Annotated in this window: 59 protein-coding genes, 4 tRNA genes and 1 rRNA gene (1 of these 64 only partly in view); 58 read left to right on the top strand and 6 right to left on the bottom strand. The window is 61.2% G+C overall.

Features of this window, described 5'->3' with window-relative positions; genetic code table 11:
• Window positions 1-6 precede the first annotated feature (6 nt).
• The 16 genes from rrf (at window position 7) to F3J17_RS25580 (ending at window position 17,417) form a co-directional block, all read left to right on the top strand.
• Window positions 7-120: ribosomal RNA gene (gene rrf, locus F3J17_RS25505) — 5S ribosomal RNA — on the top strand.
• 140 nt (window positions 121-260) lie between these two features.
• Window positions 261-346: transfer RNA gene (locus F3J17_RS25510), tRNA-Tyr, on the top strand.
• A gap of 52 nt (window positions 347-398) precedes the next feature.
• A tRNA-Gly gene (locus F3J17_RS25515) sits at window positions 399-472 on the top strand.
• 45 nt (window positions 473-517) lie between these two features.
• A tRNA-Thr gene (locus F3J17_RS25520) sits at window positions 518-592 on the top strand.
• A 107-nt stretch (window positions 593-699) separates the two neighbouring features.
• Window positions 700-1,890 (top strand): elongation factor Tu, encoded by a 1,191-nt coding sequence (gene tuf / locus F3J17_RS25525; RefSeq protein WP_167065656.1) that lies wholly within the window; start codon window positions 700-702, stop codon window positions 1,888-1,890.
• Window positions 1,891-1,959: 69 nt separating this feature from the next.
• Window positions 1,960-2,035, top strand: a tRNA-Trp gene (locus F3J17_RS25530).
• Window positions 2,036-2,073: 38 nt separating this feature from the next.
• Window positions 2,074-2,454, top strand: a complete 381-nt coding sequence (gene secE, locus F3J17_RS25535; protein WP_103706972.1) for a preprotein translocase subunit SecE — start codon at window positions 2,074-2,076, stop codon at window positions 2,452-2,454.
• 1 nt (window position 2,455) lies between these two features.
• Window positions 2,456-3,013, top strand: a complete 558-nt coding sequence (gene nusG, locus F3J17_RS25540; protein WP_027821101.1) for a transcription termination/antitermination protein NusG — start codon at window positions 2,456-2,458, stop codon at window positions 3,011-3,013.
• A gap of 181 nt (window positions 3,014-3,194) precedes the next feature.
• Complete coding sequence (gene rplK / locus F3J17_RS25545; protein WP_074987833.1) at window positions 3,195-3,626, top strand: 50S ribosomal protein L11; 432 nt, start codon at window positions 3,195-3,197, stop codon at window positions 3,624-3,626.
• Entirely contained in the window at window positions 3,627-4,322 is a 696-nt protein-coding gene (rplA, locus tag F3J17_RS25550) for a 50S ribosomal protein L1 (RefSeq protein WP_167065659.1), read from the top strand.
• A 317-nt stretch (window positions 4,323-4,639) separates the two neighbouring features.
• Entirely contained in the window at window positions 4,640-5,143 is a 504-nt protein-coding gene (gene rplJ, locus F3J17_RS25555) for a 50S ribosomal protein L10 (RefSeq protein ID WP_167065662.1), read from the top strand.
• Between the two features lie 78 nt (window positions 5,144-5,221).
• Window positions 5,222-5,596 (top strand): 50S ribosomal protein L7/L12, encoded by a 375-nt coding sequence (gene rplL / locus F3J17_RS25560; protein ID WP_027821097.1) that lies wholly within the window; start codon window positions 5,222-5,224, stop codon window positions 5,594-5,596.
• A 387-nt stretch (window positions 5,597-5,983) separates the two neighbouring features.
• Window positions 5,984-10,090: a DNA-directed RNA polymerase subunit beta gene (gene rpoB, locus F3J17_RS25565; RefSeq protein ID WP_167065664.1), complete on the top strand. Its 4,107-nt coding sequence runs from the start codon at window positions 5,984-5,986 to the stop codon at window positions 10,088-10,090.
• 21 nt (window positions 10,091-10,111) lie between these two features.
• Window positions 10,112-14,374, top strand: coding sequence for a DNA-directed RNA polymerase subunit beta' (gene rpoC, locus F3J17_RS25570; protein ID WP_167065667.1), 4,263 nt, complete (start codon window positions 10,112-10,114; stop codon window positions 14,372-14,374).
• Window positions 14,375-14,667: 293 nt separating this feature from the next.
• A complete protein-coding gene (locus F3J17_RS25575; RefSeq protein WP_167065670.1) occupies window positions 14,668-16,935 on the top strand; it encodes a patatin-like phospholipase family protein in 2,268 nt (755 codons plus the stop codon).
• Window positions 16,936-17,090: 155 nt separating this feature from the next.
• Window positions 17,091-17,417, top strand: a complete 327-nt coding sequence (locus F3J17_RS25580; RefSeq protein ID WP_167065672.1) for a hypothetical protein — start codon at window positions 17,091-17,093, stop codon at window positions 17,415-17,417.
• Here the strand turns inward: F3J17_RS25580 and F3J17_RS25585 are convergent.
• Window positions 17,395-17,568 (bottom strand): hypothetical protein, encoded by a 174-nt coding sequence (locus F3J17_RS25585; RefSeq protein WP_167065675.1) that lies wholly within the window; start codon window positions 17,566-17,568, stop codon window positions 17,395-17,397. The genes F3J17_RS25580 and F3J17_RS25585 overlap by 23 nt on opposite strands.
• Between F3J17_RS25585 and recQ the strand changes: the two genes are divergently transcribed.
• From recQ to dsbD, 36 genes are all read left to right on the top strand, one after another.
• Window positions 17,567-19,414, top strand: coding sequence for a DNA helicase RecQ (recQ, locus tag F3J17_RS25590; RefSeq protein ID WP_167065678.1), 1,848 nt, complete (start codon window positions 17,567-17,569; stop codon window positions 19,412-19,414). The genes F3J17_RS25585 and recQ overlap by 2 nt on opposite strands.
• 302 nt (window positions 19,415-19,716) lie before the next feature.
• Window positions 19,717-20,097, top strand: a complete 381-nt coding sequence (rpsL, locus tag F3J17_RS25595) for a 30S ribosomal protein S12 (protein WP_027821136.1) — start codon at window positions 19,717-19,719, stop codon at window positions 20,095-20,097.
• A gap of 184 nt (window positions 20,098-20,281) precedes the next feature.
• Window positions 20,282-20,752 (top strand): 30S ribosomal protein S7, encoded by a 471-nt coding sequence (rpsG, locus tag F3J17_RS25600; RefSeq protein WP_006053291.1) that lies wholly within the window; start codon window positions 20,282-20,284, stop codon window positions 20,750-20,752.
• Between the two features lie 148 nt (window positions 20,753-20,900).
• A complete protein-coding gene (fusA, locus tag F3J17_RS25605) occupies window positions 20,901-23,003 on the top strand; it encodes an elongation factor G (RefSeq protein ID WP_167065681.1) in 2,103 nt (700 codons plus the stop codon).
• Between the two features lie 95 nt (window positions 23,004-23,098).
• Window positions 23,099-24,289, top strand: a complete 1,191-nt coding sequence (gene tuf / locus F3J17_RS25610) for an elongation factor Tu (protein ID WP_167065656.1) — start codon at window positions 23,099-23,101, stop codon at window positions 24,287-24,289.
• Between the two features lie 137 nt (window positions 24,290-24,426).
• The gene (rpsJ, locus tag F3J17_RS25615; RefSeq protein ID WP_027819357.1) at window positions 24,427-24,738 is read left to right on the top strand and encodes a 30S ribosomal protein S10; all 312 of its coding nucleotides are present in this window, start codon (window positions 24,427-24,429) and stop codon (window positions 24,736-24,738) included.
• Between the two features lie 199 nt (window positions 24,739-24,937).
• Window positions 24,938-25,597, top strand: coding sequence for a 50S ribosomal protein L3 (rplC, locus tag F3J17_RS25620; protein WP_167065684.1), 660 nt, complete (start codon window positions 24,938-24,940; stop codon window positions 25,595-25,597).
• A complete protein-coding gene (rplD, locus tag F3J17_RS25625) occupies window positions 25,597-26,217 on the top strand; it encodes a 50S ribosomal protein L4 (RefSeq protein WP_027819355.1) in 621 nt (206 codons plus the stop codon). Before rplC ends, rplD begins: the two co-directional genes overlap by 1 nt.
• Window positions 26,214-26,528: a 50S ribosomal protein L23 gene (gene rplW / locus F3J17_RS25630; RefSeq protein ID WP_167065687.1), complete on the top strand. Its 315-nt coding sequence runs from the start codon at window positions 26,214-26,216 to the stop codon at window positions 26,526-26,528. The genes rplD and rplW overlap by 4 nt, the downstream gene beginning before the upstream one ends.
• A gap of 2 nt (window positions 26,529-26,530) precedes the next feature.
• Window positions 26,531-27,358: a 50S ribosomal protein L2 gene (rplB, locus tag F3J17_RS25635; protein WP_027819353.1), complete on the top strand. Its 828-nt coding sequence runs from the start codon at window positions 26,531-26,533 to the stop codon at window positions 27,356-27,358.
• Window positions 27,359-27,368: 10 nt separating this feature from the next.
• Window positions 27,369-27,644 (top strand): 30S ribosomal protein S19, encoded by a 276-nt coding sequence (gene rpsS, locus F3J17_RS25640; RefSeq protein WP_027797286.1) that lies wholly within the window; start codon window positions 27,369-27,371, stop codon window positions 27,642-27,644.
• Window positions 27,645-27,656: 12 nt separating this feature from the next.
• On the top strand, window positions 27,657-27,986 hold the full coding sequence (rplV, locus tag F3J17_RS25645) for a 50S ribosomal protein L22 (protein WP_004199272.1): 330 nt from the start codon (window positions 27,657-27,659) through the stop codon (window positions 27,984-27,986).
• A gap of 11 nt (window positions 27,987-27,997) precedes the next feature.
• Window positions 27,998-28,777 (top strand): 30S ribosomal protein S3, encoded by a 780-nt coding sequence (gene rpsC / locus F3J17_RS25650; RefSeq protein WP_167065690.1) that lies wholly within the window; start codon window positions 27,998-28,000, stop codon window positions 28,775-28,777.
• Between the two features lie 2 nt (window positions 28,778-28,779).
• Window positions 28,780-29,196 (top strand): 50S ribosomal protein L16, encoded by a 417-nt coding sequence (gene rplP, locus F3J17_RS25655; RefSeq protein ID WP_027819351.1) that lies wholly within the window; start codon window positions 28,780-28,782, stop codon window positions 29,194-29,196.
• Window positions 29,197-29,206: 10 nt separating this feature from the next.
• Entirely contained in the window at window positions 29,207-29,401 is a 195-nt protein-coding gene (gene rpmC / locus F3J17_RS25660) for a 50S ribosomal protein L29 (protein WP_027819350.1), read from the top strand.
• Window positions 29,398-29,670, top strand: a complete 273-nt coding sequence (rpsQ, locus tag F3J17_RS25665; protein ID WP_027819349.1) for a 30S ribosomal protein S17 — start codon at window positions 29,398-29,400, stop codon at window positions 29,668-29,670. Before rpmC ends, rpsQ begins: the two co-directional genes overlap by 4 nt.
• Before the next feature lie 346 nt (window positions 29,671-30,016).
• Complete coding sequence (gene rplN, locus F3J17_RS25670; RefSeq protein ID WP_006998478.1) at window positions 30,017-30,385, top strand: 50S ribosomal protein L14; 369 nt, start codon at window positions 30,017-30,019, stop codon at window positions 30,383-30,385.
• 9 nt (window positions 30,386-30,394) lie between these two features.
• Window positions 30,395-30,703 (top strand): 50S ribosomal protein L24, encoded by a 309-nt coding sequence (gene rplX, locus F3J17_RS25675; RefSeq protein ID WP_167065693.1) that lies wholly within the window; start codon window positions 30,395-30,397, stop codon window positions 30,701-30,703.
• Between the two features lie 16 nt (window positions 30,704-30,719).
• Entirely contained in the window at window positions 30,720-31,259 is a 540-nt protein-coding gene (rplE, locus tag F3J17_RS25680; protein ID WP_069268213.1) for a 50S ribosomal protein L5, read from the top strand.
• Between the two features lie 7 nt (window positions 31,260-31,266).
• Window positions 31,267-31,572: a 30S ribosomal protein S14 gene (rpsN, locus tag F3J17_RS25685; protein ID WP_027819346.1), complete on the top strand. Its 306-nt coding sequence runs from the start codon at window positions 31,267-31,269 to the stop codon at window positions 31,570-31,572.
• Between the two features lie 14 nt (window positions 31,573-31,586).
• On the top strand, window positions 31,587-31,982 hold the full coding sequence (gene rpsH, locus F3J17_RS25690; RefSeq protein ID WP_027819345.1) for a 30S ribosomal protein S8: 396 nt from the start codon (window positions 31,587-31,589) through the stop codon (window positions 31,980-31,982).
• Between the two features lie 18 nt (window positions 31,983-32,000).
• Window positions 32,001-32,531: a 50S ribosomal protein L6 gene (gene rplF / locus F3J17_RS25695; RefSeq protein WP_167065696.1), complete on the top strand. Its 531-nt coding sequence runs from the start codon at window positions 32,001-32,003 to the stop codon at window positions 32,529-32,531.
• 12 nt (window positions 32,532-32,543) lie between these two features.
• A complete protein-coding gene (gene rplR / locus F3J17_RS25700; protein WP_027819343.1) occupies window positions 32,544-32,909 on the top strand; it encodes a 50S ribosomal protein L18 in 366 nt (121 codons plus the stop codon).
• A 14-nt stretch (window positions 32,910-32,923) separates the two neighbouring features.
• On the top strand, window positions 32,924-33,442 hold the full coding sequence (gene rpsE / locus F3J17_RS25705; protein ID WP_028206522.1) for a 30S ribosomal protein S5: 519 nt from the start codon (window positions 32,924-32,926) through the stop codon (window positions 33,440-33,442).
• 11 nt (window positions 33,443-33,453) lie between these two features.
• Entirely contained in the window at window positions 33,454-33,636 is a 183-nt protein-coding gene (rpmD, locus tag F3J17_RS25710; RefSeq protein ID WP_027819341.1) for a 50S ribosomal protein L30, read from the top strand.
• Window positions 33,637-33,663: 27 nt separating this feature from the next.
• Window positions 33,664-34,098 (top strand): 50S ribosomal protein L15, encoded by a 435-nt coding sequence (rplO, locus tag F3J17_RS25715; RefSeq protein ID WP_028222618.1) that lies wholly within the window; start codon window positions 33,664-33,666, stop codon window positions 34,096-34,098.
• A 59-nt stretch (window positions 34,099-34,157) separates the two neighbouring features.
• Entirely contained in the window at window positions 34,158-35,504 is a 1,347-nt protein-coding gene (gene secY, locus F3J17_RS25720; protein WP_167065699.1) for a preprotein translocase subunit SecY, read from the top strand.
• 6 nt (window positions 35,505-35,510) lie between these two features.
• Entirely contained in the window at window positions 35,511-35,729 is a 219-nt protein-coding gene (gene infA, locus F3J17_RS25725; protein ID WP_004521905.1) for a translation initiation factor IF-1, read from the top strand.
• A gap of 20 nt (window positions 35,730-35,749) precedes the next feature.
• Window positions 35,750-35,866 carry a 50S ribosomal protein L36 gene (gene rpmJ / locus F3J17_RS25730; protein WP_027819338.1) on the top strand — a complete coding sequence of 39 codons (117 nt, stop codon included), beginning with the start codon at window positions 35,750-35,752 and terminating at the stop codon, window positions 35,864-35,866.
• Between the two features lie 41 nt (window positions 35,867-35,907).
• The gene (gene rpsM, locus F3J17_RS25735; RefSeq protein WP_103706958.1) at window positions 35,908-36,273 is read left to right on the top strand and encodes a 30S ribosomal protein S13; all 366 of its coding nucleotides are present in this window, start codon (window positions 35,908-35,910) and stop codon (window positions 36,271-36,273) included.
• A gap of 28 nt (window positions 36,274-36,301) precedes the next feature.
• The gene (gene rpsK, locus F3J17_RS25740) at window positions 36,302-36,706 is read left to right on the top strand and encodes a 30S ribosomal protein S11 (RefSeq protein WP_006052224.1); all 405 of its coding nucleotides are present in this window, start codon (window positions 36,302-36,304) and stop codon (window positions 36,704-36,706) included.
• 166 nt (window positions 36,707-36,872) lie between these two features.
• Window positions 36,873-37,496, top strand: a complete 624-nt coding sequence (gene rpsD, locus F3J17_RS25745) for a 30S ribosomal protein S4 (protein WP_167065715.1) — start codon at window positions 36,873-36,875, stop codon at window positions 37,494-37,496.
• Between the two features lie 124 nt (window positions 37,497-37,620).
• Window positions 37,621-38,598 carry a DNA-directed RNA polymerase subunit alpha gene (rpoA, locus tag F3J17_RS25750; RefSeq protein ID WP_027819335.1) on the top strand — a complete coding sequence of 326 codons (978 nt, stop codon included), beginning with the start codon at window positions 37,621-37,623 and terminating at the stop codon, window positions 38,596-38,598.
• Between the two features lie 140 nt (window positions 38,599-38,738).
• Window positions 38,739-39,131: a 50S ribosomal protein L17 gene (gene rplQ, locus F3J17_RS25755; protein ID WP_167065719.1), complete on the top strand. Its 393-nt coding sequence runs from the start codon at window positions 38,739-38,741 to the stop codon at window positions 39,129-39,131.
• A 259-nt stretch (window positions 39,132-39,390) separates the two neighbouring features.
• Entirely contained in the window at window positions 39,391-39,702 is a 312-nt protein-coding gene (gene cutA, locus F3J17_RS25760; protein WP_167066017.1) for a divalent-cation tolerance protein CutA, read from the top strand.
• Window positions 39,695-41,671: a protein-disulfide reductase DsbD gene (dsbD, locus tag F3J17_RS25765; protein ID WP_167065722.1), complete on the top strand. Its 1,977-nt coding sequence runs from the start codon at window positions 39,695-39,697 to the stop codon at window positions 41,669-41,671. Before cutA ends, dsbD begins: the two co-directional genes overlap by 8 nt.
• 87 nt (window positions 41,672-41,758) lie before the next feature.
• On the opposite strand, the gene hemB is transcribed toward dsbD, so the two are convergent.
• Both hemB and yihA read right to left on the bottom strand, forming a co-directional pair.
• Window positions 41,759-42,757, bottom strand: coding sequence for a porphobilinogen synthase (hemB, locus tag F3J17_RS25770; protein ID WP_167066020.1), 999 nt, complete (start codon window positions 42,755-42,757; stop codon window positions 41,759-41,761).
• A gap of 352 nt (window positions 42,758-43,109) precedes the next feature.
• Window positions 43,110-43,769, bottom strand: coding sequence for a ribosome biogenesis GTP-binding protein YihA/YsxC (gene yihA / locus F3J17_RS25775; RefSeq protein WP_167065725.1), 660 nt, complete (start codon window positions 43,767-43,769; stop codon window positions 43,110-43,112).
• 236 nt (window positions 43,770-44,005) lie between these two features.
• Between yihA and F3J17_RS25780 the strand changes: the two genes are divergently transcribed.
• The 5 genes from F3J17_RS25780 to msrQ all read left to right on the top strand — a co-directional run bounded on the left by F3J17_RS25780 (window position 44,006) and on the right by msrQ (window position 50,268).
• Window positions 44,006-44,671, top strand: a complete 666-nt coding sequence (locus F3J17_RS25780; protein ID WP_167065728.1) for a c-type cytochrome — start codon at window positions 44,006-44,008, stop codon at window positions 44,669-44,671.
• A gap of 190 nt (window positions 44,672-44,861) precedes the next feature.
• Window positions 44,862-47,066 carry a cytochrome c biogenesis protein ResB gene (locus tag F3J17_RS25785; RefSeq protein ID WP_167065731.1) on the top strand — a complete coding sequence of 735 codons (2,205 nt, stop codon included), beginning with the start codon at window positions 44,862-44,864 and terminating at the stop codon, window positions 47,064-47,066.
• A 69-nt stretch (window positions 47,067-47,135) separates the two neighbouring features.
• The gene (ccsB, locus tag F3J17_RS25790; RefSeq protein WP_167065734.1) at window positions 47,136-48,368 is read left to right on the top strand and encodes a c-type cytochrome biogenesis protein CcsB; all 1,233 of its coding nucleotides are present in this window, start codon (window positions 47,136-47,138) and stop codon (window positions 48,366-48,368) included.
• Between the two features lie 188 nt (window positions 48,369-48,556).
• Window positions 48,557-49,567, top strand: a complete 1,011-nt coding sequence (gene msrP, locus F3J17_RS25795) for a protein-methionine-sulfoxide reductase catalytic subunit MsrP (RefSeq protein WP_167065737.1) — start codon at window positions 48,557-48,559, stop codon at window positions 49,565-49,567.
• A 26-nt stretch (window positions 49,568-49,593) separates the two neighbouring features.
• On the top strand, window positions 49,594-50,268 hold the full coding sequence (gene msrQ, locus F3J17_RS25800; protein WP_167065739.1) for a protein-methionine-sulfoxide reductase heme-binding subunit MsrQ: 675 nt from the start codon (window positions 49,594-49,596) through the stop codon (window positions 50,266-50,268).
• 77 nt (window positions 50,269-50,345) lie between these two features.
• On the opposite strand, the gene lysA is transcribed toward msrQ, so the two are convergent.
• Window positions 50,346-51,617: a diaminopimelate decarboxylase gene (gene lysA, locus F3J17_RS25805; protein WP_167065742.1), complete on the bottom strand. Its 1,272-nt coding sequence runs from the start codon at window positions 51,615-51,617 to the stop codon at window positions 50,346-50,348.
• A 51-nt stretch (window positions 51,618-51,668) separates the two neighbouring features.
• A complete protein-coding gene (locus F3J17_RS25810; RefSeq protein ID WP_205194964.1) occupies window positions 51,669-52,004 on the bottom strand; it encodes a lipoprotein in 336 nt (111 codons plus the stop codon).
• Window positions 52,005-52,039: 35 nt separating this feature from the next.
• Here F3J17_RS25810 and cyaY point away from each other — a divergent pair, with 35 nt between their 5' ends.
• On the top strand, window positions 52,040-52,357 hold the full coding sequence (gene cyaY / locus F3J17_RS25815) for an iron donor protein CyaY (protein ID WP_167065745.1): 318 nt from the start codon (window positions 52,040-52,042) through the stop codon (window positions 52,355-52,357).
• Window positions 52,358-52,430: 73 nt separating this feature from the next.
• Here the strand turns inward: cyaY and F3J17_RS25820 are convergent, their stop codons facing one another.
• Window positions 52,431-54,837: the 3' portion of a penicillin-binding protein 1A gene (locus tag F3J17_RS25820; protein WP_167065748.1), read on the bottom strand. 56 nt of this gene lie beyond the right edge of the window; the window shows 2,407 of its 2,463 coding nt (coding positions 57-2,463); the start codon falls outside the window, past its right edge — the gene reads right to left on this strand; the stop codon is at window positions 52,431-52,433.

Raw genomic sequence — 54,837 nt, forward strand, 5'->3', positions numbered from 1 at the left:
GTCATGCCTGATGACCATAGCGAGCTGGTCCCACCCCTTCCCATCCCGAACAGGACCGTGAAACAGCTCCACGCCGATGATAGTGCGGATTGCCCGTGTGAAAGTAGGTAATCGTCAGGCTCCTTATTGCGAAACCCCGGCCCTAAAAAGCCGGGGTTTTTGCTTTTTCGCTCTCCCTATAAGTGAGAGCGTTGTGATTCGGCGCCGAACAAAAAGCTTGACACGGTTCGGAACTTGCATCACAATCATCAGTTCTCTACGGAGGGGTGCCCGAGTGGCTAAAGGGGGCAGACTGTAAATCTGTTGGCTTACGCCTACGTTGGTTCGAATCCAACCTCCTCCACCAGAATTCAGCTGTAGCAGTAAGTGTAGGGAATCGGCGGTAGTCGAAAAACTTCGCGGGTGTAGCTCAATGGTAGAGCAGAAGCCTTCCAAGCTTACGACGAGGGTTCGATTCCCTTCACCCGCTCCAGCTACAAGAAAGACGCAGTTGCAGTAAGCAAGTGCAGCAGTAAATGCCCATGTGGCTCAGTGGTAGAGCACTCCCTTGGTAAGGGAGAGGTCGGCAGTTCGATCCTGCCCATGGGCACCAGCCGGTTTAGCAGGCCTCCAGAGGCCTCGCATCAAGCAGGTAGTGCAACATAGTGATTGTTTGCGCGCCCCGCGCAACGTACGGAAAAATCCTCTTAGGAGTCGAAAATGGCCAAGGGTAAGTTTGAGCGGACCAAGCCGCACGTGAACGTGGGCACGATCGGTCACGTTGACCACGGCAAGACCACGCTGACGGCAGCAATCACGACGGTTCTGACGCAGAAGTTCGGCGGCGAAGCTAAGGCATACGACCAGATCGATGCAGCGCCGGAAGAAAAGGCACGTGGTATTACCATCAACACCGCACACGTCGAGTACGAAACGGCTAACCGCCACTACGCACACGTCGACTGCCCGGGCCACGCTGACTATGTGAAGAACATGATCACGGGCGCGGCACAGATGGACGGCGCGATCCTGGTTTGCTCGGCTGCTGACGGCCCGATGCCGCAAACGCGTGAGCACATCCTGCTGGCGCGTCAGGTTGGCGTTCCGTACATCATCGTCTTCCTGAACAAGTGCGACATGGTCGACGACGCTGAGCTGCTCGAGCTCGTCGAAATGGAAGTGCGCGAACTTCTCTCGAAGTACGACTTCCCGGGCGACGACACCCCGATCGTCAAGGGTTCGGCAAAGCTGGCGCTGGAAGGCGACAAGGGCGAACTCGGCGAAGTGGCGATCATGAACCTGGCCGACGCACTCGACACGTACATCCCGACGCCGGAGCGCGCAGTTGACGGCGCCTTCCTGATGCCGGTTGAAGACGTGTTCTCGATCTCGGGTCGCGGCACGGTGGTGACGGGTCGTGTTGAGCGCGGCATCGTCAAGGTCGGCGAAGAAATCGAAATCGTCGGTATCAAGCCGACGGTGAAGACGACCTGCACGGGCGTGGAAATGTTCCGCAAGCTGCTCGACCAGGGTCAGGCAGGCGACAACGTTGGTATCCTGCTGCGCGGCACGAAGCGTGAAGACGTCGAGCGTGGCCAGGTTCTGGCCAAGCCGGGTTCGATCCAGCCGCACACGCACTTCACGGCTGAAGTGTACGTGCTGAGCAAGGACGAAGGCGGCCGTCACACGCCGTTCTTCAACAACTACCGTCCGCAGTTCTACTTCCGTACGACGGACGTGACGGGCTCGATCGAGCTGCCGAAGGACAAGGAAATGGTCATGCCGGGCGACAACGTGTCGATCACGGTGAAGCTGATCGCTCCGATCGCGATGGAAGAAGGTCTGCGCTTCGCAATCCGCGAAGGTGGCCGTACCGTCGGCGCTGGTGTGGTTGCAAAGATCATCGAGTAAGTTTTTTGCCAGTCTCGGTGATCGACTAAGTGGTTTCGGGGTGGTGGTGCCATCACCCCAAAATGGTTTAGGGGTATAGCTCAACTGGCAGAGCGTCGGTCTCCAAAACCGAAGGTTGGGGGTTCGATTCCCTCTGCCCCTGCCAACTTCCCGCGCCTTTGGCGCGTTGTTCTTTAAGGTGTTATGGCGAATCCTTCCGTCGAGACTGTTAATACTTCCAGCGACAAGCTGATGCTTGTGGTGGGGGTGTTGTTGGTTGTGGCCGGGTTCGTAGGGTTCTACTGGCTCGGTAGCCAGGAGTGGTATGTCCGCGGTGCAGCGCTTGTAGTTGGCGTCGTCGCGGGGGTGGTAGTCGGTCTTCTTTCGGCGCCCGGCAAGAGCTTCATCGCGTTTGCCAAAGACTCGTACAAGGAAGTTCGCAAGGTCGTCTGGCCGACTCGCAAAGAGGCTACGCAAACGACGCTGGTGGTCTTCGGTTTTGTGCTGGTAATGGCCATCATTCTCTGGGTTTGCGATAAATCCATCGAATGGGTGATTTTCTCGGCGATTCTGGGTTGGAAATGATATGAGCGATACACCGGCATCCCCGAGCGGAAAACGTTGGTATGTGGTGCACGCCTACTCCGGCATGGAGAAGAGCGTGCAACGTGCGCTTCAAGAGCGCATCGATCGTGCCGGCATGCAAGACAAGTTTGGCCAGATCCTCGTTCCGACTGAAGAAGTCGTTGAGGTGAAGGGCGGTCACAAGTCAGTGACCGAACGTCGTTTCTTCCCGGGCTATGTCCTGGTTGAAATGGAAATGACGGATGAAACGTGGCACCTCGTGAAGAACACGGCCAAGGTGACCGGTTTCGTCGGCGGGGCACGCAATCGCCCGAGCCCGATTTCGCCGCGCGAAGTCGAAAAGATCATGTCGCAGATGCAGGAAGGCGTTGAGAAGCCGCGCCCCAAGACCCTGTTCGAAGTCGGCGAGATGGTTCGTGTGAAGGAAGGTCCGTTCACGGACTTCAACGGCAGCGTCGAAGAAGTCAACTACGAAAAATCGCGTGTCCGGGTCTCAGTCACCATTTTCGGTCGCGCCACACCGGTCGAACTCGAATTCGGCCAGGTCGAAAAGCTGTAAATCGAATACTACGGATCGCACCTTCGGGTGCGGTCCGTTTTTCCGCGCTTACGGTCCGCGTAATGGCCGTAGAGGAGCGTCAGTAGCTCGATCGGCTGTAAAAATGTTGGTACAGCGAAGATTCTGCGAACGCGCGCTACCACTCACCTGAACGCTCACGCGTTCCATTGAGGTTTTCAACATGGCAAAGAAAATCATCGGCTTTATCAAGCTGCAGATTCCTGCAGGTAAAGCCAACCCGTCGCCGCCGGTCGGTCCGGCACTGGGCCAGCGCGGCCTGAACATCATGGAGTTCTGCAAGGCGTTCAACGCGCAGACCCAGGCACTGGAACCGGGTCTGCCGATTCCGGTCGTCATCACCGCGTTCGCTGACAAGAGCTTCACGTTCGTCCTGAAGACGCCGCCGGCTACGGTTCTGATCAAGAAGGCAGCGAAGGTCGACAAGGGCTCGGCAAAGCCGCACACGGACAAGGTCGCTACGATCACCCGCGCGCAAGCTGAAGAAATCGCCAAGACCAAGATGCCGGACCTCACGGCAGCCGATATGGATGCAGCGGTCCGCACGATCGCTGGTAGCGCCCGCTCGATGGGCATCGTCGTGGAGGGCGTGTAAATGGCTAAGGTTTCGAAGCGTCAAAAGGCACTGGCTGCCAAGATTGACCGTCAGAAGCAATACCCGATCGCTGACGCTCTGTCGCTCGTGAAGGAATGCGCTACGGCGAAGTTCAACGAGTCGATCGACGTCGCAGTCCAGCTCGGCATCGACGCGAAGAAGTCGGACCAGGTCGTTCGTGGTTCGGTCGTTCTGCCGGCAGGTACGGGCAAGTCGGTTCGCGTTGCTGTGTTCGCGCAAGGCGAAAAGGCTGAACAAGCTAAGGCAGCTGGCGCAGAAATCGTCGGTATGGAAGACCTGGCTGAACAGATCAAGGCCGGCAACATGGACTTCGACATCGTGATCGCTTCGCCGGACACGATGCGCGTCGTCGGTACGCTCGGTCAGATCCTTGGCCCGCGCGGCCTGATGCCGAACCCGAAGGTCGGTACGGTTACGCCGGACGTCGCCACCGCGGTCAAGAACGCGAAGGCTGGTCAGGTGCAATTCCGTGTCGACAAGGCCGGTATCATCCACGCCACCATCGGCCGTGCATCGTTCGAAGCGACCGCGCTGCGCAGCAACCTGGACGCGCTCCTCGAAGCGCTGACCAAGGCCAAGCCGGCAACGAGCAAGGGTGTGTACCTGCGCAAGATCGCTGTGTCGAGCACGATGGGCGTTGGCGTTCGCGTCGACCAATCTTCGCTGTCGGCTTAAGCGCAAACAGTTTTGCCGCGTTGAAGCCCGAAAGGGCAGCAGCGCGGATTTAAGGGCTTTGGGCGGTTGGGCGGTGGCAAGTACCGCATCGCGCAACCGGTTGTCAAAGACCGTTGGCGGGAGTGCAGAAGTTGGGCGCTTCCTTAATGCAAAGCCAACGCAGATGGCGAACCCGAAAAAGTTTTGAAGTGTTGATGTGAGCAAAGCAGGCGGAAACGTCTGACGATGCAAACTGATTTACTCCGGACTGGTCGGTCGCCGTTGTTGAATGCGGCATCTGGCGCAATCGCGTTAGATGTCGAATCTGGAGGTTAACCGTGCCACTGAACAAAGAAGGTAAGCAGGCCGTCGTCGCTGAAGTCGCCGCGCAAGTCGCGAAGGCTCAGACCGTCGTGTTGGCCGAGTATCGTGGAATCGCGGTTGGCGATCTGACCAAGCTGCGCGCGAAAGCGCGTGAGCAACAGGTGTACCTGCGCGTGTTGAAGAACACGCTGGCGCGTCGCGCTGTTGAAGGTACCCCGTTTGCTCCGCTGGCAGAGCAGATGACTGGCCCCCTGATCTACGGCATCTCGGAAGATGCAATTGCTGCAGCGAAGGTCGTTAACGACTTCGCAAAGAGCAATGACAAGTTGGTCATCAAGGCTGGTTCCTACGAAGGCAAGGTGATGGACGTGGCAGGCGTGCAAGCGCTGGCCAACATCCCGAGCCGCGAAGAACTGCTCTCGAAGCTGCTGTTCGTTATGCAAGCTCCTGTCTCCGGCTTTGCGCGTGCTCTCGCCGCGCTGGCAGAGAAGAAGCAAGCAGAAGAAACCGCTGCCTGATTTCAGGCAGCGAACGAACAAGCAAGAGCGAGCGAAGATCGCTAGCTGTTTCCGAATTCAAATCTGGAGTAATTTCAAATGGCAATCGCAAAAGAAGACATCCTCGAAGCCGTTGGCTCGATGTCGGTTCTCGAACTGAACGAACTGGTCAAGGCATTCGAAGAAAAGTTTGGCGTGTCGGCAGCTGCTGTGGCAGTCGCAGGCCCGGCAGGCGGCGGCGCAGCTGCTGCTGCTGAAGAGCAGACCGAATTCACGGTCAACCTGCTCGAAGCAGGCGCAAACAAGGTTTCGGTCATTAAGGCTGTTCGCGAACTGACGGGTCTCGGCCTGAAGGAAGCGAAGGACCTGGTTGACGGTGCGCCGAAGCCTGTTAAGGAAGCTGTGCCCAAGGCTGCTGCTGAAGAAGCCAAGAAGAAGCTGGAAGAAGCCGGCGCGAAGGCTGAAATCAAGTAAGTTTCAGCGCGCTGTGCGAAGGCTGGCGGTTTTTACACCGCCGGCCTTTTTGTGCTTTGTGGGTTCTGCGTTTTTAGTGTTCGATTTTTCGGTAGTTTTTCGAGATCGGAGGCGGGATGCGGGACCCAGAAGCCAAAGAAAAACGTCTTGTGCAGGGTGGTGGGATTTTGAACGCCGTCTGTGCGCACGACGCTTCTCTTTGTCTTCTGAAGCGACTGCAGAAGGCAAGTTTGGTCGGGCAGCGGGCAAGTTATGACAAGCCGGTATCCGCTGCCGTCAGCCAGCGGTTGGTAGAGGCCAACCACCAAGCTTCCAGGGCTCGCGCAGCCATCGGGTCTCAGTCGGTGAACACTCGGGTCGTCCTACCCGCCGTGATTCGGAGATCGTATGCAATATTCCTTCACCGAGAAGAAGCGTATTCGCAAGAGTTTCGCGAAACGCCCCATCGTTCACCAAGTTCCTTTCCTGCTGGCAACCCAGCTTGAATCATTCAGTACGTTCCTGCAAGCAGAAACGGCGAGCGCCCAGCGCAAGTCGGAAGGTCTGCAAGCAGCGTTCACGTCTGTTTTTCCTATTGTTTCCCATAACGGCTTTGCTCGTCTAGAGTTCGTCAGCTACATGCTGTCGTCGCCGGCATTCAACATCAAGGAATGCCAGCAACGCGGTTTGACGTACTGCTCGGCGCTGCGTGCCAAAGTCCGTCTCGTCCTGCTCGACAAGGAATCGCCGAGCAAGCCGGTCGTGAAGGAAGTGAAGGAGCAGGAAGTGTACATGGGCGAAATTCCGCTCATGACGCCTACTGGCTCGTTCGTCATCAACGGCACGGAACGTGTCATCGTCTCGCAGCTGCACCGCTCGCCTGGCGTGTTCTTCGAACACGACAAGGGCAAGACGCACAGCTCGGGCAAGCTGCTGTTCTCGGCACGTATCATTCCTTACCGCGGTTCGTGGCTCGATTTCGAGTTCGACCCGAAGGACGTGCTGTACTTCCGCGTCGACCGTCGCCGCAAGATGCCGGTCACGATCCTGCTGAAGGCTATCGGCCTGACGCCGGAACAGATCCTCGCGAACTTCTTCGTGTTCGACAACTTCACGCTGATGCCGGAAGGCGCGCAGATGGAGTTCGTGCCCGAGCGTCTGCGAGGCGAAGTCGCGCGTTTCGACATCACCGATCGTGATGGCAAGGTCATTGTCCAGAAGGACAAGCGGATCAACGCCAAGCACATCCGCGACCTCGAAAGCGCGAAGACCACCTTCATTTCGGTCCCCGAAGACTACCTGCTCGGCCGCGTTCTCGCGAAGAACGTCGTCGACGGCGACACGGGCGAAGTCATCGCTAACGCGAACGACGAAGTCACCGAAGGCGTGCTCGACAAGCTGCGCGAAGCGAAGATCAAGGACATCCAGACGCTCTACACGAACGATCTGGATCAAGGTCCGTACATCTCGTCGACGCTGCGTATCGATGAAACCGCCGACAAGATGGCCGCGCGCATCGCGATCTACCGCATGATGCGTCCGGGCGAGCCGCCGACCGAAGAAGCGGTCGAGGCCCTGTTCAACCGTCTGTTCTACAGCGAAGAAGCGTACGACCTCTCGAAGGTGGGTCGTATGAAGTTCAACCGCCGTGTCGGCCGTGACGAAATCGTCGGCCCGATGACGCTGCAGGACGACGACATCCTCGCGACGATCAAGATCCTGGTCGAACTGCGCAACGGCAAGGGCGAAGTGGACGACATCGACCACTTGGGCAACCGTCGTGTGCGTTGCGTCGGCGAACTGGCGGAAAACCAGTTCCGCGCAGGTCTCGTGCGTGTCGAACGTGCTGTCAAGGAACGCCTCGGCCAGGCCGAAAGCGAAAACCTGATGCCGCACGACCTGATCAACTCGAAGCCGATTTCGTCGGCGATTCGCGAGTTCTTCGGTTCGTCGCAGCTGTCGCAGTTCATGGACCAGACCAACCCGCTGTCGGAAATCACCCACAAGCGCCGTGTTTCGGCACTTGGCCCGGGCGGTCTGACGCGCGAGCGCGCTGGCTTTGAAGTCCGCGACGTGCACCCGACCCACTACGGCCGCGTGTGTCCGATTGAGACGCCGGAAGGTCCGAACATTGGTCTGATCAACTCGCTCGCACTGTACGCGCACCTGAACGAATACGGCTTCCTCGAAACGCCGTATCGCAAGGTTGCAGACGGCAAGGTGACCGACCAGATCGACTACCTGTCGGCGATCGAAGAAGGCCGTTACGTGATCGCTCAGGCGAACGCGGCAGTGGCTGACGACGGCACGCTGACCGACGAACTCGTGTCGTCGCGTGAAGCCGGCGAAACGCTGATGGTCACGCCGGACCGCATCCAGTACATGGACGTGGCGCCGTCGCAGATCGTCTCGGTGGCTGCTTCGCTGATTCCGTTCCTTGAACACGATGACGCGAACCGTGCACTGATGGGTTCGAACATGCAGCGTCAGGCCGTGCCTTGCCTGCGTCCGGAAAAGCCGGTCGTGGGTACGGGTATCGAGCGCACCGTTGCGGTCGACTCGGGTACGACGGTTCAGGCGCTGCGTGGCGGCGTGGTCGACTACGTCGATGCGGGCCGTATCGTGATTCGTGTGAACGACGACGAAGCGGTGGCGGGTGAGGTTGGCGTTGATATCTACAACCTGATCAAGTACACGCGTTCGAACCAGAACACGAACATCAACCAGCGTCCGATCGTGAAGATGGGCGACTGGGTGGCGCGCGGCGACGTGCTGGCTGACGGCGCATCGACCGATCTGGGCGAGCTCGCGCTCGGCCAGAACATGCTGATCGCGTTCATGCCGTGGAACGGCTACAACTTCGAAGACTCGATTCTGATCTCGGAGAAGGTGGTTGCTGACGACCGTTACACGTCGATCCACATCGAAGAACTGAATGTCGTGGCTCGCGACACGAAGCTCGGACCGGAAGAAATCACGCGCGACATTTCGAACCTCGCAGAAGTACAACTTGGCCGTCTCGACGAGTCGGGCATCGTGTACATCGGCGCGGAAGTCGAAGCAGGCGACGTGCTGGTGGGCAAGGTCACGCCGAAGGGCGAAACCCAGCTCACGCCGGAAGAAAAGCTGCTGCGCGCGATCTTCGGCGAGAAGGCTTCGGACGTGAAGGATACGTCGCTGCGCGTGCCCTCGGGCATGAGCGGCACGGTCATCGACGTGCAGGTGTTCACGCGTGAAGGCATCACCCGCGACAAGCGTGCTCAACAGATCATCGACGATGAACTGAAGCGCTATCGCCTCGACCTGAACGACCAGCTGCGTATCGTGGAAGGCGACGCGTTCCAGCGTCTCGCACGTATGCTCGACGGCAAGGTCGCGAACGGTGGTCCGAAGAAGCTCGCGAAGGGTACGAAGATCGATCAGGCTTACCTGAGCGACCTCGACCACTACCACTGGTTCGACATCCGCCTCGCGGACGAAGAAGCAGCGGCGCAACTTGAAGCCATCAAGAACTCGATCGAAGAAAAGCGTCACCAGTTCGATCTGGCGTTCGAAGAGAAGCGCAAGAAGCTCACGCAAGGCGACGAACTGCCGCCGGGCGTGCTGAAGATGGTCAAGGTGTACCTGGCAGTGAAGCGCCGCCTGCAGCCTGGCGACAAGATGGCAGGCCGTCACGGTAACAAGGGTGTCGTGTCGAAGATCGTTCCGATCGAAGACATGCCGTACATGGCCGATGGCCGTCCGGCAGACGTCGTGCTGAACCCGCTGGGCGTTCCGTCGCGGATGAACGTGGGTCAGGTTCTCGAAGTGCACCTGGGCTGGGCCGCGAAGGGTCTGGGCTGGCGTATTGGCGAGATGCTTGCGCGTCAGACGAAGATTGCAGAACTGCGTGAGTTCCTCACGAAGATCTACAACGAGTCGGGCCACAAGGAAGACCTCGACAGCTTCAGCGACGACGACATCTTCGAACTGGCGCGTAACCTGCGCGAAGGCGTGCCGTTCGCAACGCCGGTGTTCGACGGTGCGACCGAAGAGGAAATGGGCAAGATGCTCGATCTGGCGTTCCCGGACGACATCGCACAGAACCTCGGCATGACGCCGTCGAAGAACCAGGTCCGTCTGTACGACGGCCGCACGGGCGAGATGTTCGAACGTACGGTGACCGTGGGCTACATGCACTACCTGAAGCTGCACCACCTTGTCGACGACAAGATGCACGCGCGTTCGACGGGTCCGTACTCGCTCGTCACGCAGCAGCCGCTGGGTGGTAAGGCGCAGTTCGGTGGCCAGCGCTTCGGTGAAATGGAAGTGTGGGCGCTCGAAGCGTATGGCGCTTCGTACGTGCTGCAGGAAATGTTGACGGTGAAGTCCGATGACGTGACGGGCCGGACGAAGGTGTATGAAAACCTCGTCAAGGGCGACCACGTGATCGATGCGGGCATGCCGGAATCCTTCAATGTGCTGGTGAAGGAAATCCGCTCGCTCGGTATCGACATCGACCTCGACCGCAACTAATCGGACTACGGAGAGAAGGCAATGAAAGCTCTGCTCGATCTATTCAAGCAAGTCCAACAAGAAGAAGTTTTTGACGCGATCAAGATCGGTCTGGCCTCGCCGGACAAGATCCGCTCGTGGTCGTTCGGTGAAGTGAAGAAGCCGGAAACGATCAACTACCGTACCTTCAAGCCGGAACGGGATGGCCTGTTCTGCGCGAAGATCTTCGGCCCGATCAAGGACTACGAGTGCCTGTGCGGCAAGTACAAGCGCCTGAAGCACCGTGGCGTGATCTGCGAGAAGTGCGGCGTTGAAGTCACGCTGGCGAAGGTGCGTCGCGAACGTATGGGCCACATTGAGCTGGCCTCGCCGGTCGCGCACATCTGGTTCCTGAAGTCGCTGCCGTCGCGTCTGGGCATGGTGCTCGACATGACGCTGCGCGACATCGAACGCGTGCTGTACTTCGAAGCCTATGTGGTGATCGAACCGGGCATGACGCCGCTGAAGGCGCGTCAGATCATGACCGAAGAGGATTACTACAATAAGGTCGAGGAATACGGCGACGAATTCCGTGCCGAAATGGGCGCGGAAGGCGTGCGTGAACTCCTGCGCGCGATCAACATCGACGAGCAGGTCGAAACGCTGCGCACCGAGCTGAAGAACACCGGCTCGGAAGCGAAGATCAAGAAGTACGCCAAGCGCCTGAAGGTGCTCGAGGCCTTCCAGCGTTCGGGCATCAAGCCCGAATGGATGGTGCTCGAAGTGCTGCCGGTGCTGCCGCCCGAACTGCGTCCGCTGGTGCCGCTGGACGGTGGCCGCTTCGCGACCTCGGACCTGAACGACCTGTATCGCCGCGTCATCAACCGTAACAACCGTCTGAAGCGTCTGCTCGAGCTGAAGGCGCCGGAGATCATCGTCCGCAACGAAAAGCGGATGCTCCAGGAAGCGGTTGACTCGCTGCTCGACAACGGTCGTCGCGGCAAGGCGATGACGGGCGCCAACAAGCGTCCGCTGAAGTCGCTCGCCGACATGATCAAGGGTAAGGGCGGTCGTTTCCGTCAGAACCTGCTGGGTAAGCGCGTGGACTACTCGGGCCGTTCGGTCATCGTGGTGGGTCCGACGCTCAAGCTTCACCAGTGCGGTCTGCCGAAGCTGATGGCGCTTGAACTGTTCAAGCCGTTCATCTTCAACAAGCTGGAAACGATGGGCGTCGCGACGACCATCAAGGCTGCGAAGAAGGAAGTCGAAAACCAGACGGCGGTGGTGTGGGACATCCTGGAAGAGGTGATCCGCGAACATCCGGTCATGCTCAACCGTGCACCGACGCTTCACCGTCTTGGCATTCAGGCTTTCGAGCCGGTGCTGATCGAAGGTAAGGCTATCCAGCTGCACCCGCTCGTTTGCGCGGCGTTCAACGCCGACTTCGACGGTGACCAGATGGCTGTTCACGTTCCGCTGTCGCTCGAAGCGCAGATGGAAGCGCGTACGCTGATGCTCGCGTCGAACAACGTCCTGTTCCCGGCCAACGGCGATCCGTCGATCGTGCCGTCGCAGGATATCGTGCTGGGCCTGTACTACGCCACGCGTGAAGCGATCAACGGCAAGGGCGAAGGCATGACGTTCACGGGCGTGTCGGAAGTGCTCCGCGCGTACGAGAACAAGGAAGTCGAGCTGGCATCGCGTGTGAACGTGCGTATTACCGAAATGGTCCACAACGAGGACAAGTCGGAAGGCGCACCGGCATTCGTGCCGAAGATCACGCTGTACGCGACCACGGTCGGCCGTTCGATCCTGTCGGAAATCCTGCCGCCGGGCCTGCCGTTCTCGGTGCTGAACAAGCCGCTGAAGAAGAAGGAAATCTCGCGTCTGATCAACACCGCGTTCCGCAAGTGCGGTCTGCGTGAGACGGTGATTTTCGCTGACCAGCTGATGCAGTCGGGTTTCCGCCTGGCAACGCGCGCCGGTATTTCGATCTGCGTGGACGACATGCTCGTGCCGCCGCAGAAGGAAACCATCGTCGGCGAAGCCGCGAAGAAGGTGAAGGAATACGACCGTCAGTACATGTCGGGTCTCGTGACGGCGCAGGAACGCTACAACAACGTGGTCGACATCTGGTCGAACACGTCGGAAGCGGTCGGCAAGGCGATGATGGAGCAGCTCGCCACGGAACCGGTGACGGACCGTGACGGCAAGGAAACGCGTCAGGAATCGTTCAACTCGATCTACATGATGGCCGACTCGGGCGCGCGGGGTTCCGCAACCCAGATTCGCCAGCTGGCGGGTATGCGCGGCCTGATGGCGAAGCCGGACGGCTCGATTATCGAAACGCCGATTACCGCGAACTTCCGCGAAGGTCTGAACGTGTTGCAGTACTTCATCTCGACCCACGGTGCACGTAAGGGTCTGGCTGATACGGCACTGAAGACCGCGAACTCGGGTTACCTGACGCGTCGTCTCGTTGACGTCACGCAGGATCTGGTGGTCGTCGAGGAAGATTGCGGCACGTCGAATGGCGTGGCGATGAAGGCACTCGTGGAAGGCGGTGAAGTCGTCGAAGCGCTGCGCGACCGTATTCTCGGCCGCGTTGCGGTGGCGGACGTCGTCAATCCTGAAACCCAGGAAACGATCTACGCTTCGGGCGACCTGCTCGACGAAGACGCAGTCGAAACGATCGAAAGCCTCGGCATCGACGAAGTGCGCGTGCGCACGCCGCTGACCTGCGAAACGCGTTACGGCCTCTGCGCAAGCTGCTATGGCCGCGACCTGGGTCGTGGTTCGCGCGTGAACGTCGGCGAAGCTGTCGGCGTGATCGCAGCACAGTCGATCGGTGAACCGGGCACGCAGCTGACGATGCGTACGTTCCACATCGGTGGTGCGGCATCGCGTGCAGCAGTGGCTTCGTCGGTTGAAGCCAAGTCGAACGGTACGGTCCGCTTCACGGCGACGATGCGTTACGTCACGAATGCGAAGGGCGAGCAGATCGTCATTTCGCGTTCGGGCGAAGCCATCATTGCCGACGATCACGGCCGCGAGCGCGAGCGTCACAAGGTGCCGTACGGCGCGACGCTGCTGCAACTCGACGGCGATCAGATCAAGGCCGGCACGCAGCTCGCTACGTGGGATCCGCTGACGCGTCCGATCATCACCGAGTACGGTGGTACGGTGAAGTTCGAAAACGTCGAAGAAGGCGTGACGGTTGCGAAGCAGATCGACGATGTGACGGGTCTCTCGACGCTGGTCGTGATCGACGTGAAGCGCCGTGGTTCGCAGGCTTCGAAGAGCGTGCGTCCGCAGGTCAAGCTGCTCGACGCGAACGGCGACGAAGTCAAGATCCCGAACACCGAGCACTCGGTGCAGATCGGCTTCCAGGTCGGCGCACTGATCACGGTGAAGGACGGTCAGCAAGTGCAGGTGGGTGAAGTGCTCGCACGTATCCCGACCGAAGCGCAGAAGACGCGTGACATTACCGGTGGTCTGCCGCGTGTGGCGGAACTGTTCGAAGCACGTTCGCCGAAGGACGCAGGTATCCTGGCGGAAGTCACGGGTACGACGTCGTTCGGTAAGGACACGAAGGGCAAGCAGCGTCTCGTTATCACGGACCTCGAAGGCAATCAGCACGAGTTCCTGATCGCGAAGGAAAAGCAGGTTCTGGTTCACGATGCACAGGTCGTCAACAAGGGCGAAATGATCGTGGACGGCCCGGCCGATCCGCACGACATCCTGCGTCTGCAGGGTATCGAAGCGCTGTCGCGTTACATCGTGGACGAAGTGCAGGACGTGTACCGTCTGCAGGGCGTGAAGATCAACGACAAGCACATCGAAGTGATCGTGCGTCAGATGCTGCGTCGTGTGCAGATCACCGACAACGGTGATACGCGCTTCATCCCGGGCGAGCAGGTTGAGCGTTCGGACATGCTGGACGAAAACGACAAGATGAACGCCGAGGACAAGCGCCCGGCAACGTACGAGAACGTGCTGCTGGGTATTACGAAGGCATCGCTCTCGACGGATTCGTTCATCTCGGCGGCATCGTTCCAGGAAACGACGCGCGTGCTGACCGAAGCGGCGATCATGGGCAAGCGCGACGATCTGCGCGGCCTGAAGGAAAACGTCATCGTCGGCCGTCTGATTCCGGCTGGTACGGGTCTCGCCTTCCACAAGGCGCGCCGTGCGAAGGAATCGTCGGATCGCGAGCGTTTCGACCAGATCGCTGCAGAAGAAGCGTTCGAATTCGGTACGCCGGAAGCCCCGGCCGCCGAAGTGCCGGTGGAAACGCCGCACCAGTCGCATACGACGGACGAGTAACGCAAAGGGCGGCGCAAGCCGCCTGATGCAGCGTTCGCACCAGACCGCCCGGTTCGCCGGGCGGTTTTTTTTTGCCTGTCGAAAAACACGACGGTGCAAATGGTGAGGTTTCGCAGTTTTTTCGGAAGCGCGATTCGGAGTAGTCCTATGTATTCAGAAGCTCGATTTACCTAGCATTTCCGGGCGTCGAATTTGCCCGGTTTAGAGGGGTTTGACGTCCCGCTCAACAGCGCACGCGTACAGACCCCCATGACGCGCCGCGCGCCATCTTTCTCCAGCGTATGTGGCATCGCATGTTTAGGGTTGCCACGCTTTTCGCCGCGGCTTTGTTCACGACTTGTACCTTCGCGCAGGCGCCGCTCGGCGCGGGTGCGTCGGCGCAGCCCGCGCGGCCGCGCATCTGTCTGGCGCTTTCCGGTGGCGGCGCGCGTGGCTACGCTCACTTAGGCGTGCTCAAGGAACTCGAAGCGCTACACGTGCCGGTTGATTGCATCGCAGGCACGAGCATGGGCGCCGTGATCGGCGCGCTCTACGCGAGCGGCATGACGGCCAACGATATCGAGTTCGCGCTGGCGGGCCAGAATCTCAGCGATGTCGCGTTCGATCGCGATGCGCGCAGCGATCTGCCAGAGTCCTCGCGCGAAGACAATCTCATGTATCCGATTGGCTTGCCGATGGGCTTTGGGGATGGCCATCTGAAAACATCCAATGGCCTTGTGCAGGGCAACAAGCTCATGGCTCTGCTGCGCGCGCATACCGGCCAGTATCCCGGCGATATCGATTTCGATCATCTGCCGATTCCGTTTCGCGCCGTCGCTACCGATCTGGAGACAGGCGAGCGCGTGGTGCTGCACAACGGCTCGCTACCGCTGGCGGTGCGCGCGAGCATGGCTGTGCCAGGCCTGTTCGCGCCGGTGAAGATCGGCAGTCGCACGCTGATCGACGGCGGCGCGGCGTCGAACCTGCCCATCGACGTCGCCCGGGAGATGGGCGCGGACATCGTGATTGCCGTTGATATCGGCACTCAACTCCAGCCGGCGGATCAGCTCAATTCGATGGCGGCAGTCACGGCGCAGATGGTGCGGCTGATGATGTCGCGTAACGTCACCGCGCAGAAGGCGACGCTTCGCCCGGCCGATATCCTGCTCGAACCGGATCTCGGTCCTGTCTCGTTTGCCGATTTCGGCGCAATGGATCGAGCCGTACAGGCTGGCGATGCGGCAGCGATCCAGCAGCGCGGCCGGCTCGGCGCGCTGTCCGACGAGCCGGACCAGTACGCCGCCTGGCGCGCGGATCTGTCCCAGGCCGCGGCACTTCCGCCACAAACGCGCATCGCGCGTATCGAAGTGACGACGCGCGGACGCCTTCCGGCAAGCCACGTCGAAGCGGCGCTGCACGTGAAGTCCGGCGATGTCTACGATGCGGCCAGCGTGGACGAAGACCTCACGCAGCTGGTGCGCAATGACGATCTGGAAAGCGTTTCGCAGACGCTGACCGGGCCGCAGGGCGAACGCGTGCTGCACGTCGAGGCCAACGAAAAGAGCTGGGGGCCGAACTTCTTGCTGTTCGGCCTCGGGCTGTCGACCGATTTCGACGGCGACGGTGCGTTTTCGCTGCAGATCGGTCATCGTCTGCCGTGGATTACCTCAAGCGGCCTGTCGTGGCGCAACGACATCATTCTCGGCAGCCGCGATCTGGGCTGGCGCACCGAATTGCGCCAGCCGATCTTCGGCCAGGTCTACCTCGCGCCCTATGCGTCGATCCGGCGCAACGACGTGAACTTATACGCAGACAACGACGTCAGCGAGCGACCGCTTGCCAGCTTCGTGCAGCAGGAACTGCGCGCCGGGCTCGATGTGGACGTGCCGCTTGGCACCTGGGGCGAGGCGCGGGCGGGCGTCGCGCAGGTGCACACCTCGTTCCAGGCGCGTTCATCGATTCTCGCGCTCGCGCCGGACGGCCAGAGCCCACTGCAAACCGGAACACCATCGCTATCGCCGACGACACAGACGGTGGCCAGCGCGGGAGTCAGGATCGATCAGCTCGACGACCCGGTGTTTCCTCGACATGGCTTTCACCTCGAAGGGCGCGCGGAGATGGGACTCGGCGATTCGGACTCCGGCTACAACATTGCCTACGCGCGCGGGCTATGGGCCGCGAGCCGCGACGTATTCAGCCTGAATGCGGCGTTCGAGGTCGGTGGCGCGTTCGGCGGCAGTCACGATGCGCCGGCGTATCTGTTCACGCTCGGCGGCTTTCAGCATCTGTCGGCCTACGCACAGGATCAGTTTAGCGGCGCTTACGTCATGTACGGGCGTGTCAGCGGTCTTGCACAACTATCGCGGGACGGCTCGGGAGCGCTGCGCAGCATCTTCACCGGGCTGAGCCTGGAAGGTGGCAATGTGTGGAACACGTCGAAGCAGTTCGCGCGCGGGCCGTGGCTGAGCAGCGTCAGCGCGTTCGTCGGCGCGGTGACGGCTATCGGGCCGGTATACTTCGGCGTTGCGCTGGCGCCGCGAGGTGCGCACAGCATCTATTTCCAGCTCGGCAACCGGTTCTGATCCGGTGTGCGCGCTGTGCGACTTCGTGCCGCGGAGCAAAGCGGCTCGCTGCGCGCGACAGCGGCGCGTGCTAACGTAGCGCGCCAAGTCCGACAAGCTGTGTCATTTCGTACTACCGCGCAGTCGGCATTTATCTGAATCTGGAGGCGGTAATCATGTGGTTTGTCGGGATCGGTCTCATCCTGAATCTGGTGGCATGCGTCGCCAATTTTTCGCATCTGCTGCACTTCGTCGGCAAGGAGCAGGCTGCGAATTTCTTCGCCACGTTCCTCGTATTGTGGGCATTCCTGATCATTGGCTTCATCATGCAGCTGGCGCGCAAGGTGAAGATGGGCGCGTTGCTGCTCACGCTCGGCTCGCTCGTGTTCATGGTGGGCAGCGCTATGCTGCTGCCGTTTGGGCTGCTCGTGGTGGTGTCGTTCGTCGCCGGTATCGTGACGATCGTTGGCGCGCTGCAGGTCATGCGCCGGCGCGAAGCCTGATTTCCGGCGCGCGCATTTTGTAGCGCTTTTCCGGCGCTTTTGCAGATTCACCCTGGCCTGACGGCCAATCTTCGAAGTCGCGGCGGTCAGCGGGCGTCCGGGTTGGTAAAATCCGGCCCACCGTCTTTCGCTCCATCGCCGCCGCCTTCATGTCCCGCTCCCTCGAAATCCTCAACGAAGTCTTCGGTTATCCCGCTTTTCGAGGGCAGCAAGGCGAGATCGTCGAACACGTCGCAGGGGGCGGAGACTCGCTGGTCCTCATGCCCACCGGCGGCGGCAAATCCCTCTGCTACCAGATTCCGGCGCTGGTGCGCCACGAGGCCGGACTCGGCGCGGGCATTGTCGTTTCGCCGCTGATCGCGCTGATGCAGGATCAGGTGGCCGCGCTCACGGAAGTCGGCGTGCGCGCCGCGTATCTCAACTCGACGCTCAGCGGCGCCGAAGCCGCCGCCACCGAACGCGCGCTGCGCGAAGGCGATCTCGACCTGCTTTACGTGGCCCCCGAGCGCCTGATGACCGCGCGTTTTCTCGATCTGCTCGAACGCACGCGCATCGGCCTGTTCGCGATCGACGAGGCGCACTGCGTTTCGCAATGGGGGCACGATTTCCGCCCCGAATATATCCAGCTGTCGGTCCTGCACGAGCGCTTCCCGGACGTGCCGCGCATCGCGCTCACAGCCACCGCCGACGCGATCACGCGCGATGAGATCGTGCACCGTCTCGCGCTCGACGACGCGCGCATCTTCGTCTCCAGTTTCGACCGCCCGAACATCCGCTATCGCATCGTCGAAAAGGACAATGCGCGCACGCAGCTGCTCGACTTCATCCGCGCGGAACACACGCGCGCGGACGGCACGACTGACGCCGGCGTGATCTATTGCCTCTCGCGCCGCAAGGTCGAGGAGACCGCGGAATGGCTGAAGGGGCAGGGCATTCGCGCGCTGCCGTACCACGCGGGCATGGAGTTCGAGGTGCGCCAGAAGCACCAGGAGCTGTTCCAGCGCGAGGAAGGCGTGGTAATGTGCGCGACCATCGCCTTCGGCATGGGTATCGATAAACCCGACGTGCGCTTCGTGGCGCACCTGGATTTGCCCAAGAGCGTGGAAGGCTATTACCAGGAAACCGGCCGTGCGGGCCGCGACGGGCTGGCGGCCAATGCGTGGATGGCCTATGGCCTGGGCGACGTGGTGCAGCAGCGCAAGATGATCGACGAGTCCGACGCCGACGATCAGCACAAGCGCGTGCAGACGGGCAAGCTCGACGCGTTGCTCGGTCTGTGCGAAACGGCCACCTGCCGGCGCGTGCGCCTGCTCGCGTACTTCGGTGAGGAGAGCAAGCCTTGCGGCAACTGCGACACCTGCATCGAGCCGCCCGCCACCTGGGACGCCACGCGCGAGGCGCAGATGGCGCTCTCGTGTGTGTTCCGCGCGCAGCGTGCGAGCGGCTTCAATTTCGGCGCCGGGCATCTGATTGACATCCTGCGTGGCAACCGCAACGAAAAGATCATGCAGCGCGGGCACGAGAAGATCTCCACCTTCGGAATCGGCGCGTCGCTTTCGGAACCCGAATGGCGTGCGATCTTCCGGCAGCTCGTGGCGTTTGGTTATCTGACCGTCGATCACGACGGCTACGGCGCGCTGGTGCTCACCGAAGCGAGCAAGGCCGTGCTCAAGGGCGAGCAGAACGTCACGATGCGCCGTTACGTGAAGCCCACGCGCACGCGTGCGTCGTCGAGCCGCACGAGTGAGCGTGCCGATCCGACCCTCGGCATGAGCCCGCGCCAGCGCGCGCGCTGGGAGCGCCTGCGTTTGTGGCGCACGGAAACCGCGAAGAGCGAGGGCGTGCCGGCCTACGTCATCTTCCACGACGCCACGCTGGCGGAAATTGCGCGCAATGGCCCCGAATCGGTGGACGAACTGCGCGATATCGCGGGTATTGGCGCGCGCAAGCTTGAGCGCTTCGGTGAGGAACTGGTCGAAGTCGTCGGCGACGACTGACGCTGGCGCTGCGCGGCCGATGGAGGCCGGCAGGGGGCGCGTTTGCGGTGCCGATTAACGGTGAGCGCCGCTGTTAAGGCAGCCGCACCGTCACGCAATCTTCTTATTCTCCGTCGTCCGAAATACTTCAAGTCGTTGACTCGCTTGGTATTTTCGGAATATCATGCTGGGTTCCGGTCTTTGGGATGTCTGCGCTCGTCGCGCGTTTCAGGGTCCGGAGTTCTCGTAGCAGTTTAGATGTGTGGTTTTCCGCTTTGCCCGGAAATAAATGCATCGATTTTGTTCAATTTCAGGAATAAACAATGCCAACCATCAATCAACTGGTTCGCAAAGGCCGCACTTCGGAAGTCACGAAGAGCAAGTCGCCGGCCCTGCAGGACTGCCCCCAGCGTCGTGGCGTGTGCACCCGCGTGTACACGACGACGCCGAAGAAGCCGAACTCGGCACTCCGTAAAGTTGCCAAGGTTCGTCTGACGAACGGCTTCGAAGTCATTTCGTACATCGGTGGTGAAGGCCACAACCTGCAGGAACACTCGGTTGTGCTGATCCGCGGCGGCCGTGTGAAGGACTTGCCGGGTGTGCGTTACCACATGGTTCGCGGCTCGCTGGATACCCAGGGCGTCAAGGATCGTAAGCAGGCTCGTTCGAAGTACGGCGCGAAGCGCGCGAAGGCTGCGAAGTAAGAGCCAGGGTCGTCACGCTTTCGGGCGTTGGCGATAAAAGCGACAGGTGCCGGATTGGCCGGTGCTGTCGAGTAAGTGGTCACCCGACCAGGCTGGTAAGTCGTAATGGATGAATCGGGTTAGTTGGTGGCCGCGGAGCGTTGGGTTCAATCCACGCTTCAACTGAAAAGTTAAAGGAAGAAACATGCCGCGTCGTCGCGAAGTCCCCAAGCGGGAAGTGTTGCCGGATCCGAAGTTCGGTAACGTTGATGTAGCCAAGTTCATGAACGTGCTGATGCTCTCCGGCAAGAAGTCGGTTGCCGAGCGTATCGTGTACGGCGCTTTCGAACAGATCCAGACCAAGGGTGGCAAGGACCCGCTGGAAGTGTTCACTGTCGCGCTCAACAACGTGAAGCCGGTGGTGGAAGTGAAGAGCCGCCGCGTTGGTGGTGCGAACTATCAGGTTCCGGTCGAAGTGCGCCCCTCGCGTCGTATGGCATTGGCGATGCGTTGGCTGCGTGAAGCCGCGAAGAAGCGCAGCGAGAAGTCGATGGCCCTGCGTCTGGCAGGTGAACTCTCCGAAGCGGCCGAAGGCCGTGGCGGCGCGATGAAGAAGCGCGACGAAGTTCACCGGATGGCAGAAGCGAACAAGGCGTTCTCGCACTTCCGCTTCTAAGAGAAAACCCCTTCTGGGGTTGGCTCAAAAGACGGAAAAAATTCCGGGCGGGTGCGCTTTTCAAGCGCCTCGCCCGTTTGTGTTCAGGCGCGTTGGGTTGACCCGGTTGGGTTCGACTTCGGCGCGCACCTCCCGATAGAGGATCAAAGTGGCTCGCAAGACTCCTATCGAGCGCTACCGTAACATCGGTATTAGCGCTCACATCGACGCCGGCAAGACGACGACGACCGAGCGCATTCTGTTTTACACCGGCGTGAACCACAAGATTGGTGAAGTTCACGACGGCGCTGCGACCATGGACTGGATGGAGCAGGAGCAGGAGCGTGGTATCACGATTACCTCCGCTGCTACGACCGCGTTCTGGAAGGGCATGGGCGGTAACTACCCTGAGCACCGCATCAACATCATCGACACCCCGGGCCACGTTGACTTCACGATTGAAGTTGAGCGCTCGATGCGCGTGCTCGACGGCGCATGCATGGTTTACTGCGCAGTGGGCGGCGTTCAGCCCCAGTCGGAAACCGTGTGGCGTCAGGCTAACAAGTACAAGGTTCCCCGTCTCGCGTTCGTCAACAAGATGGACCGTACGGGCGCGAACTTCTTCAAGGTCTACGACCAGCTGAAGACGCGTCTGAAGGCGAACCCGGTTCCGGTCGTGGTGCCTATCGGCGCAGAAGACACGTTCCAGGGCGTGGTCGACCTCATCAAGATGAAGGCGATCATTTGGGACGAAGCGTCCCAAGGCACGAAGTTCGACTACGTCGACATCCCCGCAGAACTCGTTGACTCGTGCAACGAATGGCGCGAAAAGATGATCGAGTCGGCTGCTGAAGCCAGCGAAGAGCTGATGGAAAAGTACCTCGGCGGCGAAGAGCTGTCCGAAGCGGAAGTCGTCAAGGCGATCCGCGACCGTACCATCGCTTGCGAAATCCAGCCGATGCTGTGCGGCACCGCGTTCAAGAACAAGGGCGTGCAGCGTATGCTCGACGCCGTGATCGACTTCCTGCCGTCGCCGGTGGACATTCCCCCGGTCACGGGCGAACTCGAAAACGGCGAGAAGGCAGAGCGTCGTGCAGCTGACGACGAAAAGTTCTCGGCACTCGCGTTCAAGATCATGACCGACCCGTTCGTCGGCCAGCTGATCTTCTTCCGCGCGTACTCGGGCGTCGTCAACTCGGGCGACACGGTGCTGAACTCGACCAAGGGCAAGAAGGAACGCCTCGGCCGTATTCTGCAGATGCACGCGAACAACCGCGAAGAAATCAAGGAAGTTCGTGCAGGCGACATCGCCGCAGCCGTTGGCCTGAAGGAAGCGACCACGGGCGACACGCTGTGCGACCCGCAAAACCCGATCATCCTGGAACGCATGATTTTCCCGGAGCCGGTGATTTCGCAGGCCGTCGAGCCGAAGACCAAGGCTGACCAGGAAAAGATGGGCCTCGCCCTGAACCGCCTGGCACAGGAAGACCCGTCGTTCCGCGTCCAGACGGACGAGGAATCGGGCCAGACCATCATTTCGGGTATGGGCGAGCTCCACCTCGAAATTCTGGTCGACCGTATGAAGCGTGAATTCAACGTGGAAGCGACCGTCGGCAAGCCGCAGGTTGCATACCGCGAAACGATCCGCTCCACGGCGAAGGACGTCGAAGGCAAGTTCGTCAAGCAGTCGGGCGGTCGCGGCCAGTTCGGTCACGCTGTCATTACGCTTGAGCCGAACGAGCAAGGCAAGGGCTACGAGTTCCTGGACGAGATCAAGGGTGGTGTGATCCCCCGCGAATTCATCCCGGCAGTGGACAAGGGTATCCAGGAAACGCTGAAGGCAGGCGTGCTGGCGGGCTTCCCGGTTGTCGACGTCAAGGTTCACCTGACGTTCGGTTCGTACCACGACGTTGACTCGAACGAAAATGCGTTCCGCATGGCCGGTTCGATGGCGTTCAAGGAAGCAATGCGCAAGGCGCAGCCGGTCATCCTCGAACCGATGATGGCCGTCGAAGTCGAAACGCCGGAAGACTACATGGGCAACGTGATGGGCGACCTGTCGGGCCGTCGCGGTATCGTCCAGGGCATGGAAGACATGGTTGGCGGCGGCAAGATCGTTCGCGCCGAAGTGCCGCTGTCGGAAATGTTCGGCTACTCGACGTCGCTGCGCTCGCTGTCGCAAGGCCGCGCAACGTACACGATGGAATTCAAGCACTACGCAGAAGCACCGCGTAACGTGGCCGACGCGATCATTAGCGCGAAGGCGAAGTAAGCATCGGCGCTCATTTGAGCACGCAGCGGATCGGGCAGGTGCCCGGTCCGCATCGCACAGTCACCGGTTCACCACTTTTTTGAAAGAAGAGAAACATGGCAAAAGGTAAATTCGAACGGACCAAGCCGCACGTCAACGTCGGCACGATCGGTCACGTTGACCACGGCAAGACCACGCTGACGGCAGCAATCACGACGGTTCTGACGCAGAAGTTCGGCGGCGAAGCTAAGGCATACGACCAGATCGATGCAGCGCCGGAAGAAAAGGCACGTGGTATTACCATCAACACCGCACACGTCGAGTACGAAACGGCTAACCGCCACTACGCACACGTCGACTGCCCGGGCCACGCTGACTATGTGAAGAACATGATCACGGGCGCGGCACAGATGGACGGCGCGATCCTGGTTTGCTCGGCTGCTGACGGCCCGATGCCGCAAACGCGTGAGCACATCCTGCTGGCGCGTCAGGTTGGCGTTCCGTACATCATCGTCTTCCTGAACAAGTGCGACATGGTCGACGACGCTGAGCTGCTCGAGCTCGTCGAAATGGAAGTGCGCGAACTTCTCTCGAAGTACGACTTCCCGGGCGACGACACCCCGATCGTCAAGGGTTCGGCAAAGCTGGCGCTGGAAGGCGACAAGGGCGAACTCGGCGAAGTGGCGATCATGAACCTGGCCGACGCACTCGACACGTACATCCCGACGCCGGAGCGCGCAGTTGACGGCGCCTTCCTGATGCCGGTTGAAGACGTGTTCTCGATCTCGGGTCGCGGCACGGTGGTGACGGGTCGTGTTGAGCGCGGCATCGTCAAGGTCGGCGAAGAAATCGAAATCGTCGGTATCAAGCCGACGGTGAAGACGACCTGCACGGGCGTGGAAATGTTCCGCAAGCTGCTCGACCAGGGTCAGGCAGGCGACAACGTTGGTATCCTGCTGCGCGGCACGAAGCGTGAAGACGTCGAGCGTGGCCAGGTTCTGGCCAAGCCGGGTTCGATCCAGCCGCACACGCACTTCACGGCTGAAGTGTACGTGCTGAGCAAGGACGAAGGCGGCCGTCACACGCCGTTCTTCAACAACTACCGTCCGCAGTTCTACTTCCGTACGACGGACGTGACGGGCTCGATCGAGCTGCCGAAGGACAAGGAAATGGTCATGCCGGGCGACAACGTGTCGATCACGGTGAAGCTGATCGCTCCGATCGCGATGGAAGAAGGTCTGCGCTTCGCAATCCGCGAAGGTGGCCGTACCGTCGGCGCTGGCGTCGTCGCGAAGATCATCGAGTAATTCGAGTACAATACTCGGCTTGCTTGAGTAGTTGATGTACCCTGGGTCCGCCCCGCGACGCCTTGTCGCGGGGCGGACCTACGCTCTTTATATTGTCTGGCGGCGCAAGTCCGCCTCGCTCTTTTTAAGGAATCATCATGCAGAACCAAAAAATCCGTATCCGCCTGAAGGCTTTCGACTACCGCCTGATCGACCAGTCGGCTGCTGAAATCGTCGAAACGGCGAAGCGTACGGGCGCAATCGTCCGCGGTCCGGTGCCGCTGCCGACGCGTATCCAGCGTTTCGACATCCTGCGCTCGCCGCACGTCAACAAGACGTCGCGCGACCAGCTCGAAATCCGCACCCACCTGCGCCTGATGGACATCGTCGACCCGACGGACAAGACCGTTGACGCGCTGATGAAGCTGGACCTCCCGGCTGGCGTGGACGTCGAAATCAAGCTGCAGTAAGAGTCTCCGGCGCGCTCAGGATAGCCTGAACGCGCTAAGTCTTTGATTGCTTGCGGAAATCGTGGGAGGACGTTATACTTGACGTCTTTTCGCGCATTTGCGCAAAAAATCGGTGTGTCTTTGTGGGCCTTTACCCCGCAAACATGCCGGTACTTTGTAAATTAGCCCCGACCAATCGCAGTCGGGAATGGAGAAAACGATGAGCCTTGGACTCGTAGGTCGCAAGGTTGGCATGACGCGCATCTTCACGGCTGACGGGGATTCGATTCCCGTGACCGTGCTGGACGTGTCCGACAACCGCGTGACGCAGATCAAGACTGTTGAAACCGACGGCTACACGGCCGTGCAGGTTGCGTTCGGTACGCGCCGCGCTTCGCGCGTGACGAAGCCGATCGCAGGTCATCTCGCCAAAGCCGGTGTTCAAGCCGGTGAAATCCTCAAGGAATTCCAGATCGACGCCGCTAAGGCCGCCGAACTGTCGAATGGCGCCGTGATCGGTGTGGATCTCTTCTCGGAAGGCCAGAAGGTCGACGTGCAAGGCACCTCGATCGGTAAGGGCTACGCCGGTACCATCAAGCGTTACAACTTCGCGTCCGGCCGTGCTTCGCACGGTAACTCGCGCTCGCACAATGTGCCGGGCTCGATCGGTATGGCGCAGGATCCGGGTCGTGTTTTCCCGGGTAAGCGCATGACCGGTCACATGGGTGACGAAACCGTGACGGTGCAAAACCTCGAAATCGCCCGTATTGACGCAGAGCGCAAGCTGCTGCTGGTCAAGGGTGCTGTCCCGGGTGCAAAGGGCGGCAAGGTTTTCGTGACGCCGGCTGTCAAGGCACGCGTCAAGAAAGGAGCGCAATAATGGAACTGAAGCTCCTGAACGCTAATGGTCAGGATGGCGCAGCAGTTAACGCGTCGGACGTCGTGTTCGGCCGTGACTACAACGAAGCGCTGATTCACCAGATCGTTGTCGCCTATCAGGCGAACGCGCGCAGCGGTAACCGCGCGCAGAAGGACCGTGAGCAGGTCAAGCACACCACCAAGAAGCCGTGGCGTCAGAAGGGTACGGGCCGCGCTCGTGCCGGTATGTCGTCGAGCCCGTTGTGGCGTGGCGGTGGTCGCATCTTCCCGAATTCGCCGGAAGAAAACTTCGCTCACAAGGTCAACAAGAAGATGCATCGCGCAGGCCTCTGCTCGATCTTCTCGCAGCTGGCCCGTGAAGGCCGCATCTCGGTCGTCGAAGAGTTTTCGCTCGAAGCACCGAAGACGAAGCTGCTGGCCGAAAAGTTCAAGGCCATGGGTCTCGAATCCGTGCTGGTCATCACCGACACGGTCGACGAGAACCTGTTCCTGGCGTCGCGCAACCTGCCCCACGTGGCAGTCGTTGAGCCGCGCTTTGCCGACCCGCTCTCGCTGATCTACTTTAAGAAGATCCTGATCACGAAGGCTGCGGTTGCCCAGATCGAGGAGTTGCTGTCATGAGCGAGATTCGCAAGAACGATCATCGTTTGATGCAGGTCCTGCTCGCACCGGTGATCTCCGAAAAGGCGACCCTGGTGGCTGAGAAGAACGAACAAGTCGTCTTCGAAGTCGCGCCGGACGCGAACAAGCAGGAAGTCAAGGCTGCCGTCGAGCTGATGTTCAAGGTCGAAGTCAAGTCGGTGAACATGCTTGTCCAGAAGGGCAAGGCCAAGCGTTTCGGCCGTTTCAACGGCAAGCGCAAGGACGTCAAGAAGGCGTATGTCTGCCTGAAGCCCGGCCAGGAAATCAACTTTGAAGCGGAGGCCAAGTAATCATGGCAATCGTTAAAGTTAAGCCGACTTCGCCGGGTCGCCGCGCGATGGTCAAGATCGTCAACAAGGACCTCCATAAGGGTGCGCCGTTCGCAGCGCTGCTCGAAAAGAAGTCCTCGAAGGCTGGTCGTAACAACAACGGTCGTATCACGACGCGTCACCAGGGTGGTGGTCACAAGCAGCACTACCGTCTGATCGATTTCCGTCGCAACAAGGACGGTATCGCAGCGAAGGTTGAGCGTCTGGAATATGACCCGAACCGTAGCGCGAACATCGCGCTGGTTCTGTACGCAGACGGCGAGCGCCGCTACATCATCGCGCCGAAGGGCGTGACGGTTGGCACGCAGCTGATGTCGGGTTCGGAAGCACCGATCCGCGCAGGCAACACCCTGCCGATCCGCAACATTCCGGTCGGTACGACGATCCACTGCATCGAAATGCTGCCGGGCAAGGGCGCGCAGATCGCGCGTTCGGCTGGTACGTCGGCAATGCTGCTGGCACGCGAAGGCATCTACGCTCAGGTTCGCCTGCGCTCGGGTGAAATCCGTCGCGTCCACGTCGAATGCCGCGCAACGATCGGTGAAGTCGGCAACGAAGAGCACAGCCTCCGTCAAATCGGTAAGGCTGGCGCGAACCGCTGGCGCGGTATCCGCCCGACGGTCCGTGGCGTTGCAATGAACCCGGTCGACCACCCGCACGGTGGTGGTGAGGGCAAGACTGCTGCTGGTCGCGATCCGGTTAGCCCGTGGGGCACGCCGGCTAAGGGCTACCGCACCCGCAGCAACAAGCGCACGACGAGCATGATCGTCCAGCGCCGTCACAAGCGTTAAGGAGTAGGCAATGGCACGTTCTATTAAGAAAGGTCCGTTCTGCGACGCCCATTTGCTGAAGAAGGTTGAGGCGGCTGCAGCAACGCGCGACAAGAAACCGATCAAGACCTGGTCGCGTCGTTCGACGATCCTGCCGGATTTCATCGGCCTGACGATCGCCGTTCATAACGGCCGTCAACACGTTCCCGTGTATGTCACGGAAAACATGGTCGGCCACAAGCTTGGCGAGTTCGCACTGACCCGTACGTTCAAGGGTCACGCGGCCGACAAGAAGGCCAAGAAATAAGGGGCTATCAAGATGGAAGTGAAGGCAATTCATCGCGGTGCCCGCATCTCGGCGCAAAAAACGCGCCTTGTGGCTGACCAGATCCGCGGTCTGCCGGTCGACAAGGCGCTGAACGTTCTGACGTTCTCGCCGAAGAAAGCGGCTGGCATCGTGAAAAAGGTTGTGCTCTCGGCAATCGCCAATGCGGAGCACAACGAAGGCGCCGATATCGACGAGCTCAAGATCAAGAGCATCTACGTCGACAAGGCTGCTTCGCTGAAGCGTTTTACCGCACGCGCTAAGGGTCGCGGTAACCGCATCGAGAAGCAATCGTGTCACATCACTGTGACGGTCGGGAATTAAGGAGCCATACGATGGGACAGAAAATTCATCCGACTGGCTTCCGTTTGGCCGTCAGCCGCAATTGGGCTTCGCGTTGGTACGCGAACAACAACAATTTCGCGGCGATGTTGAAGGAAGACATCGGTGTTCGTGAATACCTGAAGAAGAAGCTGAAGAACGCTTCGGTGGGCCGTGTTGTGATCGAGCGTCCGGCTAAGAACGCTCGCATCACGATTTACAGCTCGCGTCCGGGTGTGGTTATCGGCAAGAAGGGCGAGGACATCGAACTCCTCAAGGCCGAACTGCAAAAGCGTATGGGCGTGCCGGTTCACGTCAACATCGAAGAAATCCGCAAGCCGGAAACCGATGCGCAACTGATCGCCGACTCGATTACGCAACAGCTCGAGCGCCGCATCATGTTCCGTCGCGCAATGAAGCGCGCGATGCAGAACGCGATGCGTCTGGGTGCCCAAGGCATCAAGATCATGAGCGCCGGCCGTCTGAACGGTATCGAAATCGCACGTACCGAATGGTACCGCGAAGGTCGAGTGCCGCTTCACACGCTGCGTGCTGACATCGACTACGCAACCTCGGAAGCGAAGACGACGTACGGCATCATCGGCGTGAAGGTTTGGGTCTACAAGGGCGATACGCTCGGCCGTAACGACGCACCGGTGGTTGAAGAAGTCGCCGAAGAAAAGCGTCCGCGCCGTAACGCACGTCCGGGCGACCGTCGTCCGCGCCGTGATGGCGAAGGCGCACCGGGCGCACGTCGTGGCGCTCCGCGTCGTGACGGCAAGACTGGAGAATAACGATGCTGCAACCGAAACGCAGGAAGTATCGCAAAGAGCAGAAGGGTCGTAACACCGGTATCGCAACGCGCGGCAACGCGGTTTCGTTCGGTGAATACGGTCTGAAGGCTATCGGTCGTGGTCGCCTGACCGCACGCCAGATTGAATCGGCACGTCGTGCAATGACGCGTCACATCAAGCGTGGTGGCCGCATCTGGATCCGTATCTTCCCGGATAAGCCGATCTCGCAAAAGCCGGCGGAAGTGCGTATGGGTAACGGTAAGGGTAACCCTGAGTACTACGTCGCTGAGATTCAGCCGGGCAAGATGCTGTATGAAATGGATGGTGTGTCCGAAGAACTGGCCCGTGAAGCCTTCCGTCTGGCTGCAGCCAAGCTGCCGCTGAAGACGGTCTTCATGGTTCGCCAGCTCGGCGCCTAAGGAGTGATTGATGAAGGCATCTGAACTTCTTCAGAAAGACAAGGCCGCGCTCGACCAAGAGCTGTCGGACCTCTTGAAGGCGCAATTCGGCCTGCGCATGCAACTCGCGACCCAGCAGCTCACGAACACGAGCCAGCTGAAGAAGGTTCGTCGCGACATCGCACGTGTGCGGACCGTCCTGACTCAGAAGGCGAACCAGAAATGAACGAAAGCGTGAAAACCTCGCTTAAGCGAACGCTGGTCGGCAAGGTCGTCAGCAACAAGATGGACAAGACGGTCACCGTCCTGGTCGAGCGTCGCGTCAAGCACCCGATCTACGGCAAGTACGTCGTGCAGTCGAAGAAGTACCACGCTCACGACGAAGCGAACACGTACAACGAGGGTGACCTCGTTGAAATCCAGGAGACCCGTCCTCTCTCGAAGACGAAGGCCTGGACCGTGTCGAAGCTGCTCGAAGCGGCTCGCATCATCTAAAAAGTGATGCAACATCCCGGGGAGCCTTTCTCCGGGGTGCAGAAGTTGTTGAAATCGCTGAAGATTTCGCTTGCAAGACCAAGGCTATCGAGTTATAGTCTTGGTCTTCCCTCTTTATGGGCGCGTTGTTGGCAAAGCAACGAGCGGAAGTAGTGGGGGAGGTGGTTCGGACGCCAGTCCGGATCTGCAAGATTCACCGGAATGCGATGGCCGGTTTCGTTTGCCGTCGCTGCTGTTCTTACCCAAGCAGCTGAGCGGTCGTTCTAGTGGCGGCGCGGCTGACGGGACCAAGACTGACCGGATGTGCCATGGTGGCGCACCCGGATTAAGTTGGGAAAGATAAACCATGATCCAGACCGAAACTCGGCTTGAAGTAGCCGACAACACGGGTGCGCGTGAAGTCATGTGCATCAAGGTGCTCGGCGGCTCGAAGCGTCGTTATGCCAGCATTGGCGACATCATCAAGGTGACCGTCAAGGAAGCAACGCCGCGCGGGCGCGTGAAAAAGGGCGAAATCTACAACGCTGTTGTGGTTCGCACCGCGAAGGGCGTGCGCCGTCAAGACGGCTCGCTGATCAAGTTCGATGGCAACGCCGCCGTGCTTTTGAATACCAAGCTTGAGCCGATCGGCACCCGCATTTTCGGGCCGGTCACGCGTGAGCTGCGTAGCGAACGATTCATGAAGATCGTTTCGCTGGCGCCGGAAGTGCTGTAAGGAGTCGCGATGAACAAGATTCGCAAGGGTGACGAAGTCATCGTCGTCACTGGCAAAGACAAGGGCAAGCGCGGTGTCGTGATCGCCATCGGCGAAGAGCGCGTTACTGTCGAAGGCATCAACATCGCTAAAAAGCATGTTAAGCCGAACCCGATGAAGGGTACGACGGGTGGCGTGGAAGCCAAGGCAATGCCGCTGGCTATCTCGAACGTCGCATTGGTCGACGCGAACGGTAAGCCGTCGCGCGTGGGCATCAAGGTCGAAGGGGACAAGAAGGTTCGTTTCCTGAAGACGACCGGTGCTGTCCTGAGCGCCTGACGCTGCGGAGTAAAAAATGGCACGTTTGCAAGAATTTTATAAAGAGAAGGTCGTTCCTGGCCTGATCGAGAAGTTCGGTTACAAGTCGGTCATGGAAGTGCCGCGCCTCACCAAGATCACCCTGAACATGGGTGTTGGTGAAGCCGTCGCTGACAAGAAGGTCCTTGAGCACGCCGTTGGCGACCTCACGAAGATCGCCGGCCAGAAGCCCGTCATCACCAAGTCGCGTAAGGCAATCGCTGGTTTCAAGATCCGCGAAGGCTACCCGATTGGCACGATGGTTACCCTGCGTGGCAATGCCATGTACGAATTCCTGGACCGTTTCGTGACGGTTGCGCTCCCCCGTGTGCGCGACTTCCGTGGCGTGTCGGGCAAGGCGTTCGACGGCCGTGGTAACTACAACATCGGTGTGAAAGAGCAGATCATTTTCCCCGAAATTGACTACGACAAGATCGACGCACTGCGTGGGCTGAACATCAGCATCACGACGACCGCGAAGACCGACGAAGAAGCAAAGGCACTGCTCGCCGGCTTCAAGTTCCCGTTCCGCAACTGAGGTTACCGTGGCTAAACTGGCACTGATCGAACGTGAAAAGAAGCGCGCTCGTCTGGCAGCGAAATTTGCACCGAAGCGTGCAGAGCTGAAGGCGATCATCGACGACCAAAGCAAGTCGGAAGAAGAGCGTTACGCAGCTCGCCTCGAACTGCAACAACTGCCGCGCAACTCGAACCCGACCCGCAAGCGTAACCGCTGCGCGATCACGGGTCGTCCGCGTGGTACGTTCCGCAAATTCGGTCTCGCACGTAACAAGATTCGTGAAATCGCGTTCCGTGGTGAGATCCCTGGCATCACCAAGGCGAGCTGGTAATAGGAGAAACATAAATGAGCATGAGTGATCCTATCGCCGATATGCTGACTCGCATCCGCAATGCGCAGATGGTCGAGAAGGTTTCGGTTGCTATGCCCTCGTCGAAAGTGAAGATTGCGATTGCGCAGGTTCTGAAGGACGAAGGTTATATCGACGACTTCGCGGTGAAGACCGAAGGTGCGAAGTCGGAATTGAACATCGCGTTGAAGTACTACGCTGGCCGTCCCGTTATCGAGCGCATCGAACGCGTCTCGAAGCCGGGTCTGCGCGTGTACCGCGGCCGCAACGACATCCCGCAGGTCATGAATGGCCTGGGCGTTGCGATCGTCTCGACGCCGAAGGGTGTGATGACGGACCGCAAGGCGCGCGCTACTGGCGTCGGCGGCGAAGTTATCTGCTACGTCGCTTAAGACCTAAGGAGAAGAAACATGTCTCGAGTAGGTAAGAGCCCGGTCGCGCTGCAAGGCGCAGAAGCGACGCTCAGCGACGAGAAGATTACCGTCAAGGGCGCGCTGGGTACGATTTCGCAGGCTGCGAACCGCCTCGTGAAGGTGGTGAACGAAGACGGTCAGCTCAAGTTCGAGCCGACCGACGACAGCCGCGAAGCAAATGCGATGTCTGGCACGATGCGCGCGATTGTCGCGAACATGGTGCAAGGCGTGACGAAGGGTTTTGAGCGCAAGCTGACGCTGGTTGGCGTCGGTTACCGTGCTCAAGCGCAAGGCGACAAGCTGAACCTGTCGCTGGGTTTCTCGCACCCCGTGGTGCACCAGATGCCGGAAGGCGTCAAGGCCGAGACCCCGTCGCAAACGGAAATCGTGATCAAGGGGATCGACAAGCAAAAAGTTGGCCAGACCGCTGCCGAAGTGCGTGGTTATCGCCCGCCGGAGCCCTATAAGGGCAAGGGTGTGCGTTACGCCAACGAGGTTGTGATCCTCAAAGAAACGAAGAAGAAGTAAGGGTGCGCAATCATGGATAAGACTCAATCTCGCCTGCGCCGCGCTCGTCAGACGCGTCTCAAGATCGCTGAGCTGCAGGTCGCGCGTCTGGCCGTGCATCGCACGAACACGCACATCTATGCGCAAGTGTTCTCGCCCTGCGGCACCAAGGTGCTGGCCAGCGCGTCGACGCTTGAAGCCGAAGTGCGTGCGCAACTGGCTGACCAGTCGGGCAAGGGCGGCAACGTCGCTGCTGCTTCGCTGATCGGCAAGCGTATTGCAGAAAAGGCTAAGGCCGCCGGCATCGAATCCGTCGCCTTTGACCGCTCGGGTTTCCGCTATCACGGCCGCGTCAAGGCGCTGGCTGATGCTGCGCGCGAAGCCGGGCTCAAGTTCTAAGGAAGGAATTCGTCATGGCAAAGATGCAAGCGAAAGTTCAGGCTGACGAACGCGACGACGGCCTTCGTGAAAAAATGATTTCGGTCAATCGCGTGACCAAGGTCGTGAAGGGTGGCCGTATTCTCGGCTTCGCCGCACTGACCGTGGTTGGCGATGGTGATGGCCGCGTCGGTATGGGCAAGGGCAAGTCGAAAGAAGTGCCCGTCGCTGTCCAGAAGGCGATGGAACAAGCTCGTCGCAACATGTTCAAGGTGCCCCTGAAGAACGGCACCCTGCAACACGAAGTGCACGGCAAGCATGGCGCATCGGTCGTCCTCCTCGCTCCGGCGAAGGCAGGTACGGGCGTGATCGCCGGCGGCCCGATGCGCGCAGTGTTCGACGTGATGGGCGTGCAGAACGTCGTGGCGAAGAGCCACGGTTCGACGAACCCGTACAACCTCGTTCGCGCCACGCTGGACGGTCTGCGCAAGCAGTCGACCCCGGCTGACATCGCGGCGAAGCGCGGCAAGTCCGTCGAAGACATTCTGGGCTAAGGGTGGACACTATGTCTGAAAAAACTGTCAAGGTTCAGCTCGTCAAGAGCCTGATTGGGACCCGCGATACGCACCGTGCCACTGTGCGCGGTCTCGGCCTGCGCCGCCTGAACTCGGTCTCCGAGCTGCAGGACACGCCGGCAGTGCGCGGCATGATCAACAAGGTCTCGTACCTCGTCAAGGTCATCGGCTAAGCCCGACCAGGACTCCAGGAGTTGAAAATGGAATTGAATAACCTGAAGCCGGCAGAAGGCGCGAAGCACGCAAAGCGTCGCGTCGGTCGCGGCATCGGCTCCGGCCTCGGCAAGACCGCTGGCCGTGGTCACAAGGGTCAGAAATCGCGTTCGGGCGGCTTCCACAAAGTCGGCTTCGAAGGCGGTCAGATGCCTCTGCAGCGTCGTCTGCCGAAGCGTGGCTTCACCTCGCTGACGAAGGAATTCGTTGGTGAAGTGCGTCTCGCTGACATCGAGAAGCTGCCGGTCGACGAAATCGATCTGCTGGCTCTCAAGCAGGCAGGCCTCGTTGGCGAAATGACCCGTTCCGCAAAGATCATCGCCACCGGCGAGATCAAGCGCAAGGTCGTGGTCAAGGGCCTGGGTGCGACGAAGAATGCGCGTGCTGCGATCGAAGCAGCAGGCGGTTCTTTTGCCGAGTGATTGTGAGTGGTGCGTGCGGGCTTGCCCGCCGTCACTAACATCTGCATCGGAGAAGCTACTTGGCTAACAGCCCGAGTCTCGCAAAAACCGGTCGCAGCGCTCCGAAGTTCGGCGACCTGCGCCGGCGTGCAATGTTCTTGCTGCTGGCGTTGGTCGTTTATCGTATCGGCGCGCACATTCCGGTGCCGGGCATCGACCCGGACCAACTGGCGAAGCTCTTCCAAAGCCAGTCAGGCGGCATCCTTGGCATGTTCAACATGTTCTCGGGCGGCGCACTGTCTCGCTTCACGATCTTCGCGCTGGGTGTGATGCCGTATATCTCGGCGTCGATCATCCTGCAGCTGATGGCGATTGTCTCGCCGCAGCTCGAGGCGCTGAAGAAGGAAGGGCAGGCTGGACAACGCAAGATCACGCAGTACACGCGGGTCTTCACGGTAGTGCTGGCGACCTTTCAGGCCTTCGGCATTGCAGTCGCGCTGGAAAACCAGCCGGCTCTCGTGATCGATCCGGGCATGGTGTTCCGCTTGACGACGGTCGTGACTCTGGTGACCGGCACGATGTTCCTGATGTGGCTTGGTGAGCAGATCACGGAACGCGGGCTTGGCAACGGTATCTCGATCATCATCTTCGGCGGGATCGCAGCGGGCTTCCCGAACGCGATCGGCGGTCTCTTCTCGCTGGTGCAAACCGGCTCGATGGGCCCGGTCTCGGCGATCATCATCGTGGCGCTGATCGCAGCCGTGACGTACCTGGTAGTGTTCATTGAACGCGGCCAGCGCAAGATCCTCGTGAACTATGCGAAGCGTCAGGTTGGCAACAAGATTTACGGTGGGCAGTCGTCGCACCTGCCGCTTAAGTTGAACATGTCGGGCGTGATTCCGCCGATCTTTGCATCGTCGATCATCCTGTTCCCGGCAACCATCCTGAACTGGTTTAGTTCAGGTTCGCGAGACAGCTGGTTCGCGAACACACTGCACAACGTGGCCGAAGCTCTCAAGCCTGGTCAGCCCGTGTATGTGTTGCTGTATGCGTTGGCGATCGTCTTCTTCTGCTTCTTTTACACCGCTCTGGTGTTCAACAGCAGGGAAACGGCCGACAACCTGAAGAAGAGTGGCGCGTTCGTACCTGGCATCCGCCCGGGCGATCAGACGGCTCGCTATATCGACCGCATCCTCACGCGTCTGACGCTGGCCGGTGCGATCTATATCGTGTTCGTCTGCCTGTTGCCGGAGTTTCTGGTGCTGCGCTGGAATGTGCCGTTTTATTTTGGTGGCACGTCGCTGCTGATCATTGTCGTCGTCACAATGGACTTCATGGCGCAGGTGCAGTCGTACGTTATGTCGCAACAATATGAATCCCTGCTCAAGAAGGCTAACTTCAAGGGCGGTGGAGTCCCGATGCGGTAAGAACACATGGCCAAAGACGATGTAATCCAGATGCAGGGTGAGGTCATCGAAAACCTCCCCAACGCAACCTTCCGGGTGAAGCTGGAAAACGGCCATGTCGTTCTGGGGCATATTTCCGGGAAAATGCGGATGCACTACATCCGTATTCTTCCCGGCGACAAGGTGACGGTTGAGTTGACGCCTTACGATCTGTCGCGTGCGCGGATCGTGTTCCGGGCGAAGTGATTTAGAAAAAGGGTAATATCATGAAAGTGATGGCATCGGTAAAGCGCATTTGCCGCAACTGCAAAATCATCAAGCGCAACGGCGTCGTTCGCGTGATCTGCAGCTCGGACCCGCGCCACAAGCAGCGTCAAGGCTGATCAGCGCGCTTTTGCTTGCGCTTTTTGTTTGAGGAAAAACAATGGCTCGTATTGCAGGGGTTAACATCCCGAACCACCAGCACACTGAAATCGGCCTGACGGCAATTTTCGGTGTTGGCCGCACGCGTTCGCGCAACATCTGCGTGGCAGCGGGTGTGCCGTTTAACAAGAAGGTCAAAGACCTGAACGACGCGGATCTCGAAAAGCTGCGTGAGGAAGTGGGCAAGTTTGTTGTCGAAGGCGATCTGCGCCGTGAAACGACGATGAACATCAAGCGCCTGATGGACCTCGGCTGCTACCGCGGCGTGCGCCATCGCAAGGGCCTGCCCCTGCGTGGCCAGCGTACGCGCACCAACGCACGTACGCGCAAGGGTCCGCGCCGCGCAGCACAGTCGCTGAAGAAGTAAGCGGTTCTGACAGTTACAGGAAAACGTAATGGCTAAGGCTTCGAACAACTCCGCGGCGCAACGCGTTCGCAAGAAGGTTAAGAAGAACGTCGCCGAGGGCGTGGTTCACGTTCACGCGTCGTTCAACAACACGATCATCACGATCACCGATCGTCAAGGCAATGCACTTGCCTGGGCAACGTCGGGCGGTCAGGGCTTCAAGGGTTCGCGTAAGTCGACGCCCTTCGCAGCTCAGGTCGCAGCTGAATCGGCTGGCCGTGTTGCAATGGAATACGGCGTCAAGAACCTCGAAGTGCGTATCAAGGGCCCCGGCCCGGGTCGCGAATCGGCGGTGCGCGCGCTGCATGGTCTTGGCATCAAGATCACCGCGATCTCCGACGTTACGCCGGTCCCGCACAACGGCTGCCGTCCGCCGAAGCGCCGTCGTATCTAAGGCGTCGCGCTTGCCGACTGCCTGAGCCGCCGGTAACGGCGTCCCAGGCTCTCGGCGCTATTGAATTGACTAAGCCCACCGTTCTGTCCAAAGGGCAGAACTAGCGCGAGCCGCGGGGTCACCCCCGTTGCAGGCTTTGCGTGATCAATTATCGAAGGAAAGCAACGTGGCACGTTATATCGGCCCGAAGGCCAAGCTGTCCCGCCGTGAAGGCACCGACCTCTTCCTGAAGAGCGCACGCCGCTCGCTGGCTGACAAGTGCAAGCTTGACAGCAAGCCGGGCCAGCACGGCCGCACGTCGGGCGCTCGTACGTCCGACTACGGCACGCAGCTGCGCGAAAAGCAAAAAGTGAAGCGTATCTACGGCGTGCTGGAACGTCAGTTCCGCCGCTACTTCGCTGAAGCTGACCGCCGCAAGGGCGCGACCGGCGAAAACCTGCTGCAACTGCTCGAATCGCGTCTCGACAACGTCGTGTACCGCATGGGCTTCGCATCGACCCGCGCTGAAGCGCGTCAGCTCGTGAGCCACAAGGCTCTCACGCTGAACGGCGTCGTCGCGAACATCCCGTCGATGCAAGTGAAGGCAGGCGACGTCGTTGCTGTTCGCGAAAAGGCGAAGAAGCAAGTTCGTATCGCTGAAGCGCTGTCGCTGGCAGAGCAAGGTGGCATCGCAGGTTGGGTTGCAGTCGACTCGAAGAAGTTCGAAGGTACGTTCAAGAGCGTGCCGGAGCGCAGCGACATCGCTGGCGACATCAACGAAAGCCTGATCGTCGAATTGTATTCGCGTTAATCGAATTGACGGCCGGGGTAGCCTCTGTGCTTCGCGCAGGAGGTGGCCTCGGCTGTTTTTTTCAGGTTGTGGCCATCTCAGCCTTATCGGTGTAACGAGCCGAGGGTATTGAAAAGGAAAACCTATGCAAACCAGTTTGTTGAAACCCAAGATCATCGCTGTGGAATCGCTCGGCGACAACCACGCGAAAGTGGTCATGGAGCCGTTCGAACGCGGTTATGGCCATACCTTGGGTAACGCGCTCCGGCGCGTTCTGCTGTCGTCGATGGTGGGCTACGCGCCGACCGAAGTGACGATCGCAGGCGTCGTGCACGAATACTCGACGCTCGACGGTGTGCAAGAGGATGTGGTCAACCTGCTGTTGAACCTGAAGGGCGTGGTCTTCAAGCTGCATAACCGTGACGAAGTGACGGTTACGCTGCGCAAGGAAGGCGAAGGCGTTGTCACCGCTGGCGACATCGAACTCTCGCACGACTGCGAAGTCATCAACCCGGAACACGTCGTTGCGCATCTGACGAAGGGCGGCAAGCTCGACGTGCAGATCAAGATCGAGAAGGGCCGTGGCTACGTGCCGGGCAACGTGCGCCGTTACGGCGACGAATCGGCCAAGATCATCGGCCGCATCGTCCTGGACGCGTCGTTCTCGCCGGTTCGCCGCGTGAGCTACGCCGTGGAAAGCGCGCGTGTCGAACAGCGTACCGACCTCGACAAGCTCGTGATGAACATCGAAACCAACGGCGTGATCTCGCCTGAGGAAGCGATCCGCCAGTCGGCGCGCATCCTCGTGGATCAGCTGTCGGTGTTCGCTGCACTGGAAGGCACCGAAACGGCGGCGGAAGCTCCGTCGCGCGCGCCGCAGATCGATCCGATCCTGCTGCGTCCGGTGGACGATCTCGAACTCACGGTTCGCTCGGCGAACTGCCTGAAGGCCGAGAACATCTACTACATCGGCGACCTGATCCAGCGTACCGAGAACGAGCTGCTCAAGACCCCGAATCTGGGTCGCAAGTCGCTCAACGAGATCAAGGAAGTGCTCGCTTCGCGCGGTCTCACGCTCGGCATGAAGCTCGAAAACTGGCCGCCGGCCGGGCTCGACAAATAAGTCGACAAGTAAGTAATGTGGCAGGGACGCGGATTTTCCTTTAGAATCCGCGTCTTGCCTTTTTCTGTACCGGCCCGTGCCTCGCGTTGTAATGAGGCGATAGAAGAGCTGGACTAAAACTTTGTTTCAAGGAATTTGAAATGCGTCACCGTCATGGTCTGCGGAAACTGAACCGCACGAGCAGCCACCGTCTGGCAATGCTCCGTAACATGTCCAACTCGCTGATCGAGCACGAAGTCATCAAGACGACGCTGCCGAAGGCGAAGGAACTGCGTAAGGTCGTCGAGCCCCTCATCACGCTCGGCAAGAAGCCTTCGCTGGCAAACCGTCGTCTGGCGTTCAACCGCCTGCGCGATCGTGACTCGGTCACGAAGCTGTTCGAAGTTCTCGGTCCGCGTTTCGCGAACCGTCCGGGCGGCTACCTGCGTATCCTGAAGTTCGGTTTCCGTGTTGGCGACAACGCACCGATGGCACTGGTCGAACTGCTCGACCGTCCGGAAGTCACGGAAGAGAACGTCCAGGAAGCGGAATAAGCTTCTAGTCGCTGAGTCCACGGATTCAGCGGCGCGCTAAAAAGCCAGGCCTAGCCTGGCTTTTTTGTTTTCTGCGGCGGAATAAGCCGCGCGCCGGGGCGTTTGCTCCCTGAAGGCGCCGCAGGCACATGAACAAAGCCAACTGGCGCCGGTGGTACGATAGCGTTCTGCTTTCCCCAGTCCCGCCAGTTTGCGCAGCACGCGGGGCGTCCAGCTGGAGTTCGTCGTGACCCTCAATGTGACCCCGAGTGTGACCTTGATGCTGACCACGGTGCCCGACGAGGACACCGCCGCGAAGCTGTCCAAGGCGGTCCTCGAAGCGCGCCTTGCGGCCTGCGTGACGCGTCTTGGCGCAGTGCGTTCGGAATATCACTGGCAGGGCAAGATCGAGTCCGGCGACGAGATCCAGCTGCTCTTCAAGACGAGTCTCGCGCGCGCGGCCGAGCTCGAACAGTTCATCCAGACCCAGCATCCCTACGAGACGCCCGAGATCCTCTCGTGGCAGGCCACGGCGTCGAACGCCTATGGCCAATGGGTGCATGCCGAGACACAGCGTCCCATCCATGTCTAACCGCTTCGATCGGCGCCTGCGCGCCGCGCCGTACGCCTCGTTCCTGAGCTTTCTCGCATTGATTGGCTGTGTGCTGCCGCTGCTGTTCGGCGCGGCCTCCGCGCACGCCGACGACGATTTCCTGCCTCCCGATCAGGCCTTCACGTTCAGCGCCAGCGAGCAGCCGGGCGTGGTGGACGTGCATTTCAAGATCGCCGACGGTTACTACATGTACCGCGAGCGCTTTGCCTTCGCGGTGCGCAACGGCACGGCAACACTCGGCGACGCGCAGATTCCGCCTGGCCACGTGAAGTTCGATCCGACCTTTAACAAGAACGTCGAGACCTATCGCAACGAGATCACGATCCACGTGCCGGTGAAATCGGCGAGCGGCGCATTCGATCTTGCGGTCACTTCGCAGGGTTGCGCCGATGCGGGCATCTGCTATCCGCCTGCCGAGCACATCTATCACGTGAGCGGCGCGGCGCTTCAGGCGGCGGGCGCGGGCCAGGGCGCTGCAGCTTCGGCGTCGGTTTCGGCGGCGGTAGGCGATAACACCCAGCCCTGGTACGATCGCGCTACCAGCGCGGACTACGCGCAATCGCTGCTGCAAGGCGGCGGCTTTTTCGCGGTAGTCGGCCTGTACTTCGTCGCGGGCATGGTGCTGAGCCTGTTGCCCTGCTCCTACCCGATGATCCCGATCCTCTCGGCGATCATCGTCGGTGAAGGGGCGAAGGTCACGCGCACGCGCGGTTTCGCGCTGTCGTTCGTCTACGTGCTCGGGATGGCGCTGGTCTACACGGTGCTCGGCATTGCGGCTGCGCTGGTCGGGCAGAGCCTTGGTGCGTGGCTGCAAAACCCGTGGGTGCTCGGCGTGTTTGCGGTGCTGCTGACGGCCTTCGCCGTGATGCTGATCGCCGGTTACGACGTCGCGTTGCCGCAGCGCTGGCAGGACGGCGCCTCGCGCGCGTCGCAGGGCCGCTCGGGCGGCAAGTTTGTCGCGGTGGGCGTGATGGGCGCTCTTTCGGCGCTGGTGGTGGGCGCGTGCATGACTGCGCCGCTCTTCGCCGTGCTGGCGTTCATCGCGCACACGGGCAATGCGGTGCTGGGCGGGGCGGCGCTGTTCGCCATGGGTATCGGCCTGGGCGTGCCGCTGATGATTCTTGGCCTGGGCGCGGGCACGTTGCTGCCGCGCGCGGGCACGTGGATGGACGGCGTGAAGGTGTTCTTCGGCGTGGTGCTGCTCGCGGCGGCGCTGTGGATCGTCTGGCCGGTGCTGGGCGCGAGCGCGCAGATGTTGCTGGCCGCGCTGTGGCTGCTTTTTGCTGCCGCGGCGCTCGGCCTGTTCACGCCGAACGCGGGCGGCGCGAATGTCTGGCGACGCCTGGGCCGCGGTCTGGGCGCGGCGTTCGCCATCTGGGCCGCGACGCTCATCGTCGGACTGGCGGCGGGCTCGACCGATCCGCTGCGACCGCTGGCCGTGCTGGCTGCGCACGAAGGCGGCGCGGCCGCCACGCCGAACGCAGCCGCCCAGGCCGACGCGCTGAGCTTCGCGCCGGTGCGCTCGTCCGCGCAACTGGACGCGGCGCTCAAGACGGCGGGCAAGCCTTCGATGCTCGACTTCTACGCCGACTGGTGCGTGAGCTGCAAGGAGATGGAGAAGTTCACCTTCAGCGACCCGCGCGTGCAGGCGCGCCTCGCACAACTGGGCCTGCTGCGCGCCGACGTGACGGCCAATAGCAGCGAGGATCAGGCGCTGCTCAAGCGCTTCGGCCTGTTCGGGCCGCCGGGCATCATCTTCTTCGATACGAAGGGCGAGGAAGTGCTGCGCGTAGTCGGCTATGAGAACGCCGATAAATTCCTCGCGCGCCTCGACCGTATCGCCGCACCGGCACCTGGCGCCGACGCGGCGGGCATCGCGACGCAAACGCCTTCGGCATCGACGGTGCCTTCGCGCAATCTGCTCAACCTGCCGGGCGGCCAATCGTAGGCACGCCGAACGAAGCCAGCACCAAAGAAAAAGCCACAGCGAACCGTGGCTTTTTTTATGCCGAAGCCGAAGCGACGGGCGCGCCGCTTACTTCTGCGCGCGCAACAGTCGCGCTGCGTCCAGCGCGAAATACGTGAGGATGCCGTCCGCGCCCGCGCGCTTGAACGCGAGCAGCGATTCCATCATCGCCTTGTCGTGATCGAGCCAGCCGTTTTGCGCGGCGGCCTTGAGCATCGCGTATTCGCCGCTCACCTGGTACACGTACGTCGGGAAGCGGAATTCGTCCTTCACGCGGCGCACGATATCGAGATACGGCATACCGGGCTTGACCATCACCATGTCCGCGCCTTCCTCGATGTCGAGGCGCACTTCGCGCAGCGCTTCGTCCGAGTTCGCCGGGTCCATCTGGTAGGTCATCTTGTTGCCCTTGCCCAGATTCGATGCCGAACCCACCGCGTCACGGAACGGACCGTAGAACGCCGAAGCGTACTTGGCCGAGTAGGCCATGATCTTCGTGTGGATGTGGTTCTCGCTTTCGAGCATCTCGCGGATCGCGCCGATGCGGCCGTCCATCATGTCCGAAGGCGCGACGATATCGACGCCCGCTTCGGCCTGCGCACGCGCCTGCGCCACCAGAATCTCGATCGTGATGTCGTTGATGACGTAGCCGTTCTCGTCGAGCACGCCGTCCTGGCCGTGGCTCGTGTACGGGTCGAGCGCGACGTCGCACAGCACGCCCAGATCCGGGAAGCGCTTCTTGAGCTCGCGCACTGCGCGCGGGATCACGCCATCGGGGTTGGTCGCTTCGATGCCGTCAGGCGTCTTCAGCGCCGGGTCGACGGCGGGGAACAGCGACAGCACCGGGATGCCCAGTTCGACGCATTGTTCGGCCACGCCCATCAGCAGATCGATCGACACGCGCTCGACGCCGGGCATAGACGGCACGGCTTCGCGCACGTTCTCGCCCGCGACGACAAACACGGGATAGATCAGATCGTTGGTGGTCAGGAGGTTTTCGCGCATCAGGCGGCGCGAGAAGTCGTCACGGCGCATACGGCGCGGACGATGATGCGGATAGAAGCTCATGTCGGCGGGATTATCTTGAAACAAAACGCGCTTCCGGAGCGCAGGAAACTTTTCAGGACAATGGTATATCATACCGATCGAGCGAGGCGCCTTGCGCCAGACTCCCCGCTTCTCCTCCCTGAGCGGGTGCCTGTCGTTTTTCGATAAGGCTGTTTAGCCCGCCGGCACTTACGGCGGGTTTTTTTATGCGTCGCCAAAAATTGCGTTTTGCATGAGATTTGCCTGCTAAATGGGCAAATTGCAGGCAGGCGCGAGCCGCGCAAAACCCAGCTATGTGGGCTTGCGCACGCTCGGAGGCAGAAAGCTCAGGAAGCGGAGCGGGGCAGCCGTGAACCGGCTGCCGCAGGGGGGATCAGGACGTGGATTCGTCCATTGCGCCGGTATCGGCCTTGGGCGCAACCCAGCTTTCGATCACCTCGTGCGCCTCGTCCAGGCCAACACGCTTGAGCGCCGAAAAGAGCTGCGCGCTCAGCTTGCCCTGATAGCCCTGATCCTTGTATTCGGCCAGCGCCTTGTTGGTGTTGCGCAGCGCCAGCACGCACTCTTGACGCGTCAATTTGTCGCATTTCGTCAGCAGTGCGTGGATCGGTTTGCCGGACGGCTCGAACCACTCGATCATGCGGCGGTCGAGTTCGGTCAGCGGGCGGCGCGAATCCATCATCAGCACGAGGCCGTTCAGCTGCGCGCGCGTTTGCAGGTACTGCGCCAGCAGCAACTGCCAATGCTGCTTGGCCGCTTCCGGCACTTCCGCGTAGCCGTAGCCGGGCAGGTCGACCAGATAGCCGGTCGGCTCGTCTTCGGGGCCCACCGAGAAATAGTTGATGTGCTGCGTGCGGCCAGGCGTCTTCGACGCGAACGCCAGACGCTTCTGGTTGCACAGCAGGTTGATCGCGGTGGATTTGCCTGCGTTCGAGCGCCCGGCGAACGCGACTTCGGGCCGCGCCGTGGCGGGCAGATCGCGCAGATGATTCACCGTCGTAAAGAAACGGGCTTGATGCAGCAGGAAGGCCATCGTCAGGACCACATTATGAAATAACGAGGCGGGGTGGCCGCCACGCCCGGAGAAGCCCGGGAAGGATCTGGAGATATCGGGGGGAGGCCCGACTGGCGCCTTGGCGCCTTGCGCGCTATTGTACAATGCGACGGTTTACTGAATACCCGTGAGGCCGGCGCGGGCCTTTCGAGGTAGATCGGTCGCTGTCGTAGTTTGCAGAACCTGATTCCCACAAGACGAAACAAGGTGCGCGAATGAATCGACTGAGCAAGTCCTGGAAGGTACTCGAATTTGCGATAGCGGCAGGTCTTACAGCAGGTGTTTCGATCATGGCGATGGCGGCTGACCCGGCGACTCCGGCCAAGCCCGACCTCGCGCGGGGGCAGGCAATCGCGGCGCAGGTCTGCGCGGCGTGCCATGCGGCCGACGGCAACAGCACGGGCGGCGCCTATCCCAAACTGGCGGGCCAGCACGCCGAATATCTCGTCAAAGAACTCAAAGATTTCAAGCCTCAGCCCGGTGGCAAGCCCCCTGCGCGTAATAATGCGATTATGGCTGGCTTCGCCAGCGCGCTTTCCGATCAGGATATGATCAACGTCGCTGCCTGGTTCGCCTCGCAGACGCCGAAGCCCGGCTTCGCGCGCGACGCGAAGACCGTGCCGGAAGGCCAGAAGATCTGGCGCGCCGGCATCGCGGATAAAGGCGTGCCGGCCTGCGCGGCCTGCCACGGCCCGACCGGTCAAGGCATTCCGGTTCAATATCCGCGTCTTTCGGGTCAATGGTCGGAATACGTGGTGGCGCAGCTGCAGGCTTTCCAGCAGGGCACGCGCAACAATAACGAACCGATGCGCCAGATCGCGCACCGCCTCTCGGACGACGAGATCAAGGCCGTCGCCGATTACGCCGCCGGTCTGCACTGACCCGATATTGACCTGGCATTCGGGTAGGCTCGCGTGCTGACCAGGCGGTTTTGAGGCAAGTGGCCGAAGAACAAGAAAAGGGTGTGGGCGCCGGGTATATGCGGCGGTCCTGCACCCTTTTTTACTGTCACGCATCCGGTGCACAACCCGGCGCGTATGACGGTTGGATGGAACAAGAAGCGGAGTTTGAATGAGCGTCACCACGCAGGGTCTGCAGTTGAATGTCCGCCAGAAGGCGGTGAGAAGTGCGATCGAACTGCTCAGTTCGATGCGCTTTGCCATTGCACTGCTGGTGGTGCTGGCGATCGCGAGCATCATCGGTACGGTGTTGACGCAGGATGACCCGTACCCGAACTACGTCAACCAGTTCGGTCCGTTCTGGGCCGACATCTTCCGCTCGCTGAGCCTCTACACGGTCTATAGCGCGTGGTGGTTCATGACCATCCTGGGCTTCCTCGTGGTGTCGATCTCGCTGTGCGTGATCCGCAACGGCCCGAAGATGATCGCGGACATGAAGAGCTGGAAGGACAAGGTCCGCGAGGGCAGCCTGCGCGCTTTCCATCACAAGGGTGAATTCGCGCTGGAAGGCGTGAGCCGCGAGGAAACCGCGGCGAAGCTCGCCAAGCTCGCGCAGCGCATGGGCTACCGCTTCGTCACGCGCGAAACCGAAGGCGCGACGCTGATCGCGGGCAAGCGCGGCGCGCTCACCAAAATCGGCTATATCTTCGCCCACCTGGCGATCGTGGTGATCTGCATCGGCGGGCTGCTCGACAGCAATCTGCCGATCAAATTCCAGATGTGGCTGTTCGACAAGTCGCCGATCCGCAGCAACGCGGTGATCAACGACATCGCGCCCGAGCACCGTCTTTCGCAGTCGAACCCCACGTTCCGCGGCTACGCGTGGGTGCCCGAAGGCCAGTTCGTTTCCACCGCGATCCTGAACCAGCCCGACGGCTCGCTGATCCAGGACCTGCCGTTCTCGATCCAGCTCAACAAGTTCATCGTCGATTACTACTCGACGGGCATGCCCAAGCTGTTCGCCAGCGACATCGTCGTGATCGATCACAAGACGGGGCAGCGCATTCCGGCGCGCATCGAGGTCAACGAGCCGTTCACGTACGACGGCGTGTCGATCTATCAGTCGAGCTTCCAGGACGGCGGCTCGCAGATGCAGATGACCGCCTGGCCGATGAGCGGCGCGAGCGCGCAGAGCTTCCCGTTTGGCGGCACGATCGGCAATTCCGCGCCGCTGAAGCTGCCGGCGGGCGAGAGCGTGCCCGGTGTGGACGGCCAGACCATCGAATTCGCCGATTTCCGCGCCATCAACGTCGAAAACACCTCGAACGGCAGTGGCCAGAACGATGCGCGCGGCGTCGCGCATCAAAGCCTGAAGGAAGCCTTCGACGAGCGTCTGGGCTCGGGCGCGAAAACCTCGAAGCCGCTCGACCTGCATAACGTCGGGCCGTCGGTGCAGTACAAGGTGCGCGACAAGGACGGCCAGGCGCGCGAGTACAACAACTACATGCTGCCGGTGGATGTGGGTGGTGAGCGCATGTTCCTCGCGGGCATGCGCGAGAACCCGGACGAGCCGTTCCGCTACCTGCGCATTCCCGCCGACAGCGGCGGCACGATGAAGGAATGGATGCTGCTGCGCGCCGCGTTCGAGGATCCGAAGCTGCGCGCGCAGGCGGCGCACCAGTTCGCCGCGCGCTCGGTCCCCGATTCGAATCGCGATCTGCAGCAGCACCTGGAAGACAGCGCCTCGCGCGTGATGACGCTGTTTTCGGGCACCGATCCGTCGATGCAGGGCGCGCCGAAGTCACAGATCGGCGGCTTCCAGGCGGTGGCGGCGTTCATCGACAAATCCGTGCCGAAGGATCAGCAGGAAAAGGCCGCGGGCCTGCTGCTGCGCATGCTCGAAGGCGCGACATGGGATCTCTGGCAGCTCGCGCGCGCCCAGGCCGGCGAGCCCGCGCTCACGCCCGACGCCCAGTCCGCGCGCTTCGTGCAGGATTCGATCAACGCCGTTTCGGACAGCTTCCTGTACGGATCGCCTGTCTATCTACAGCTCGATTCATTCAAGCAGGTGCAAGCTTCGGTATTTCAGTTGACGCGCGCGCCGGGTAAGAAAGTCGTGTATCTTGGCAGCCTGTTGCTCGTGCTCGGCATCTTTTCGATGTTTTATGTTCGCGAGCGCCGTCTGTGGTTCTGGCTGAAAGAGCGCAGCGGGACGAACGGACAGGGCGTCGACGTCATCATGGCGATGTCGACTGCGCGCCGCACGCTCGACTTCGAGAAAGAGTTTGCCCGCACCCGTGAAGCGGTCTCGCGCACCCTGGGCGCCCAACCCGGCAACCCTGGCGCAGACGACAGCGGGACGGACCGTAACGCTTGATCCACGCGATCCACGCGCTGCTTTCCCCGGCGCACTTTACGGACACTCAAGATCAACATCGGTAAGCCCATGGACTTGACTCAAGTTTCTTCTTCCGCAAAGACCCGCCGCGCCGACCGCACAGCGGCGGCAGCGGCACAGGACGCGCGCGGCGCGTCCCATTTCAACGACGCTTGGTTCGACGAACGTCCCTTCCTGCGGCGTCTGACGCTGGTGGACTGGCTGTTCGCGCTGGCGATGGTGGCGGGCGCGGGTTTCGCGCTGTCGCGCTACCACGCGCACATGAACTACTACGACAAGCTGGTGATGTGCGGCACGACGCCCGCGCTCATCGTGCTCGGCTGGCGCTGGAAGCCGTCGCGTCTCCTGATGGCGGCCATCGCCGTGATGTCGATCGGCGCGATCCAGATCTATCAGGGCGACCTCGCGCGTGCCGATCAGGCCTTCTTCCTCAAGTACTTCCTCTCCAGCCAGTCGGCCATCCTGTGGATGAGCGCGCTGTTCGTGCTGGCCACGATGTTCTACTGGATCGGTCTGCTGTCGCGCTCGGAAACGGGCGGCGCGATCGGTACGCGCCTGACGTGGGCGGCGGTGCTGATGGGCTTCACCGGCCTGATGGTGCGCTGGTACGAGTCCTACCTGATCGGCGCGGACGTCGGCCATATTCCCATCTCGAATCTCTATGAAGTGTTCGTGCTGTTCAGCCTGATCACGGCGCTGTTCTATCTGTATTACGAGAAGCACTACGAGACGCGCGCGCTTGGCGCCTTCGTGCTGCTGGTGATCAGCGCGGCCGTGGGCTTCCTGATGTGGTACTCGATTTCGCGCGACGCGCAGCAGATCCAGCCGCTCGTGCCCGCGCTGCAAAGCTGGTGGATGAAGATCCACGTCCCGGCGAACTTCATCGGCTATGGCAGCTTCGCGCTGTCGGCGATGGTGGGCGTGGCTTACATCATGAAGGAGCGCGGCGTGCTGGCGGACCGCCTGCCCGCGCTCGAAGTGCTCGACGACGTCATGTACAAGTCGATCGCCGTCGGCTTCGCGTTCTTCACCATCGCCACCATCCTGGGCGCGCTGTGGGCCGCGCAGGCGTGGGGCGGCTACTGGAGCTGGGACCCGAAGGAAACGTGGGCGCTGATCGTGTGGCTCAACTACGCGGCCTGGCTGCATATGCGCCTGATGAAGGGCCTGCGCGGCGGCGTGGCCGCCTGGTGGGCGCTCACGGGCCTGCTGGTCACGACCTTTGCCTTCCTGGGCGTCAATATGTTCCTGTCGGGCCTGCATAGCTACGGCAAGCTGTAACCGCTGCTGTAACCAACGCGGCCCGCCGAACGAACTAACCGCCGAATGCCTCGCGCATCGGCGGTTTTTTTTCGTGCCGACGGGAAGGATTCCGGCTTGCGCGCGTTAGCCTGCATGACGGACTCCGGCCGGTGAGGCGCAGGAAAGCGCGCAAGAACGGGCGGGGCCAGACCTCAGGAGCAATCGACATGTGGACCAAGCGTAGCAGCCGGATCATCCTCAACGGCGACGACATCGCCGCGCACGAGATCACGCCGCAAAAAGTGTTCGAACAGCGCCGCCGTTTCATGAAGGCGACCGGTGCGCTCGCGCTCGGCGGCATGGGGGCGGGGCTGGGCCTGTTCGATCCGCGCGACGCCTTTGCCGAATACGCCTCGCCCGATCCGAAGGCGATCAAGCTGGCCGCGAAAACCAACGCGAAGTTCGTCGCGCTCGACAAGGCCACGCCGTTCAAGGACGTCACGACCTATAACAACTTCTACGAGTTCGGCACCGACAAGGCCGACCCGGCGCAGAACGCCCACACGCTGCGCCCGCGTCCGTGGAAGGTGAGCCTGGAAGGCGAGATCAAGAACGCCAGGGTCTACGATATCGACGACATCCTCAAACTCGCGCCGCTGGAAGAGCGCGTGTACCGCCACCGTTGCGTGGAAGGCTGGTCGATGGTGATTCCCTGGATCGGCATTTCGCTGTCGGAGTTGATCAAGCGTGCGCAGCCCACCGGCAACGCAAAATACGTGCAGTTCATCACGCTCGCCGACCGCTCGCAGATGCCCGGTCTCGCCGAACCGATCCTCGACTGGCCGTATTCCGAAGGCCTGCGCATGGACGAGGCGATGAACCCGCTCACGCTGCTGACCGTCGGGCTTTACGGCCAGGTGCTGCCGAACCAGAATGGCGCGCCGGTACGCATGGTGCTGCCGTGGAAATACGGTTTCAAGAGCGCGAAGTCGCTGGTGAAGATCCGCTTCGTGGAAAAGCAGCCGGCGACCAGCTGGAACACCTACGCGTCGAACGAATATGGTTTCTTCTCGAACGTGAACCCGAACGTCGATCACCCGCGCTGGAGCCAGGCGACCGAGCGGCGCATCGGCGAGGACGGCTTTTTCACGCCCAAGCGCAAGACGCTGATGTTCAACGGCTACGGCGATCTGGTGGCGTCGATGTATCAGGGCATGGATCTGCGCAAGAACTTCTGATCGGCCTGTTCAAGGGAGTCAAGGCGATGGAATCGACCACCACGGCGGCGCGCACCGCGAAGCGCGCGCAGGCCGCGAATACGGCGAGCGGCCCGCGCTGGCTGCGCTGGGCGAAGGTCGCGGTGTTCGTCGCGGCGTGGTATCCGCTTGCGCGCATCGTGTTTTTCGGCATGACGGACCGGCTGGGCGCCAATCCCATCGAGTTCATCACGCGCTCCACCGGCCTGTGGACGCTGGTGTTCCTGTGCATCACGCTGGCGGTCACGCCGCTGCGGCGGCTCACGGGCTGGAACGCGCTGCTGCGCTTTCGTCGCATGCTTGGGCTGTACACGTTCTTCTACGCGGTCCTGCACTTCACCACCTACATCTGGTTCGACAAGTGGTTCGACGTCGCCGCGATGCTCAAGGACGTCGGCAAGCGGCCCTTTATCACGGTGGGTTTCGCGGCATTCGTGCTGCTGATTCCGCTGGCCGTGACGTCGACAAAAGCGATGGCGCGCAAGCTCGGCCGCCGCTGGCAGTCGCTGCATCGGCTGATTTACGCGATCGGCGTGCTGGCGATCCTGCACTTCTGGTGGATGAAGGCGGGCAAGCACGATCTGGTGCTGCCGAAGATCTATGGCGCGATCATGCTGGCGCTGCTGGGCTGGCGTGTGGCCGTGTGGCTGAAGTCACGCTTGAGAGCGCGCGTGAAGGCGTGACAGGCGGGCTGAAGCTGCAAAGCCCAAAAAAAAGCGACGCTCAAGGCGTCGCTTTTTTCATGGCGCGGCGGCAACGCTCAATCCGGCAGCAGATGCTCGCCCGCGAAAAGTTGCTGCACGGTTTCACGCTCGCGCGCGACGTGCACGCGCGTGCCGTCGACCAGCAATTCGGCGGCGCGCGGACGCGTGTTGTAGTTCGAGCTCATCGTGAAGCCGTAAGCGCCCGCCGAGCGGATCGCCAGCACGTCGCCCGGCTCGATGGCGAGCGTGCGGTCGCGGCCCAGCCAGTCGCCGCTCTCGCACACCGGGCCGACGATGTCGTACGCGTGCGCCTCGCCAGCGCGCTGCGCGACCGGCTCGATGGCGTGATACGCCTCGTACATCGCGGGGCGCGCCAGATCGTTCATCGCCGCATCGACGATGGCGAAGTTCTTTTCCGCGCCCGGCTTCAGGAATTCGACCGTCGTGAGCAGAATGCCCGCGTTGCCGACCAGCGAGCGGCCCGGCTCGAACCAGACTTCGCGCGCCTTGCCGGTTTTGGCGCTGTGCGCGTCGATGCGATCGAGCACGGTGCGCACGAACGCGCCGATGTCCGGCGGCGTTTCGTCGTCGTAGCGGATGCCCAGACCGCCGCCCACATCGACGTGATGAATCGCGATGCCGTCCGATTCGATCTGGTCGACGAGTTCGAGCACCTTGTCGATGGCGTCGAGATACGGCGCGACTTCGGTGATCTGCGAGCCGATATGGCAATCGATGCCCACGACGTGCAGATTCGGCATGGCCGCCGCCGCACGGTACGTGGCGCGCGCGTCTTCAAACGCGATGCCGAACTTGTTCGACTTCAGGCCGGTCGAGATGTAGGGGTGCGTCTTCGCATCGACGTCAGGATTCACGCGCAGCGACACCGGCGCCTTCTTGCCGAGTGCGCCCGCGACCGCGTTGAGACGGTCGAGTTCGGGAATCGATTCGACGTTGAAGCACTTCACGCCCGCTTCGAGCGCCGTCTTCATTTCGTCGGCATGCTTGCCCACGCCCGAGAACACCGTGTTCGACGCTTTGCCGCCCGCAGCCAGCACGCGCGCGAGCTCGCCGCCCGAGACGATGTCGAAGCCCGCGCCTTCGCGGGCGAACACGTTGAGCACGGCGAGATTGCTGTTCGCCTTGACTGCCACGTGCACCGTGGCGCGGCGGCCCGCGCAGGCGTCGGCGTAAGCGTGCCAGGTGCCGGTGAGCGCGGCGCGCGAGTAGACGTAGAGCGGCGTGCCGTACTGCGCGGCGAGATCGGCGGCGGGGACGCCTTCGACGAACAGCTGGCCGTCGACGCGGTGGAAAGCGGGCTGGGTCATGCGGAGATCGGGTTGCGGATGTGAGGGCTCAGGAAACGCTTGCTGCGGCGCTTACTGCGCCGGTGCGGCAGCGGAAGCCGGCGTTGCGCTGGCGGCCGAAGCCGGTACGGAATTCAGTTCGGTGTCCGGGGACAGCGAGAGCGGCGTGCCCGAAGTGTCGGGGATCGTGCCGACCTGCGCGTCCGAGGCGGCGCGTGCCTGGTCGTCGGGCGCGGGCTGGGTCTCGAAGTTGGGCTTCTGCGGCATCGGCGGCACGGTCGGCATGTAGAGCGGGCCTTTCTGGCCGCAACCCGTGAGCGACACTGCGCCAAGCGCGAAAGCGGCTAGAATCGCGGCGGACGTCGAAACGCGGGATGCCCGTGCGCGCATCCGGGAATTGACACGCATAATTGTCCCTGATTGATTAACTGGTGGAGTTTAGCATGGCAGATAGTGACTACCTGAGCCGCGCGGAGGCCGTGCTGGCGGCGGTGGAACGCGCTGTGGACGAGGCCGATGCCGACATCGAACTCGAACGCAGCGGCAACGTTCTGACACTCGAATTCGAGAACCGCACGAAGATCATCGTCAATCTTCAGCCGCCGATGAAAGAGATCTGGATCGCCGCGAAGGCGGGCGGTTTCCATTACCGTTTCATCGACGGCCAATGGCTCGACACGCGCACGGGCACCGAGTTTTTCTCGGCGCTCACCGCCTATTCGACCGAGCAGGCCGGCGAGCCGGTGACGTTCAAGCCGTAAGGCGCACTGATCCAGCGTCAATGCAAAAACGGGCACCTTGGGGTGCCCGTTTTTCGTTTGTGGAGGCAGTAAATCAGTGCCCGCGGAACAGATTCATGATGTCTTCCTTCTCCTTGGCGTTGACCTGCTCCGGCGCGGGCGCCGCGCCCGCATCGCCTTCGCCGCCCGAAGCCGATCCGCCGCTGGCCGCCGCTTCCAGCGCCGCCTGGCTGATGCCGACCGTCGAGACGAAGCCGCGTCCCGGCGTGGCGTCGGCGTAGTACAGCTCGTCGCCGAGCGTGACGATGCCATCGGGCATCGGCATCTTGTAGTCGGGCACGCCGTTGAGCGCCTTCTGCATGTACTCGATCCACACGGGCAGGGCGAGACCGCCGCCGGTTTCCTTGTCGCCCAGGCTGCGCGGATTGTCGTAGCCGATCCACGCGATGGCCGCGAGCGTGTGCTGATAGCCCGCGAACCAGGCGTCGCGCGAATCGTTGGTAGTGCCGGTCTTGCCGCCGAGATCGGTGCGCTTGAGCACGTTCGACTTCGCGCCCGTGCCGCGCTGCGCCACGCTTTGCAGCAGACTGTTCATGATGTAGGCGTTGCGCGGATCAATCGCGCGCGGCGCGTTTTCGGCTGCCACCAGCGGCTGCGCCTGTGCGACCACGACGCCGCGCTGGTCGGTGACTTCGGCGATCAGATACGGATTCACGCGATAGCCGCCGTTGGCGAACACCGCGTAGCCGCCCGCCATCTGCAGCGGCGTGACGAGGCCGGCGCCCAGCGCCATCGGCAGATAGGCCGGATGGCGGTCGGCGTCGAAACCGAAGTGCGTGATGTACTGCTGCGCGTACTTCGTGCCGATGTGGTTGAGGATGCGGATCGACACGAGGTTCTTCGACTTCATGAGCGCGGTGCGCATGGACATCGGGCCGTCGAAGCCGCCGCCGTAGTTCTTCGGCTCCCACGCCTGGCCGCCGGTTTCGGCGGCGCTGAAGAACAGCGGCGCGTCGTTGATGATGGTGGCCGGTCCCAGCCCCTTGTCGAGCGACGCCGAGTAGATGAACGGTTTGAAGCTCGAACCCGGCTGACGCCACGCCTGGGTGACGTGGTTGAACTTGTTCTTGTTGAAGTCGAAGCCGCCCACCAGCGCGCGGATCGCGCCGTCCTGCGGCACCACCGAAACGAACGCGCCCTCGATCTGCGGCAACTGCGTGATCGACCAGGCGCCGTCGTTGTTGCGCGCCAGACGGATGATCGCGCCGGGGCGGATCTTCTGGCTCGGCTGTGCGCGCGTGCTGAGGTTGTATTGCGCGAAGCGCAGGCCGTCGCCGGTGATGCTGGCGGTGTTGCCGTCCATGAAGGTCGCCTGGACCTGTTTCGGCGTGGCCGAGGTGACCACGGCCGCGACCAGTTCACCGTTATCCGGATGTTCGAGCAGGGCGTCGTCGATGGCCTGTTCGCGGTCGTCGGCGTCGCCGGGCAGGTCGATAAAGGCCTCGGGGCCGCGATAGCCGTGACGGCGCTCGTAGTCCATCAGCCCCTTGCGCAGCGCGCGATAGGCGACATCCTGATCGGCCGAATCGATGGTGGTGACCACGTTCAGACCACGCGTGTAGGCTTCTTCGTGGTACTGCGCGTACATCATCTGACGCACCATTTCCGCCACGTATTCGGCGTGCACGCTGTATTCCTTGCCCTGGCCCTTGACGACGAGCGGTTGCGCCGCGGCTTCGTCGTACTGTTCCTGGGTGATGTAGTGCAGCTCCAGCATGCGCTGCAGGATGTACTCCTGGCGCACCTTGGCGCGCTTAGGATTGACGACCGGGTTATACGCCGATGGCGCCTTGGGCAGCCCCGCGAGCATCGCGCATTCGGCCAGCGTCAAATCCTTCAGATCCTTGCCGAAGTACACGCGCGCCGCGCTGGCGAAACCGTAGGCGCGTTGCCCCAGATAGATCTGGTTCATGTAGACCTCGAGGATCTGGTCCTTCGAGAGCTTCGACTCGATCTTGTAGGCGAGCAGCATCTCGTAGACCTTGCGCGTGTAGGTCTTTTCGCTCGACAGGAAGAAGTTGCGCGCCACCTGCATGGTGATCGTGCTCGCGCCCTGCGACGCATGGCCATTGGTCAGCGCGACGATGCCCGCGCGCGCGATGCCGGTGAGATCGACGCCGCCGTGCTCGTAGAAGCGCGCGTCCTCGATTGCGAGAATCGCGTTCTTGAGATTGCCCGGCACGTCCTGGAAATGGACGATGTCGCGCCGCTCCTCGCCGAATTCGCCGATCAGCACGTGGTCGCGCGTGTAGATGCGCAACGGCACCTTGGGGCGGTAATCCGTGAGCGCGTCGAGCGAGGGCAGATTGGGTGTGGCGACGATCAACGCATAGCCGAGCACCAGCGCCACGCTGGCGACGGCGCCCATGATCAAGACGAAGAAGCCGATCAGCAGCCGCGCCCACCAGGGCCGGCGGCGCTTCTTCGGCGCGGCGGGTTCG

Origin of the sequence: Burkholderia sp. Ax-1719, assembly GCF_011753055.1 — a bacterium.
Taxonomy (GTDB): Bacteria; Pseudomonadota; Gammaproteobacteria; order Burkholderiales; family Burkholderiaceae; genus Paraburkholderia.

What these genes read in the sequence shown, in the direction of transcription:
- tuf (WP_167065656.1), top strand. Translation starts at nt 700, where the DNA reads ATGGCCAAGGGTAAGTTTGAGCGGACCAAGCCGCACGTGAACGTGGGC.
- secE (WP_103706972.1), top strand. Translation starts at nt 2,074, where the DNA reads ATGGCGAATCCTTCCGTCGAGACTGTTAATACTTCCAGCGACAAGCTG.
- nusG (WP_027821101.1), top strand. Translation starts at nt 2,456, where the DNA reads ATGAGCGATACACCGGCATCCCCGAGCGGAAAACGTTGGTATGTGGTG.
- rplK (WP_074987833.1), top strand. Translation starts at nt 3,195, where the DNA reads ATGGCAAAGAAAATCATCGGCTTTATCAAGCTGCAGATTCCTGCAGGT.
- rplA (WP_167065659.1), top strand. Translation starts at nt 3,627, where the DNA reads ATGGCTAAGGTTTCGAAGCGTCAAAAGGCACTGGCTGCCAAGATTGAC.
- rplL (WP_027821097.1), top strand. Translation starts at nt 5,222, where the DNA reads ATGGCAATCGCAAAAGAAGACATCCTCGAAGCCGTTGGCTCGATGTCG.
- rpoB (WP_167065664.1), top strand. Translation starts at nt 5,984, where the DNA reads ATGCAATATTCCTTCACCGAGAAGAAGCGTATTCGCAAGAGTTTCGCG.
- rpoC (WP_167065667.1), top strand. Translation starts at nt 10,112, where the DNA reads ATGAAAGCTCTGCTCGATCTATTCAAGCAAGTCCAACAAGAAGAAGTT.
- F3J17_RS25575 (WP_167065670.1), top strand. Translation starts at nt 14,668, where the DNA reads ATGTTTAGGGTTGCCACGCTTTTCGCCGCGGCTTTGTTCACGACTTGT.
- F3J17_RS25580 (WP_167065672.1), top strand. Translation starts at nt 17,091, where the DNA reads ATGTGGTTTGTCGGGATCGGTCTCATCCTGAATCTGGTGGCATGCGTC.
- recQ (WP_167065678.1), top strand. Translation starts at nt 17,567, where the DNA reads ATGTCCCGCTCCCTCGAAATCCTCAACGAAGTCTTCGGTTATCCCGCT.
- F3J17_RS25585 (WP_167065675.1), bottom strand. Translation starts at nt 17,568, where the DNA reads ATGAAGGCGGCGGCGATGGAGCGAAAGACGGTGGGCCGGATTTTACCA.
- rpsL (WP_027821136.1), top strand. Translation starts at nt 19,717, where the DNA reads ATGCCAACCATCAATCAACTGGTTCGCAAAGGCCGCACTTCGGAAGTC.
- rpsG (WP_006053291.1), top strand. Translation starts at nt 20,282, where the DNA reads ATGCCGCGTCGTCGCGAAGTCCCCAAGCGGGAAGTGTTGCCGGATCCG.
- tuf (WP_167065656.1), top strand. Translation starts at nt 23,099, where the DNA reads ATGGCAAAAGGTAAATTCGAACGGACCAAGCCGCACGTCAACGTCGGC.
- rpsJ (WP_027819357.1), top strand. Translation starts at nt 24,427, where the DNA reads ATGCAGAACCAAAAAATCCGTATCCGCCTGAAGGCTTTCGACTACCGC.
- rplC (WP_167065684.1), top strand. Translation starts at nt 24,938, where the DNA reads ATGAGCCTTGGACTCGTAGGTCGCAAGGTTGGCATGACGCGCATCTTC.
- rplD (WP_027819355.1), top strand. Translation starts at nt 25,597, where the DNA reads ATGGAACTGAAGCTCCTGAACGCTAATGGTCAGGATGGCGCAGCAGTT.
- rplW (WP_167065687.1), top strand. Translation starts at nt 26,214, where the DNA reads ATGAGCGAGATTCGCAAGAACGATCATCGTTTGATGCAGGTCCTGCTC.
- rplB (WP_027819353.1), top strand. Translation starts at nt 26,531, where the DNA reads ATGGCAATCGTTAAAGTTAAGCCGACTTCGCCGGGTCGCCGCGCGATG.
- rpsS (WP_027797286.1), top strand. Translation starts at nt 27,369, where the DNA reads ATGGCACGTTCTATTAAGAAAGGTCCGTTCTGCGACGCCCATTTGCTG.
- rplV (WP_004199272.1), top strand. Translation starts at nt 27,657, where the DNA reads ATGGAAGTGAAGGCAATTCATCGCGGTGCCCGCATCTCGGCGCAAAAA.
- rpsC (WP_167065690.1), top strand. Translation starts at nt 27,998, where the DNA reads ATGGGACAGAAAATTCATCCGACTGGCTTCCGTTTGGCCGTCAGCCGC.
- rplP (WP_027819351.1), top strand. Translation starts at nt 28,780, where the DNA reads ATGCTGCAACCGAAACGCAGGAAGTATCGCAAAGAGCAGAAGGGTCGT.
- rpmC (WP_027819350.1), top strand. Translation starts at nt 29,207, where the DNA reads ATGAAGGCATCTGAACTTCTTCAGAAAGACAAGGCCGCGCTCGACCAA.
- rpsQ (WP_027819349.1), top strand. Translation starts at nt 29,398, where the DNA reads ATGAACGAAAGCGTGAAAACCTCGCTTAAGCGAACGCTGGTCGGCAAG.
- rplN (WP_006998478.1), top strand. Translation starts at nt 30,017, where the DNA reads ATGATCCAGACCGAAACTCGGCTTGAAGTAGCCGACAACACGGGTGCG.
- rplX (WP_167065693.1), top strand. Translation starts at nt 30,395, where the DNA reads ATGAACAAGATTCGCAAGGGTGACGAAGTCATCGTCGTCACTGGCAAA.
- rplE (WP_069268213.1), top strand. Translation starts at nt 30,720, where the DNA reads ATGGCACGTTTGCAAGAATTTTATAAAGAGAAGGTCGTTCCTGGCCTG.
- rpsH (WP_027819345.1), top strand. Translation starts at nt 31,587, where the DNA reads ATGAGCATGAGTGATCCTATCGCCGATATGCTGACTCGCATCCGCAAT.
- rplF (WP_167065696.1), top strand. Translation starts at nt 32,001, where the DNA reads ATGTCTCGAGTAGGTAAGAGCCCGGTCGCGCTGCAAGGCGCAGAAGCG.
- rplR (WP_027819343.1), top strand. Translation starts at nt 32,544, where the DNA reads ATGGATAAGACTCAATCTCGCCTGCGCCGCGCTCGTCAGACGCGTCTC.
- rpsE (WP_028206522.1), top strand. Translation starts at nt 32,924, where the DNA reads ATGGCAAAGATGCAAGCGAAAGTTCAGGCTGACGAACGCGACGACGGC.
- rpmD (WP_027819341.1), top strand. Translation starts at nt 33,454, where the DNA reads ATGTCTGAAAAAACTGTCAAGGTTCAGCTCGTCAAGAGCCTGATTGGG.
- rplO (WP_028222618.1), top strand. Translation starts at nt 33,664, where the DNA reads ATGGAATTGAATAACCTGAAGCCGGCAGAAGGCGCGAAGCACGCAAAG.
- infA (WP_004521905.1), top strand. Translation starts at nt 35,511, where the DNA reads ATGGCCAAAGACGATGTAATCCAGATGCAGGGTGAGGTCATCGAAAAC.
- rpmJ (WP_027819338.1), top strand. Translation starts at nt 35,750, where the DNA reads ATGAAAGTGATGGCATCGGTAAAGCGCATTTGCCGCAACTGCAAAATC.
- rpsM (WP_103706958.1), top strand. Translation starts at nt 35,908, where the DNA reads ATGGCTCGTATTGCAGGGGTTAACATCCCGAACCACCAGCACACTGAA.
- rpsK (WP_006052224.1), top strand. Translation starts at nt 36,302, where the DNA reads ATGGCTAAGGCTTCGAACAACTCCGCGGCGCAACGCGTTCGCAAGAAG.
- rpoA (WP_027819335.1), top strand. Translation starts at nt 37,621, where the DNA reads ATGCAAACCAGTTTGTTGAAACCCAAGATCATCGCTGTGGAATCGCTC.
- rplQ (WP_167065719.1), top strand. Translation starts at nt 38,739, where the DNA reads ATGCGTCACCGTCATGGTCTGCGGAAACTGAACCGCACGAGCAGCCAC.
- cutA (WP_167066017.1), top strand. Translation starts at nt 39,391, where the DNA reads ATGCTGACCACGGTGCCCGACGAGGACACCGCCGCGAAGCTGTCCAAG.
- dsbD (WP_167065722.1), top strand. Translation starts at nt 39,695, where the DNA reads ATGTCTAACCGCTTCGATCGGCGCCTGCGCGCCGCGCCGTACGCCTCG.
- hemB (WP_167066020.1), bottom strand. Translation starts at nt 42,757, where the DNA reads ATGAGCTTCTATCCGCATCATCGTCCGCGCCGTATGCGCCGTGACGAC.
- yihA (WP_167065725.1), bottom strand. Translation starts at nt 43,769, where the DNA reads ATGGCCTTCCTGCTGCATCAAGCCCGTTTCTTTACGACGGTGAATCAT.
- F3J17_RS25780 (WP_167065728.1), top strand. Translation starts at nt 44,006, where the DNA reads ATGAATCGACTGAGCAAGTCCTGGAAGGTACTCGAATTTGCGATAGCG.
- F3J17_RS25785 (WP_167065731.1), top strand. Translation starts at nt 44,862, where the DNA reads ATGAGCGTCACCACGCAGGGTCTGCAGTTGAATGTCCGCCAGAAGGCG.
- ccsB (WP_167065734.1), top strand. Translation starts at nt 47,136, where the DNA reads ATGGACTTGACTCAAGTTTCTTCTTCCGCAAAGACCCGCCGCGCCGAC.
- msrP (WP_167065737.1), top strand. Translation starts at nt 48,557, where the DNA reads ATGTGGACCAAGCGTAGCAGCCGGATCATCCTCAACGGCGACGACATC.
- msrQ (WP_167065739.1), top strand. Translation starts at nt 49,594, where the DNA reads ATGGAATCGACCACCACGGCGGCGCGCACCGCGAAGCGCGCGCAGGCC.
- lysA (WP_167065742.1), bottom strand. Translation starts at nt 51,617, where the DNA reads ATGACCCAGCCCGCTTTCCACCGCGTCGACGGCCAGCTGTTCGTCGAA.
- F3J17_RS25810 (WP_205194964.1), bottom strand. Translation starts at nt 52,004, where the DNA reads ATGCGTGTCAATTCCCGGATGCGCGCACGGGCATCCCGCGTTTCGACG.
- cyaY (WP_167065745.1), top strand. Translation starts at nt 52,040, where the DNA reads ATGGCAGATAGTGACTACCTGAGCCGCGCGGAGGCCGTGCTGGCGGCG.